This is a genomic window from Brevibacillus sp. SAFN-007a (genome assembly GCF_051967035.1).
Classification (GTDB): Bacteria; Bacillota; Bacilli; order Brevibacillales; family Brevibacillaceae; genus Brevibacillus.
In genome coordinates this window covers 346,029-391,848 of sequence record NZ_JBQCKK010000002.1, presented here as the reverse complement: position 1 = coordinate 391,848, position 45,820 = coordinate 346,029, and the positions used below count along the sequence as shown (strand labels likewise).

Annotated in this window: 47 protein-coding genes (1 of these 47 running past the window's edge); 2 read left to right on the top strand and 45 right to left on the bottom strand. The window is 49.4% G+C overall.

Going from position 1 to position 45,820, the window contains the following annotated elements:
* Window positions 1–105 precede the first annotated feature (105 nt).
* The 17 genes from ACTHO6_RS05215 to hpf form a co-directional block, all read right to left on the bottom strand.
* Window positions 106–1,218, bottom strand: a complete 1,113-nt coding sequence (locus tag ACTHO6_RS05215; RefSeq protein ID WP_440240071.1) for a GerAB/ArcD/ProY family transporter — start codon at window positions 1,216–1,218, stop codon at window positions 106–108.
* Between the two features lie 168 nt (window positions 1,219–1,386).
* Window positions 1,387–2,832, bottom strand: coding sequence for an argininosuccinate lyase (argH, locus tag ACTHO6_RS05210; protein ID WP_440240069.1), 1,446 nt, complete (start codon window positions 2,830–2,832; stop codon window positions 1,387–1,389).
* Window positions 2,829–4,088, bottom strand: coding sequence for an argininosuccinate synthase (locus ACTHO6_RS05205; RefSeq protein ID WP_440240067.1), 1,260 nt, complete (start codon window positions 4,086–4,088; stop codon window positions 2,829–2,831). The genes argH and ACTHO6_RS05205 overlap by 4 nt, the downstream gene beginning before the upstream one ends.
* 333 nt (window positions 4,089–4,421) lie before the next feature.
* A complete protein-coding gene (locus ACTHO6_RS05200; RefSeq protein WP_440240065.1) occupies window positions 4,422–5,756 on the bottom strand; it encodes an HD-GYP domain-containing protein in 1,335 nt (444 codons plus the stop codon).
* Window positions 5,740–6,291, bottom strand: coding sequence for a DUF5317 domain-containing protein (locus ACTHO6_RS05195; protein ID WP_440240063.1), 552 nt, complete (start codon window positions 6,289–6,291; stop codon window positions 5,740–5,742). Before ACTHO6_RS05195 ends, ACTHO6_RS05200 begins: the two co-directional genes overlap by 17 nt.
* Window positions 6,292–6,725: 434 nt before the next feature.
* Complete coding sequence (gene argF / locus ACTHO6_RS05190; RefSeq protein WP_440240061.1) at window positions 6,726–7,697, bottom strand: ornithine carbamoyltransferase; 972 nt, start codon at window positions 7,695–7,697, stop codon at window positions 6,726–6,728.
* The gene (gene carB, locus ACTHO6_RS05185; RefSeq protein ID WP_440240059.1) at window positions 7,642–10,884 is read right to left on the bottom strand and encodes a carbamoyl-phosphate synthase (glutamine-hydrolyzing) large subunit; all 3,243 of its coding nucleotides are present in this window, start codon (window positions 10,882–10,884) and stop codon (window positions 7,642–7,644) included. The genes argF and carB overlap by 56 nt, the downstream gene beginning before the upstream one ends.
* Window positions 10,877–11,983 (bottom strand): carbamoyl phosphate synthase small subunit, encoded by a 1,107-nt coding sequence (locus tag ACTHO6_RS05180; RefSeq protein WP_440240057.1) that lies wholly within the window; start codon window positions 11,981–11,983, stop codon window positions 10,877–10,879. Before ACTHO6_RS05180 ends, carB begins: the two co-directional genes overlap by 8 nt.
* 204 nt (window positions 11,984–12,187) lie before the next feature.
* Window positions 12,188–13,369, bottom strand: coding sequence for an aspartate aminotransferase family protein (locus ACTHO6_RS05175; protein WP_440240100.1), 1,182 nt, complete (start codon window positions 13,367–13,369; stop codon window positions 12,188–12,190).
* A 21-nt stretch (window positions 13,370–13,390) separates the two neighbouring features.
* The gene (argB, locus tag ACTHO6_RS05170) at window positions 13,391–14,191 is read right to left on the bottom strand and encodes an acetylglutamate kinase (RefSeq protein WP_440240055.1); all 801 of its coding nucleotides are present in this window, start codon (window positions 14,189–14,191) and stop codon (window positions 13,391–13,393) included.
* A gap of 14 nt (window positions 14,192–14,205) precedes the next feature.
* The gene (argC, locus tag ACTHO6_RS05165; RefSeq protein ID WP_440240053.1) at window positions 14,206–15,246 is read right to left on the bottom strand and encodes an N-acetyl-gamma-glutamyl-phosphate reductase; all 1,041 of its coding nucleotides are present in this window, start codon (window positions 15,244–15,246) and stop codon (window positions 14,206–14,208) included.
* Window positions 15,247–15,430: 184 nt separating this feature from the next.
* Window positions 15,431–15,793 (bottom strand): cytochrome c551, encoded by a 363-nt coding sequence (cccB, locus tag ACTHO6_RS05160; RefSeq protein WP_440240051.1) that lies wholly within the window; start codon window positions 15,791–15,793, stop codon window positions 15,431–15,433.
* 81 nt (window positions 15,794–15,874) lie between these two features.
* A complete protein-coding gene (locus tag ACTHO6_RS05155) occupies window positions 15,875–16,144 on the bottom strand; it encodes a YciI family protein (protein WP_440240049.1) in 270 nt (89 codons plus the stop codon).
* Between the two features lie 271 nt (window positions 16,145–16,415).
* Window positions 16,416–17,529 (bottom strand): peptide chain release factor 2 gene (gene prfB / locus ACTHO6_RS05150; protein ID WP_440240047.1). Its coding sequence is split into 2 segments (ribosomal slippage): window positions 16,416–17,447 and window positions 17,449–17,529, totalling 1,113 coding nucleotides; the frame shifts between segments, so codons are not numbered across the junction.
* A 129-nt stretch (window positions 17,530–17,658) separates the two neighbouring features.
* Window positions 17,659–18,108: a hypothetical protein gene (locus ACTHO6_RS05145; RefSeq protein ID WP_440240045.1), complete on the bottom strand. Its 450-nt coding sequence runs from the start codon at window positions 18,106–18,108 to the stop codon at window positions 17,659–17,661.
* Window positions 18,109–18,453: 345 nt separating this feature from the next.
* Entirely contained in the window at window positions 18,454–20,973 is a 2,520-nt protein-coding gene (secA, locus tag ACTHO6_RS05140; RefSeq protein ID WP_440240043.1) for a preprotein translocase subunit SecA, read from the bottom strand.
* Between the two features lie 196 nt (window positions 20,974–21,169).
* The gene (hpf, locus tag ACTHO6_RS05135) at window positions 21,170–21,724 is read right to left on the bottom strand and encodes a ribosome hibernation-promoting factor, HPF/YfiA family (protein ID WP_440240041.1); all 555 of its coding nucleotides are present in this window, start codon (window positions 21,722–21,724) and stop codon (window positions 21,170–21,172) included.
* Window positions 21,725–21,940: 216 nt separating this feature from the next.
* On the opposite strand from hpf, the gene ACTHO6_RS05130 reads away from it, so the two are divergent.
* Entirely contained in the window at window positions 21,941–22,993 is a 1,053-nt protein-coding gene (locus ACTHO6_RS05130) for an HD-GYP domain-containing protein (RefSeq protein ID WP_440240039.1), read from the top strand.
* 59 nt (window positions 22,994–23,052) lie between these two features.
* Here the strand turns inward: ACTHO6_RS05130 and ACTHO6_RS05125 are convergent, their stop codons facing one another.
* The 5 genes from ACTHO6_RS05125 to ACTHO6_RS05105 form a co-directional block, all read right to left on the bottom strand.
* Window positions 23,053–23,250, bottom strand: coding sequence for a cold shock domain-containing protein (locus tag ACTHO6_RS05125; RefSeq protein ID WP_440240037.1), 198 nt, complete (start codon window positions 23,248–23,250; stop codon window positions 23,053–23,055).
* 90 nt (window positions 23,251–23,340) lie between these two features.
* The gene (locus tag ACTHO6_RS05120) at window positions 23,341–24,015 is read right to left on the bottom strand and encodes an amino acid ABC transporter permease (RefSeq protein ID WP_440240035.1); all 675 of its coding nucleotides are present in this window, start codon (window positions 24,013–24,015) and stop codon (window positions 23,341–23,343) included.
* Window positions 24,016–24,093: 78 nt separating this feature from the next.
* A complete protein-coding gene (locus tag ACTHO6_RS05115; RefSeq protein ID WP_440240033.1) occupies window positions 24,094–24,915 on the bottom strand; it encodes a basic amino acid ABC transporter substrate-binding protein in 822 nt (273 codons plus the stop codon).
* 301 nt (window positions 24,916–25,216) lie between these two features.
* Window positions 25,217–26,032 (bottom strand): OmpA family protein, encoded by an 816-nt coding sequence (locus ACTHO6_RS05110; RefSeq protein WP_440240031.1) that lies wholly within the window; start codon window positions 26,030–26,032, stop codon window positions 25,217–25,219.
* A complete protein-coding gene (locus tag ACTHO6_RS05105; RefSeq protein WP_440240029.1) occupies window positions 26,025–26,834 on the bottom strand; it encodes a motility protein A in 810 nt (269 codons plus the stop codon). The genes ACTHO6_RS05110 and ACTHO6_RS05105 overlap by 8 nt, the downstream gene beginning before the upstream one ends.
* 155 nt (window positions 26,835–26,989) lie before the next feature.
* On the opposite strand from ACTHO6_RS05105, the gene ACTHO6_RS05100 reads away from it, so the two are divergent.
* On the top strand, window positions 26,990–27,163 hold the full coding sequence (locus ACTHO6_RS05100) for a YjfB family protein (RefSeq protein WP_440240027.1): 174 nt from the start codon (window positions 26,990–26,992) through the stop codon (window positions 27,161–27,163).
* A gap of 121 nt (window positions 27,164–27,284) precedes the next feature.
* Here ACTHO6_RS05100 and ACTHO6_RS05095 read toward each other — a convergent pair whose 3' ends face one another.
* The 23 genes from ACTHO6_RS05095 to flgK form a co-directional block, all read right to left on the bottom strand.
* On the bottom strand, window positions 27,285–27,644 hold the full coding sequence (locus ACTHO6_RS05095) for a flagellar protein FliT (RefSeq protein WP_440240025.1): 360 nt from the start codon (window positions 27,642–27,644) through the stop codon (window positions 27,285–27,287).
* Window positions 27,645–27,653: 9 nt separating this feature from the next.
* The gene (gene fliS, locus ACTHO6_RS05090; RefSeq protein WP_440240023.1) at window positions 27,654–28,031 is read right to left on the bottom strand and encodes a flagellar export chaperone FliS; all 378 of its coding nucleotides are present in this window, start codon (window positions 28,029–28,031) and stop codon (window positions 27,654–27,656) included.
* Window positions 28,032–28,043: 12 nt separating this feature from the next.
* Complete coding sequence (gene fliD / locus ACTHO6_RS05085) at window positions 28,044–29,549, bottom strand: flagellar filament capping protein FliD (protein ID WP_440240021.1); 1,506 nt, start codon at window positions 29,547–29,549, stop codon at window positions 28,044–28,046.
* Between the two features lie 12 nt (window positions 29,550–29,561).
* Window positions 29,562–29,921, bottom strand: a complete 360-nt coding sequence (gene flaG, locus ACTHO6_RS05080; protein ID WP_440240019.1) for a flagellar protein FlaG — start codon at window positions 29,919–29,921, stop codon at window positions 29,562–29,564.
* Window positions 29,922–29,981: 60 nt separating this feature from the next.
* Window positions 29,982–30,686, bottom strand: coding sequence for an acylneuraminate cytidylyltransferase family protein (locus tag ACTHO6_RS05075; protein WP_440240017.1), 705 nt, complete (start codon window positions 30,684–30,686; stop codon window positions 29,982–29,984).
* On the bottom strand, window positions 30,683–31,735 hold the full coding sequence (locus ACTHO6_RS05070) for a nucleotidyltransferase family protein (RefSeq protein WP_440240015.1): 1,053 nt from the start codon (window positions 31,733–31,735) through the stop codon (window positions 30,683–30,685). Before ACTHO6_RS05070 ends, ACTHO6_RS05075 begins: the two co-directional genes overlap by 4 nt.
* 13 nt (window positions 31,736–31,748) lie before the next feature.
* The gene (locus ACTHO6_RS05065) at window positions 31,749–32,381 is read right to left on the bottom strand and encodes an acetyltransferase (protein ID WP_440240013.1); all 633 of its coding nucleotides are present in this window, start codon (window positions 32,379–32,381) and stop codon (window positions 31,749–31,751) included.
* A complete protein-coding gene (gene neuB / locus ACTHO6_RS05060; RefSeq protein WP_440240011.1) occupies window positions 32,378–33,457 on the bottom strand; it encodes an N-acetylneuraminate synthase in 1,080 nt (359 codons plus the stop codon). The genes ACTHO6_RS05065 and neuB overlap by 4 nt, the downstream gene beginning before the upstream one ends.
* Before the next feature lie 15 nt (window positions 33,458–33,472).
* Complete coding sequence (locus tag ACTHO6_RS05055) at window positions 33,473–34,144, bottom strand: PIG-L deacetylase family protein (RefSeq protein ID WP_440240009.1); 672 nt, start codon at window positions 34,142–34,144, stop codon at window positions 33,473–33,475.
* Window positions 34,144–35,304 (bottom strand): UDP-N-acetylglucosamine 2-epimerase, encoded by a 1,161-nt coding sequence (gene neuC, locus ACTHO6_RS05050; protein ID WP_440240007.1) that lies wholly within the window; start codon window positions 35,302–35,304, stop codon window positions 34,144–34,146. Before neuC ends, ACTHO6_RS05055 begins: the two co-directional genes overlap by 1 nt.
* The gene (locus ACTHO6_RS05045) at window positions 35,301–35,960 is read right to left on the bottom strand and encodes an HAD family hydrolase (protein WP_440240005.1); all 660 of its coding nucleotides are present in this window, start codon (window positions 35,958–35,960) and stop codon (window positions 35,301–35,303) included. The genes neuC and ACTHO6_RS05045 overlap by 4 nt, the downstream gene beginning before the upstream one ends.
* Window positions 35,932–36,834, bottom strand: a complete 903-nt coding sequence (locus tag ACTHO6_RS05040; RefSeq protein WP_440240003.1) for an ATP-grasp domain-containing protein — start codon at window positions 36,832–36,834, stop codon at window positions 35,932–35,934. Before ACTHO6_RS05040 ends, ACTHO6_RS05045 begins: the two co-directional genes overlap by 29 nt.
* A gap of 29 nt (window positions 36,835–36,863) precedes the next feature.
* Complete coding sequence (locus ACTHO6_RS05035; RefSeq protein ID WP_440240001.1) at window positions 36,864–37,568, bottom strand: TylF/MycF/NovP-related O-methyltransferase; 705 nt, start codon at window positions 37,566–37,568, stop codon at window positions 36,864–36,866.
* A gap of 17 nt (window positions 37,569–37,585) precedes the next feature.
* Complete coding sequence (locus tag ACTHO6_RS05030; RefSeq protein ID WP_440239999.1) at window positions 37,586–38,758, bottom strand: LegC family aminotransferase; 1,173 nt, start codon at window positions 38,756–38,758, stop codon at window positions 37,586–37,588.
* Window positions 38,755–39,765, bottom strand: a complete 1,011-nt coding sequence (locus ACTHO6_RS05025; RefSeq protein ID WP_440239997.1) for an NAD-dependent 4,6-dehydratase LegB — start codon at window positions 39,763–39,765, stop codon at window positions 38,755–38,757. Before ACTHO6_RS05025 ends, ACTHO6_RS05030 begins: the two co-directional genes overlap by 4 nt.
* Before the next feature lie 13 nt (window positions 39,766–39,778).
* The gene (locus ACTHO6_RS05020; protein ID WP_440240098.1) at window positions 39,779–41,647 is read right to left on the bottom strand and encodes a motility associated factor glycosyltransferase family protein; all 1,869 of its coding nucleotides are present in this window, start codon (window positions 41,645–41,647) and stop codon (window positions 39,779–39,781) included.
* Window positions 41,648–41,656: 9 nt separating this feature from the next.
* Complete coding sequence (locus ACTHO6_RS05015) at window positions 41,657–42,214, bottom strand: hypothetical protein (protein ID WP_440239995.1); 558 nt, start codon at window positions 42,212–42,214, stop codon at window positions 41,657–41,659.
* A 163-nt stretch (window positions 42,215–42,377) separates the two neighbouring features.
* Window positions 42,378–43,202, bottom strand: coding sequence for a flagellin N-terminal helical domain-containing protein (locus tag ACTHO6_RS05010; RefSeq protein WP_440239993.1), 825 nt, complete (start codon window positions 43,200–43,202; stop codon window positions 42,378–42,380).
* 175 nt (window positions 43,203–43,377) lie between these two features.
* Window positions 43,378–43,626, bottom strand: a complete 249-nt coding sequence (csrA, locus tag ACTHO6_RS05005) for a carbon storage regulator CsrA (RefSeq protein WP_440239991.1) — start codon at window positions 43,624–43,626, stop codon at window positions 43,378–43,380.
* Between the two features lie 11 nt (window positions 43,627–43,637).
* Window positions 43,638–44,054: a flagellar assembly protein FliW gene (locus ACTHO6_RS05000; protein WP_440239989.1), complete on the bottom strand. Its 417-nt coding sequence runs from the start codon at window positions 44,052–44,054 to the stop codon at window positions 43,638–43,640.
* Window positions 44,055–44,067: 13 nt separating this feature from the next.
* The gene (locus tag ACTHO6_RS04995) at window positions 44,068–44,646 is read right to left on the bottom strand and encodes a DUF6470 family protein (protein ID WP_440239987.1); all 579 of its coding nucleotides are present in this window, start codon (window positions 44,644–44,646) and stop codon (window positions 44,068–44,070) included.
* Window positions 44,647–44,668: 22 nt separating this feature from the next.
* The gene (gene flgL / locus ACTHO6_RS04990; protein WP_440239985.1) at window positions 44,669–45,571 is read right to left on the bottom strand and encodes a flagellar hook-associated protein FlgL; all 903 of its coding nucleotides are present in this window, start codon (window positions 45,569–45,571) and stop codon (window positions 44,669–44,671) included.
* A gap of 16 nt (window positions 45,572–45,587) precedes the next feature.
* Window positions 45,588–45,820, bottom strand: the 3' end of a protein-coding gene (gene flgK / locus ACTHO6_RS04985; protein ID WP_440239983.1) for a flagellar hook-associated protein FlgK. 1,255 nt of this gene lie beyond the right edge of the window; 233 of the gene's 1,488 nt are visible here — the last part of the coding sequence; the start codon falls outside the window, past its right edge; its stop codon occupies window positions 45,588–45,590.

Below are 45,820 nucleotides of genomic sequence, written 5' to 3'. Positions count from 1 at the left end.
GAAGACACCAACCTAGGTTCAGATTGGTGTCTAAGCTTTTTGTTTTTTTCACTGTCTACTTGACAGGGGGCACTTCATCACCCGAGAGTCGCGGCGTTTTTGATGTTAAGACGCGTTTCTTTTCGCAGCTGCCCATCTGCTTCTCAGCTTGTGAACCGCCAAGAGCAGGAGCAGAAGACCGATGGAGTACGTAAAGTCGTAGAACGGCCAGTGCTGCGAGATGATTTGGCCGTATACCACCATGTTGGGCGTAAAAATATTCGCCATCACCAGCAGCATGACCATGTACGGGAGGGTCAGCACCGACATATCCCGAATCCGAAACACATGCCGCAGCCCCAGCTGAAAAAACACACTGTAGATCATGATTTTGACGTTTACGGCGATGAACCAGACTACAGCCAATACAACTTCCAGACGCTGGATGAACAGCCCGACCTTCATTTGCTTGGCGAGTACATACGAGGGGTACACGTGTCTGGCGGTCATGTCCGCTCCCAAGACGAGAATGCACATCAACATGACGAGGACAAGCACAAGCCCGCCCAGGAACGCCCCTTTCCAAAAATGCCTCATCCGTTTCTGAATCGGGGATACGTACGGCAGGATCGCCAAAAAAATAACCAGTTCGGAAAACGGAAAAGCAATGGAAGGAATCGCTCCGGCCATCACCGGCTTCCAGCCATTTTCCAGCACAGGCTGGAGCCTGGATACGTCTGCCTGGGGAATCAGGCACAGCATCAGCAGCACGAACAGGCCAAAGAATCCGTAAAAATACAGCTGCGCCGAATAGGCGACGGTTTGCAGCCCCAGACGCACGCCGAACATGATGAGACTGACGAGCAGCAGTTGAATGGCGATGCTCGGCGTATGATTCAACAAGTACGTCCCGACAAAGTCTCCCGTCTCCAGAACGTGTGCCGAAGCCGAAAAAAACGTATACCAAACAAAGGAGAGTGTAATGATCGTGCCCAACACTCGCCCGAACGTGTTATCCAGGAAAGAAAAGAAGCTTTCATTCGGATACCGCTTGCCTACTGCGATCATCAAGAGAACATTGCCCATTCCGATCAGCAGCCCGATCGTCACGGAAATCCAGGCGTCCTGTTTCGCAAGCTCTGCTGCAATCGCCGGAAGGACCAGGACAGAATCTCCGATTGTGACAAGGGTAACCAACATCATAAATTGTCGGGGACTGATTTTGTAATTCTCTAGCATGGTGATTTTTGCCCGCTTTCGACCCTATGACCTTTTCACAATTATTGCCCCAGACACCCCGTACTAAACGCCAAGCGCACGCCTCGTTTTCTCCCCCCATCGTTTTCCCATGCAAAAACGGACAGGCTGGCGTGCCTATCCGTTCTCGCGTTTCTGCCGTTTCTCACGTTACGCTGGCGATCCTACGTCGATCAGCGACTCAATCATCACTTTTTGGCTGTTTCTGTCTACCCAGACCTGCGTCTCTTTCCCTTTCTCACGATACCAGGCAATCTGCGCTTCCACCTGATTGCGCGCGGTTCCTCCCAGCACATTGCGAGCGTTCACGACGGTTTCAACCGCCAGCGCGTCGTACACATCTGCCCCGATGACTCCAGAAAAGCTTTGGAATTCCTCCAGCGTCAAATCCAGCAAGAACTTTTGCTGCTCAATGCAGTACAGCACAGCTCTGCCTACGACCTCGTGAGCCTGGCGGAACGGCATGTTTTTGCGCACCAGGTAGTCGGCCAAGTCCGTAGCGTTGGAGAAATCGTTGGTAACAGCCTGGCGCATGCGCTCTGTCCGCACCTGCATCGTCTTTATCATCGGCGTCAGCAATGCGAGCGCCCCGTGAATCGTCGCCACCGTATCGAACATGCCTTCCTTGTCTTCCTGCATGTCCTTGTTGTAGGCGAGCGGCAAGCCTTTAAGCACTGTCAACAGACCGAACAGGTTGCCGTAGACCCGGCCCGTTTTTCCCCGCACCAGCTCGGCAACGTCCGGATTTTTCTTTTGCGGCATGATGCTGGAGCCTGTGCAGAAGGCGTCGTCCAGCTCCACAAAGGAAAACTCCTGGCTGCTCCAGATGACCAGCTCCTCGCACAGACGGGACAGATGGGTCATCAGCAAGGACGCATCGGCCAAAAACTCCACGATGAAATCGCGGTCGCTCACCGCGTCCATGCTGTTTTGATAGATGCCATCGAATTGCAGCATCTCTGCGACAAACGTCCGGTCAATCGGGAAGGTCGTGCCTGCTAGCGCACCAGCGCCAAGCGGCAGCACATTTACCCGTTTCCACGTCTCGGTCATCCGCTCGATATCGCGCTGCAGCATGGAAACATACGCCATCAGGTGGTAGCCGAACAACACCGGCTGCGCACGCTGCAGATGCGTGTAGCCTGGCATGACCGTATCGAGATGCTGACTGGCTTGCTCAAGCAGCGCTTCCTGCAAATACATGGCCAACTGGATAATTTCCATCAGCTTTTCTCGCAGGTACAAGTGCATATCGAGTGCGACCTGGTCGTTGCGGCTCCGCCCGGTGTGAAGCTTGCCCCCCACCGGACCGATCTCCTCGATCAGCATTTTCTCGATATTCATATGGACATCTTCGTGCGCCACCAAAAATTCCGCCTGCCCACGCTCGATTTTGTCTTTCACTTTTTTCAAGCCTGCGATGATTTGGCGTACTTCCTCCATCGGCAGGATGCCGCACTTGCCCAGCATCGCAACATGTGCCAGGCTGCCGACGATGTCCTGACGCCACATCTTCTGGTCAAACGAGATCGAAGCTGTATACTCTTCTACGAGCTGATTCGTCGGCTTCGTGAAGCGTCCTCCCCATAGTTTCATTGCGTGATCGCATCCTTTTCATCCAAAATCTTGATCGCGGTATTTTGGTTCTCATGCAGTACGCCCTCGTTCACCTGCGCGTACACCTTGGTCGGCAGGCCCCACAGCTTGATGAAGCCAAGCGCCGCTTTATGGTCGAATTGGTCGCCGGCGTTGTACGTCGCCAGTTCGTGGCTGTAGAGCGAAGAGGCGGATTTGCGGCCTACTACGATCGCATGGCCTTTGTGCAGCTTCACGCGCACGACGCCAGTCACATGCTTTTGCGTTTCTTCGATGAACGCCTGAATCGCGTTGCGAATCGGCGAATACCACAGACCCTCGTAGATTACCTGCGCCATTTTTTGCTCGATGATCGGCTTGAACTGCGCTACCTCACGAGGCTGCGTCAAAAATTCCAGCTCGCGGTGCGCCAGAATCAGGGTAGTGGCAGCAGGTGTCTCGTACACCTCGCGGGATTTGATCCCCACCAGACGGTTTTCCACGTGGTCGATGCGGCCTACGCCGTGATTGCCAGCGATTTTGTTCAGCTTCAAAATCAGCTCGGACAAAGGCAGCTCTTCGCCGTTCAGAGCAGTCGGCTTGCCTTGGACGAATGTAATTTCGATCTCTTCCGCTTCCTCGGGAGCGTCTGCAATCGACTTCGTCAGATCGTAAGCGCCTTCTGGTGGCGCTGCCCACGGATCTTCCAGAATGCCGCACTCGCAGCTTCTGCCCCACAGGTTTTGGTCAATGCTGTACGGATTGTCCAGATCAATCGGAATCGGGATGTTGTTCTTTTTCGCGTATTCAATCTCTTCGTCACGCGTCCAACCCCATTCGCGAACAGGCGCCACGATTTTCAGGTCCGGATTGAGCGCGGTGAAGGATACGTCGAAGCGCACCTGGTCGTTTCCTTTGCCTGTGCAGCCGTGCGCTACCGCTACCGCGCCTTCTTTTTCCGCGATTTCAACCAGCACACGGGAAATCAGGTAACGCGACAAAGCGGATACGAGCGGGTATTTGCCCTCGTACATCGCGTTTGCTTTCAGCGCCGGCAGAACGAATTCTTCTGCAAAAGCTTCCTTCGCATCGACGACGATCGATTTGATCGCTCCTACCTGCAACGCTTTTTTCTGGACGAAATCCAGGTCCTTCCCTTCGCCGACATCCAGCGCAACCGCGATGACGTCGAAATTGTACGTGTCTTGCAACCATTTAATCGCTACCGATGTATCTAAACCGCCAGAATAGGCCAAAACAATTTTATCTTTTGCCATCATTCTCTCTCCCCGTTTCGAAGTTTTTCTCATGTGAGTAATTATACAAACGGATTAATAAAAATACAACCTCTTTTCTTGTTTCTTCGTGATATTTTCACAGACAAAATCCGGAAGCCTTTTTCGCCTGAGAGAACCGCGATCCGACAAGACTGCCGTTTCGTTGGGAGGCGAGCAGCTTCCCGAAGCGGTTTGGAACGGGCAATCCAGCATCTCGTCCCGTGCATAAAATTGTTTTTATGCAAAGAAAGTGATATTCATGCATCTGAATCTGATCGGCGTCGCCTGGCCGTTTGCCGCCGGAAAAAACAAAAACAGTGACAAGAGGCGTGTTTACGTTTGTGCCTCCTGCAACTGTTTTTGGGGATGGGCGTCCAGCCCGATCATTCTTTGCAATTCATCTGGCGGCAGCCGCTGGATAATCATAATGAAGAGTTCCGCCAGCTTGGGATCAAACTGCGTTCCCGCTCCACGCCGAATCTCTTGCAGCGCTTCCTCTACCGGAAGACCTTTTCGGTAGGGCCTGTCTCCAACCATCGCATCAAACGAGTCCGAGACGGCCAATATTTTCGCCATCAACGGAATTTCGTCGCCCTTCAAGCCGTCCGGATAGCCTTTGCCATCCATTCTTTCATGATGGGAACGAATGGCCGGAAGCAGCTCGCTAAACATGCCCGCCTGCAAAATAATCTCGTATCCAATGACCGTATGCTGCTTGATTTGATCGTATTCTTCCGCGGTTAACTTGCCCTTCTTGTTTAGAATCTCATCGGGAATGCCAATTTTTCCGATATCATGCAAAATCCCGCCAAAGTACACCTCTTCTACTTTATCCTCCGGCAATCCGATTTCTTTCGCAAGTTCCTTCCCCCAGTACGCCACGCGCTGCGAATGTCCGCTCGTGTAGTGATCTCTTGCGTCAATCGATGCCGCCATCGTCGTCAGGAAATTGTGGTTAAAGGCTTGGATTTCCTCCACTTTTTGCTGTAGTTTGTTCAGACTGTCGTAGTATTGACGAAAGACGACGCTTAAAACAAAGACCGTTGCGACAATGGGCAGAAGCGCAAGAAATCCGTACGCTTCAACAAGCCGGGCTCCCATGCTTCCCATCAACATCAAAACCAGATAAGAACCTGTTCCGGCCTGAATCATTCGCTTCAAGGTGACGTGCCATTTCACGGAAAAAAAGTGGGAAATCCCGATGGCCACCAAGGAAGTATTGAGGAACCAATACACCAGGATCAGCAAAATATCGGTAAGCATCCAAGGAAGGGAATAATCACCGGCAAGTATATGTAATCTACCAACAACCCAGAGAGTGAGTAGGATCTGTCCGCTGTTATACAGAAGCTTGGGGAAAGAATGGCGAAACAAAAAAACCATGATTAATTGCTCCACGATGGCTGCCCAAACCGCAACCCATACCCCGTACAGGAGTATCCCTGCAAAAATAACCGCATTGTTGATCGTCAAACGTGCATTTAAGGTACTCACTGGAGCGAAAGTACCAAAAATCGTCAATGCCGTGAAGATGACCAAAACGCTCCAGTGATGACGAGGTTCCCAATCTGGTATGGTGCTAATGAAAATGCAAAGCGCTGCTACAGGTAAAACGTATTGGACAAACACAGTGGTTGGGAGGGTGGAGGCTCTACTGTTTCCGAACATAGTTTTTACCTTCTCGCAGTTTGATTAAGGAGATCGGCTTGTCTGTGATTCGTTGAACAAGCAAGAAAGCCCCTAGCATGATAAACAAGTCTCCGATGCTGATTACCCGAGGGATGATAAACGGCATGTGGATGATATCCGCCAAAAACGGAAACAGAGTCTCATCCGTCAAGACACTGTGCTTGAAGTTCGTTCCATTGACGAGCGGCTCAATGGAGTACGGAAGCTTTTTGGCTTGCTCCAGGTCGATAGGCATTTTCCCGCCATTGCACCAGATGACAATCGCATTTAAAAACCAGCCAATCATAAAAATCCGGATATCTTCGTACTCTCTGTTCGAAAAGAAAAAGCAAAGCATCGCCAAATAGGCAATCGACACCAAGAGGCCCGCTATCCCATGAAAAAAGACAGCCGCTGCTTGAAGGAGGATACTGATGACCAAAAAATAGAGCCGGTTAAATGCAGGAATCGTTCGTAGTCGCCCGCCTCGGATGAGCGCAATCACGAACGAAATCACTATAACGTCGAGTAACAAGGTGTATAACCTCCACAAATTAGCGAAAAACACCACTTACAAACGAAGCGGTGTTTTATTCGTTCCTTATCCAACATGCCAGTTTGCAGAAGTAGCAGCTACAATCGCTACCACCATCAAAATTGCCGCGAACCATTTTTTCATCTCGATTTCCCCTCCTTGCATACATAGTGGAGAAAGCTGGCTTCGCTACTGGATTTTCAATCAGAGGCCAAGCGACCAGATACAGCCTCTGCTCCGTCTTTCCTCCCGCACGGATGGCGAGAAGAGCGGATTCGCTACTGGCTCCATACAGACCAAGCGACCAGATACAGTCTGTACTTCCTCGCAACTTTCCTAGCTATATTTTACACATAAGTGACAAAATTCGGCAATCACAGATTCATAGTCTATTGGATTTAATTCAATCTAGTTCCATTGGACTAGAACTATATTCACACAAGCGCTGCCAAAATCGCCTTTTGCGCATGCAAACGATTTTCCGCCTGATCGAAAATCACAGAGCGCGGACCGTCGATAACCCCTGCGGTCACTTCCTCGCCGCGATGCGCCGGCAAGCAGTGCAGGAACAGGTAGTCGCGGTTTGCCCAGGCTACCAGTTGCTCATTCACCTGGTAATCGGCGAACGCTTTTTTGCGCACGTCATTTTCCTCCTCGAAGCCCATGCTGGTCCAGACATCCGTGTAGACAGCATCGGCTCCCGCGACCGCTTCTTTCGGATCATGCGTCACCCTTATTTTTCCGCCGCTTTGTTTCGCGTACGCGACAGCTTTTGCCACGATGGTCTGCTCCATCTCATAGCCAACCGGTGTCGCCACACGCACGTCCAAACCGAGCAAGGCAGCTGCGAGAACGAGGGAGTTGGCTACGTTGTTTCCGTCGCCCACATAGGCGAGCTTGACGCCCTTGAGCTTGCCTTTGTGCTCCCAGATGGTCAGCATGTCGGCCAGCGCCTGACACGGATGATACAGGTCGGTCAAACCGTTGATGATCGGGATGGACGCGTGCTCGGCAAGCTCTTCCACATAGGCGTGGGAGAACGTGCGGATCATGATTGCGTCCACGTAACGCGACAGCACCTTCGCCGTGTCACTGATCGGCTCTCCGCGTCCCAACTGTAGCTCCTTGCCGCTCATGAACATGCCCAGTCCACCGAGCTGGTGCATCCCTACTTCAAAGGAAACGCGCGTGCGGGTGGACGCCTTGTCAAAAATCATCCCCAACGTCTTGCCTTGCAAAGGCTGGAACGGCTGTCCCAGCTTTTGCAGTTGCTTGACGTGCGCGGCGAGCTGGAGAAGCTCCATCAACTCGTCGCCGCTGAATTCATCGACACGCAAAAAATCTTTCCCTTTATGCTTTTGCAGGGGCAAGTTTGGAAAGTGTTCCAATATCTTCACTGGCTGCATGAGAGCCACCTCTTTTCCTCATAATCGACTGCACATATAACGAGAATGTATCGGTTGCGCAGAACAGCGGAACTCCTTGCTGCACCAGCCGGCTGCGCAAGGCAAACCCTTTTCTGCCCTGTTGATTTCCTTTGGTAGCGGTGACCAGCGCAAAGGCTGCCTGTTCTTTTTGCAGCAGCTGGTTCCAGGCTGCTTCCTCGTCCACGACGTGCTTGACTGTCACACCGGATGCCGCCAGCCAATCGGCCGTACCCGCCGTCGCTGCGAGAGCGGCGCCATCCGCCTGAAGCTGCGCGATCAGCTTGGCGATCTCTTCCTTCTTGTCCGCATCCGCCAGCGAGACCATGACCAGCTGGCCGTTTTTCCAGTCGCCGTACAGATTGTCCTTGAAGGCGAACGCCTTTCCGGCCGCTTCCTCAAACGTCCGTCCCAGTCCCAGCACCTCTCCGGTCGACTTCATCTCGGGACCGAGTACGGGGTCGACACCGTTGAGCTTGATGGTCGAGAACACGGGAGCTTTTACGACAGCAAAAGGAATCTCGGGCAGTAGCCCGGTTCCGTACCCCATGTCTACCAGCTTCTCCCCCAACTGGGCGCGGACGGCCAGTTGAACCATCGGGATGCCCGTCACTTTGCTTGTGATCGGCACCGTACGCGAGGCACGCGGGTTGACTTCCAGCACATACACCGTGTCAGCTTCGATGACAAACTGAATGTTGATAAGGCCGACCGCTTTCATTTCGCGTGCAATCGCTTCTGTGTAGCTGGCGATTTTGTGCTTGATTCCGTCCGACAGTGCCGGAGCCGGGAACAGCGCCACGCTGTCGCCAGAGTGAATACCCGCTTTTTCCACGTGCTGGAAGATGCCAGGGATAATGACAGATTCCCCATCGCAGACCGCATCGACCTCTGCTTCCCGGCCTGGTACATATTTGTCCACCAGGAGCGGGAAAAAGGCTTCGCTTTGCGGATGGTGAAGCCATTCGTTCACCGTCGCTGCCAGCTCCGCGCTATTGTGTACGACGACCATGCCTTGCCCGCCGATGACGTAAGAAGGCCGCATCAGAACCGGGAAGCCGATTTCCTCCGCAATCGCTGTCGCATCCTCCAGAGACGATACGCCTTTGCCCGGGATATGCGGGATGTTCAGCTTGCGCAGCATCGCGTAAAACAGCTCGCGATCCTCCGCCCGCTCAATGGCAGAAAGCGCGGTGCCCATGACCTTCAACCCGGCCTGCTCCAGCTTTGCCGCCAGATTGATCGCCGTCTGTCCGCCGAACTGGACCATGACGCCCTCGACCTGTTCGCGCTCGGCGACATGCAGCACGTCCTCCACATGCAACGGTTCAAAATAAAGGTGATCGGCTGTTTCGTAGTCCGTACTCACTGTTTCCGGATTGTTGTTTACCACAATCGCCGCGATTCCGCTTGCTTGCAGCGCCTTGGCTGCATGCACGGAGCAGTAGTCAAACTCGATTCCTTGCCCGATGCGGATCGGCCCGGAGCCGAGCACGAGCACTTTTCGCCCGGAGAGCGTCTCTACTTCGTCTACCCCTTGCCAATCCGAGTAGTAGTATGGCGTCTGCGCATCGAATTCGGCTGCGCACGTATCGACAATTTTGTAGGTTGGCGTAATGCCTGCTTGCTCGCGCTGTTTTTTGATGGCTAGCGGAGTGGTTCCCACCAGCGAAGCAATCGTTTCATCCGCAAAGCCGCTGCGCTTTGCCGCAAGCAACAGCTCTTTGGAAAGCGTGCTGCTGTCGTGCGCGGACAGCTTCGCCTCCAGGTCGACGATTTTGCGCAAGCTGCGCAGGAAAAACGGATCGACGCTTGTCAGGCTGTGCAGTTCTTCTTCCGTGAAGCCTTTGCGAATCGCTTCGGCAAAAACGAACAGGCGGATATCGGTCGCGTCTTGCAACGCCTGCGCCAACTGCTCGCGCGTCCAGGAAGCAAGCTCCGGACGGGACAGATGCGTGCAGCCCTGCTCCAGCGAACGAACGGCTTTCAGCAGTCCCGCTTCCAGATTGCGGGCAATCGCCATGACTTCGCCTGTTGCCTTCATTTGCGTGCCCAGCTTGCGATCGGCATGCGGGAATTTGTCAAACGGGAAGCGGGGAATTTTCACTACGATATAGTCCAACGCCGGCTCGAAGCTGGCGTAGGTGTATCCCGTAATTGGATTGATGACCTCGTCCAGCCCGTAGCCCAAGGCCAGCTTGGCCGCAATCCGCGCAATCGGATAGCCGGTCGCCTTGGAAGCCAACGCACTGGAGCGGCTCACCCGCGGATTGACTTCGATCAGCACGTAGCGGTCCGAATGCGGATCGAGCGCAAACTGAATGTTGCAGCCGCCTACCACACCAAGCGCGCGGATCACTTTTGTCGAAGCGCTGCGCAGCATATGATACTGACGGTCTGTCAGCGTCTGCGACGGCGCGACGACGATGCTGTCCCCCGTGTGGATGCCTACCGGATCGAAATTTTCCATATTGCAGACGATGATGCAGGTGTCGTTCGCATCCCGCATGACCTCGTATTCGATCTCTTTCCAGCCTTTTACGCTGCGCTCGATCAGGACTTGCCCAATCGGGCTTGCCGCAATTCCGCCTGCCGCGACCTTGCGCAAGGCAGCCTCGTCTTCGGCGATGCCGCCCCCTGCGCCGCCCAGCGTGTAAGCGGGACGGACGATGACGGGATAGCCGATCGTGTTGGCGAACCGGATAGCCTCCTCGACCGATTCCACGGTGTCGCTCTCGGGAACAGGCTCGCCGATCTGTTGCATCAGCTGCTTGAACAGCTCACGGTCTTCCCCGTTCTGAATGGCCGCAAGCGGCGTACCCAGCAGTTGAACGTTGTACGCTTCCAGTACGCCTGCCTCGGCCAGCGCAACCGCAAGATTCAGCCCCGTCTGCCCGCCCAGTGTGGGCAAAAGCCCGTCGGGACGCTCTTTGGCGATAATCGCCGTCACGGATTCGACCGTGAGCGGTTCCAGATACACTTTGTCTGCGACCTGCTCATCTGTCATGATCGTCGCCGGGTTGTTGTTCACCAGCACGACCTGCACGCCCGCTTCCTTCAGCGACAGGCAGGCTTGCGCTCCGGCATAGTCGAACTCTGCTGCCTGGCCGATGACGATCGGGCCGGAGCCGATCACCAGGACTTTGTGAATGTGTGGCAATTTAGGCATATCTCTTCGCTCCTACTACACGCATCGATTGCAAGAATTGGCGGAATATATGGGAAGTATCGCTCGGGCCGGGATGCGCCTCCGGATGGTACTGCACGCTGAAAACAGGCAAGCTCACATGGCGCAGGCCCTCTACCGAGCCATCGTTTACATTGCGGTACGAGACAGCGAGCTGGCGTTTGTTCAAGGATTCTTCCTTGACGACGTACCCGTGGTTTTGCGAGGTCATGTACACCTTGCCTGTCACCAGGTCCTTCACCGGGTGATTGCTTCCGCGGTGACCGTACGCCAGCTTCTCTGTTTTGCCGCCGAACATCAGCGCCAGCACCTGATGTCCGAGACAGATGCCCAATGTCGGGTACTGCTCCACCGCTTTTCGCCATTCGCTGCAATACGCGAGCAAATGCTCCGGGTCGCCAGGTCCATTGGAAAACAGCAAGCCGTCCGGGTCGAGTGCGTTGATTTGCAAAAGAGAAGTATCAAACGGCACGACGGTCACACGGCAGCCCAACTGCAAAAGCGCATCCAGAATCGATTTTTTCATCCCCAGATCAATTAGTACGACATGCTCCCCAGTCCCGGGATAGCGCTCGATCTGTTGGGTCGATACATTTGCAACCAGCGATTTTTTCGCGTGTTTGTAACGCAGGGACGCAACCTCCGCCGCCTGCATCGGCCGATCGGATATCACCCCGAAAACCGAACCGTTTTGGCGGACCCGCTTCGTAATGGTGCGGGTATCGATTCCGGCCAAAATCGGGAAACCAAAGTCTTCCGCCGCCTGGGCCAATGTCTTCGTCGATTCGTAATGACTCGGCGCTGCGCACAGCTCGCTGACGATCATCCCCGCCAGAGCTGGCTTGGCCGCCTCATAATCCTTTTCATTGATTCCGTAGTTCCCGATCAACGGATACGTAAACGTCACGATCTGACCTGCAAAAGAAGGGTCCGTCATTACCTCCTGATAGCCGGTCATTCCTGTATGAAAAACCACTTCGCCGAAGCCGTTCATCGGCGCTCCGTAAAGCTGGCCCGTAAATACTTCGCCGCTCTCCAGCGTCAGGTATCCCGTTCCCAGTGCTTGATTCTCTCCAGTCATCTATGAAGCCACTCCTCTCCAATAGGCAAGGCCAACGCCATTTTCGCGCATGGTTCAGGTGAATAAGTCATTCACATTCATGCCGTTCATACCGAGAATTTATGCAACCTTTTGTATTAATATACATTCAGTATTATAAAAATGCAACGAGTTTTTTTGCGTTCCGAACTCGTTGCCTGTTGAAAAATCGTGCCAAAACAGCTGTCAGAACTGGGACAATGCCTCGCCAAGCACGGACATGGCTTGCTTTACTTCCTCATCCGTCGTGACGAAGGAAGGCAGCAGCCGCACTACCTGCGGACCAGCCGTCAGAAAAATCACGCCTCTCTCCCGTGCATAAGCCACCACGTCCCCTGCCGGAATCGTCAGTTCCACGCCCAGCAGCAAGCCTTTGCCCCGAATCGTTGCGACCTTGTCGGGATGCTCGGCATGCAGCTTTTCCAGCTCCTGCATCAGCACCTTGTGAATATGGGCGACCCGCTCCAGCATCCGCTCTTCTTCCATTATCGTCAAGGTAGCGATTCCCGCAGTCGTAGCCAAGGGATTCCCGCCAAAGGTCGTTCCGTGCGTCCCTGGAGAAAAGGCATCCGCCACTTCCTTCGTGGCGACTACCGCCCCGATCGGAAAGCCGCTGCCCAACCCTTTTGCCAGCGAGATCGCGTCCGGCTTCACCCCGTATTGCTGAAAAGCGAACCATGTGCCTGTACGGCCAATCCCTGTCTGAATTTCGTCCACCAAAAGCAACAAGCCATGCTCGTCGCACAAGCCGCGCAGCGCCTGGACCCACGCTTCTTCTGCCGGATGCACGCCGCCCTCGCCCTGGACCAGCTCCAGCATGATCGCGCACGTCTTGTCCGTTATCGCCGACCTGACTGCCGCCAGATCATTGTACGGTACGGTGACAAAGCCCGGCGGCAGCGGCGCGAAGCCGTCCTTGACCTTTTCCTGCCCGGTCGCCGTCAACGTCGCCAGCGTCCGCCCGTGAAAAGACTGCTCGAACGTAATGACTTCGTAGCGATTCTCTCCCTTCACCTTTTGCGCGTAGCGGCGGGCCAGCTTAATCAGGGCCTCGTTGGCTTCCGCCCCGCTGTTGCAAAAGAACGCCTGATCCAGTCCGGACAAGCGGCTCAGCTTTTCCGCCAGAATCTCCTGCTGCGGAATGTGTACCAGGTTGGAGCAGTGCCACAGCGTATCGAGCTGTTCGTGCAGCTTGGCTGTCACTTTTGGCGGAACATGCCCCAAAGACGTCACCGCAATCCCGGAAGTAAAATCAAGATACGGTTTCCCCCGATCATCCCACACCTGATTTCCCTGGCCTTTTACCAGACTGATCGGCCATCTCGCATAGTTATTCATCACATGCACAGGCGCTGTCGCTGTACTCATGTCCATTCGTACATTCCCTCCTTAGTTCGCGTGACTCACGTTCATTTTGACGGTCGTTCCGATGGCTTCCCCTGTGCAAATGCCAAGGAGATCTTCCGCCGTTCCCCGGCAAATCACCACCTGGTCCACTCCTTGGGCGAGAGCGTCCAGCGCTGCCTGAACCTTCGGAATCATTCCGCCCGTAATGATTCCGGACTGGATCATGTCCCGAATCTCCTCTGCACTCGTTTGCGCAACGACTGCCTTCGTGCCATCCGTTTGCGGACGCAGGATGCCGGGAACGTCTGTGACCATGAGGAGCTTTTCTGCCGCGAGTGCCGCTGCAATCGCTCCTGCGGCCACATCGGCGTTGATGTTGTACGTATTCGCCCCATCCTCGCTGACGGAAAGCGGCGCAATTACCGGGATGTAGCCTTGCGCCAGGATCGCTTGCGGTATCGCCGTGTCTGTTTTCGCCATGTCGCCTACCCAGCCAAGCGGCTTCGCCGTTTTCCTGGCGATGAGCATCTGACCGTCCACTCCGCTCACGCCCCATGCCTTGGCTCCTGCCTGGGTCAGCCGTCTCACCAGCCCCTTGTTGATACTGCCGCACAACACCATTTCCACAACACGAAGCGTATCCTCGCAAGTCACGCGCAGCCCGTCGACAAATTGCGGCTTGATCTGAACGCGGTCCAGCATGCTGTTGATGGCTGGTCCGCCTCCGTGTACGATGACGATCTGCCTGCCTTCCCGCTGGAGCCTGGCAATCGCCTGAAAAAAAGCATCCGGCAGCTGCTCCATGGTGCTTCCGCCGCACTTGATGATGACAGTCTTCTGCATCCGCTTCTCCTCCTCTACGGGTAAACCGGCACAAGCGGCAATCCCGTTTTCTCCGGCAGTCCCAACATGACATTCATGTTTTGCACCGCTTGGCCTGCTGCCCCCTTCATCATGTTGTCGATCACCGACAGCAGTACAACGCGGCCTGTGCGCGGGTCCACATGAATGGCAATGTCGCAGTAGTTCGAGCCGTACACCTCTTTTGTATGCGGATAGCTTCCGGCTGGGCGCACGCGGACAAACGGCTTGTCGGCATAAGCGGCTTCATACAGCTCCTGAATCTGTGCCTGGCTCACCTCTTGTGACAAGCGTCCGTAGGCGGTGACCAAAATCCCGCGCGTCATCGGCACCAGGTGGGGAGTAAACTGAACGACTGTCTCTACGCCGCTCTGCTTTTGCAGCTCCTGCTCGATCTCCGGCGTATGCTGATGGCTTCCCACCTTGTAGGCATGGATGCTTTCATTAATCTCGCTGTAATGCACGCCAAGCGACACGCCGCGCCCAGCTCCGGACACGCCTGACTTGGCGTCGACGATCCAACTGTTCGGCTGTACCCAGCCACTTTTCATCAAAGGGATCAACGCGAGCAACGTCGCTGTCGGATAGCAGCCCGGATTGGCAATGAGGCGGGCGCCTGCCACCTGCTCCCGATTCCATTCCGTCAGGCCGTAGACCGCCTGTTCTACATAGCTGGCGGGCGCTGGCTCTTTTTTGTACCATGCCTTGTACACCTCGCCTTTTTCCAAACGAAAATCACCGGACAGATCAATGACCTTCACGCCGTTGTCCACCAGCTCGGGAGACAATGCGGCACTCACGCCCGCAGGCGTCGCGAGAAAAATCAGATCGTTTGCCGCGCTCATGCCGCCGACATCAATCGGCGACAGCTTGGGCAGCCCCACTCCCGTCACGTGAGGAAATGTCTTCTCCAGCCCCTCTCCGTCGGCTGAGCTTGAATACACATTCGCTATTTCCACATGAGGATGGCCAGTCAGCAGACGGATCAGCTCCGCGCCGCCGTAACCGGTCGCCCCAACGATTCCCACCCGAACCATGCGTTTCTCCCCTTTTTCCCAATCCTTTTTGTATTTTTATACATGAATCATAATAAAAATTCAGAGAGAATACAACCAGCAAATCTGTTTCCGCTTGCTTTTGCCAGATGGGGTCCCTCGCACGAGCGGGTTTCAATAAAAAAGGCCCGGGTATGGTACCCGAGCTTCCTTTGTCTTCCATCCCTTATTTTTTGTCCGCGAGCCAGGCGGCGATATTTTCCGCGTCTGCCCCTTTTACCAGGCCAGGCGGCATCGAGCCTTTTCCGTTATGCAGCGTATCTAAAATCTGGTCTTTGCTTAGTTGGCTGCCAATTTTTTGCAGGTTGGGTCCGACAGCGCCTTCCAGTGATTGGCCGTGACACCCGGCACAGGTGTTTTTATACAACGCCTCTGCCGTCGCCGCATCATAACTGCCTGCCGGAGTCGTCGAAGGGGTTTCCGTAGCAGGCGTTTCAGCAGGGGGCTGCGTCTGCTGATTGCCGCCGCCACAGGCACCAAGCGAGAATGCGAGTACAGCCGCAACCGTAATCAGTGGGATGCGTTTCAAAGCTGTTCCCTCCTTCTTGTAGGAATTCTTCGCTCAGTATGCCTCTGTGACGGGGGATTCATTCCTGCGGCTTTTGCGGCTTTAGGTCAAAGGCAGTTCAAGCGGATTCCATTCCCGCAGTTCCAGTGTCCGTGCGCCTTCCGCCACAACCGGATCGCCTTCCGCCAGCTTGCGTGCTTCCTCCAGGGACTCGGCCTTGTAGATGACCATGCCTCCCTGCTTGTCCGTGAATGGACCAGCCATGAATACCTTGTCCTGCTTGTACAGTTCGTTCACATACGCCAAGTGAGCCGGTCTGATTTTTGCATTCAATTCCTGATCGACAATGGGCAACAACGCGACATACAGCATGCGTAAGTCTTCATTTCTCTTGCGTATTTGTTTGCAGTATACCATATTTGCCGACCCGGACTTCGGCACAGACGGGATTTTTCCGGTCGCAGGACATGCTGTTCGTCCCCATACAAAAACGGCATGGAAACCCATGCCGTCAGGTAAAATTCTCTCGATTGCGGCTGTCGCGAACACTCCGCACATCCTTCCTCGGGCAACCGACAGAGGGACCCGAGGAGTTGCATTCACCGGAACAGACCCGGATGCTGCGCGTCGGCAGCGAACAGCGCTAGCGTTTGATCTGCGCGCGCAGATACGCGTCGATAAAGACGTCAATCTCGCCGTCCATCACTGCTTGAACGTTTCCTACCTCCACGTTGGTCCGGTGATCCTTCACCAGACTGTACGGATGGAAGACGTAGGAGCGAATCTGGCTTCCCCAGGCGATATCCTTTTGTTCGCCCTGGATAGCAGCCAACGTTTTTTCCTGTTCCTCCCGTTTTTTCTCAAACAGCCGAGCCGTCAGCATTTTCATGGCCCGCTCCCGGTTTTTGATTTGCGAGCGCTCGGTTTGACACGTAACCACAATGCCCGTCGGCAAGTGGGTAATCCGGACAGCGGAGTCGGTCGTGTTGATATGCTGACCACCCGCACCACTGGAACGGTAGGTGTCGATCTTGAGGTCTTCCGTGCGGATGTCTACGGCATGGTCGTCCTCGATTTCCGGGAGAACGTTGCAGGATACAAAAGAGGTATGACGACGCCCGGAAGCATCGAAAGGAGAAATGCGTACGAGGCGGTGCACGCCTTTTTCCGATTTCAGGTATCCGTAGGCGTTGTACCCTTTTATGAGAAGCGTCACGCTTTTCACGCCCGCTTCATCCCCTGGCAAATAGTCGAGAGTCTCGACCTTAAAGCCTTTGGCATCCCCCCATCGCGTATACATGCGCAAGAGCATGGAAGCCCAATCCTGCGATTCGGTTCCTCCCGCTCCCGGATGCAGCTCCAGAATCGCATTGTTTTTGTCGTATTGATCGCTGAGAAGCAGCTCCAGCTCGAAGCGTTCAAACGACTTTCTCAGCTCCTGGGTGCTGTCATACAGGTCCTGGATAAGCGAAGAGTCACCTTCTTCGATGACCAGCTCCAGCATCAGCTGAAGGTCTTCGTATTGGGAATCCAGCTTGCCCATTGTGTCGACAAGACTTTTGAGGGCGTTCAGCTCGCTGATTGTCTTTTGCGCTGCCTCGTTGTCATCCCAGAAGTCCGGAGCCAGCATGCGCTCTTCCAGTTCGCCGATCCGCTCCTGTTTGGCAGGGAGGTCAAAGAGACCCCCTGATATCCGCTAAACGCTTAGCCATACTGGACATCTCTTGTTTGACGTCCGCAATATCGATCAATGCCATGTTTGCGAGTCACCTTCTCTTTACGTAAGCTACGTTTATTGTAACGTAATTCGCCAGATCCGCAAACCTGGCAACCTGCGATGCGTAAAAAGCGTGATTCGCCGCTTGTCTGGCATCTGCGCTTCTCTTCTAGGTAGCCGCTGGCGGTGATGGCGAAGATCGCAAGTCTCGGACTTCCTGTGGCGGTTTGTTCTCCGTCTGCGGTGCCGGTACCACGGATAGATGCGACGGGCGAATCCGCGCTTCTCGCTTGCGGATGTTTGCGTGCATGCGAGCTTGCTTTTGTTTTCTAGGCCCCGCAGCCGGATGGCTTTGTTGCGGTTGATCCAGCATGCCTTTTGGCGAGACCAGCACGCCGGGCGTCCAGTTTGGCTCCGGTATTTCGGCTTGCAACCGTTCTTCATAGAAAACAGGATCTTCGACCGTAAATACTGTCGGCTCCTCCCCTCGCTCCTCTTTGGCAATCCACTTTACTTTTTTATGCTCGCCTGCCGCTTTCAGCACCGCTTTTAATGTACTCCCGATTCTCTCCATCATGTTTTTGGTTTGTATGCCCATCACGTTGACTGTCGCTTTCATTGTTCATTCCCCCGTCCCCGTGTATTTGGTAAAAAGTGTTGTACCTATGATTCTATGGATTTTTCTGAACATTTCCACCTGAATCGTTCGATGACTTTTACCAGTGTTAGACAAATAGACGGATCAGAACAGCCGCGGAAGAACAGATCGGGACGAATGCTGTCTAGGCGTCAGGAAACAGTAAGAAAATCTCTTGGGCGGGTTGTACCGGTCTACATAAACGGCGCAATCGGGCTGCAAAAGGCGCATCTCCTGTCGATTGGAAAAGAAAAGCATCCCTCCCGCAGCGACAGGACCGCTGTGAAGAGGAATGCTCTCTCTTGATTGCTATGGTCAGGCGAAGCCTTACTGTTTTTTGTTTTGGCGGCGGCGCTCCTGCTCCTGGGCACGGCGCTGCGCACGGTTTTTCCGGTCCGCATCGCCAGACGCCTCAGGATCCGGACGATCGGACGGGCCTGACGTTTGCAGCTGGTTCGGATCAATCCCCTGGCCGCGAATCACATCCTGACGCTCCAGGTTTTGGCTTACTTCGGCCTTCATGATGTACATCGCGACCTCTTCCTGGACGGAAGCCAGCATGGCCTGATACATCTCGTAGCCTTCAAACTGGTACTCGCGCAGCGGATCGTTTTGCGCGTAAGCCCGCAGGTGAATCCCTTGTCGCAGCTGATCCATCGCGTCGATATGATCCATCCACTTGCTGTCGACAGCGCGCAGAATGACCACTTTTTCGAACTCGCGCATCATCTCGCCGATCTGTGCTTCGCGCTCTTTGTACTGCTTGACAACTTCGGCTTTCAGCAGTTCGACGATTTCTTCTGCTTCCTTGCCTTTCAGCATCGAGGCGGTAATGGTTTCATCGTGCAAGAAGCCATTGTTTGCCGCATCGGCCAATGCTTGCAGATCCCAATCCTCCGGTACCTCTTCTTTTGGACAATGCTGCTCGACGGTACGCTCCAGCACGCTGAAAATCATATTGAGCGCAACATCGCTGAGGTTATCCCGCTCCAGGATGTCTTTGCGCTGCTTGTAAACGACGAGGCGCTGCTGGTTCATCACGTCGTCGTACTGGAGTACGCCTTTCCGTGCGTCGAAGTTAGCGCCCTCGACACGTTTCTGGGCGGATTCGACCGCGCGTGTAACCAAGCGGCTCTCAATGGGCATATCTTCTTCCATGCCCAGCCGATCCATCATGTTCATGATATTGTCTGCCCCAAAGCGGCGCATCAGCTCATCCTGCATCGACAGGAAGAACTGGGAGGAACCCGGGTCCCCTTGACGTCCGGCACGTCCCCGCAACTGGTTGTCGATCCGGCGGCTCTCGTGACGCTCTGTACCGATGATGTGCAGACCGCCCAATTCCGCTACGCCTTCGCCCAACTGGATGTCCGTACCGCGACCGGCCATGTTGGTCGCGATTGTCACCGCGCCATATTGACCTGCGCGCGCAACGATTTCCGCCTCGCGCTCGTGATGCTTCGCATTCAATACGTTGTGGGGCACGCCTTTTTGCTTTAACATGTGCGACAGGCGCTCCGAGTTCTCAATGGAAATGGTACCGACGAGAATCGGCTGCCCTTTTTTGTGACGCTCAACGATGTCGTTCACAACCGCGCGGTACTTCGCCGCTTCCGTTTTGAAAACCAGATCCGGCAAGTCCTGACGGATGACCGGCTTGTTCGTCGGAATGACGACAACATCGAGACCGTAAATCTTTTTGAACTCTTCTTCCTCTGTTTTCGCCGTACCGGTCATACCGGCAAGCTTTTCATACATACGGAAGTAGTTTTGCAGCGTAATCGTAGCGAGCGTCATGCTCTCGCTTTGCACGCGCAGCCCTTCCTTGGCCTCGATCGCCTGGTGCAAGCCATCGCTGTAGCGGCGTCCCACCATCAGACGGCCCGTGAACTCGTCGACGATGACAACCTCGCCGTCCTGCACCACGTAGTCCACGTCGCGCTTGAACAGGACCTGGGCTTTCAGCGCCGCTGTAATGTGGTGGTTCAGGGTGATGTGTGCCGTATCGTACAGGTTGTCGATATTGAAGGCTTTCTCGACCTTGCCCACCCCTTCATCTGTGAGGTTGACGATCTTCAGCTTTTCATCAATGGTAAAGTCTTTTTCCGGCTCCAGCCGCTTCACAAAGTGTGCGCAGATGTAGTAAAGCTCTGTCGATTTGTTTGCCGATCCGGAAATAATCAGCGGCGTACGCGCCTCGTCGATCAGGATGCTGTCCACCTCGTCGATGATGGCGAAAAAGAGCGGGCGCTGCACCATCTGTTCCTTGTACAGAACCATGTTGTCGCGCAAATAGTCAAAGCCAAATTCGTTGTTCGTCCCATAGGTAATGTCACAAGCATAGGCTTGCCGCTTTTCTTCCGGGCTCATCCCGTTTTTATTCAAACCGACTGTCATGCCGAGGAAGTTGTACAGCTGCCCCATGATCCGCGAGTCGCGCTCTGCCAGGTATTCGTTCACCGTTACGACGTGAACGCCTTTGCCAAGCAAGGCATTGAGGTAGGTCGCCAAGGTAGCCACCAAGGTTTTCCCCTCACCGGTTTTCATCTCGGCAATGCGGCCTTCCTGCAACACCATACCGCCAATCAACTGGACATCGAAGTGACGCATGCCCAAAACGCGCTTCGATGCTTCGCGAACGACGGCAAACGCTTCATTCAGGATGTCGTCCAGCTGTTCCCCTCGGGCCAGCCGGGCTTTAAACTCTGCGGTCTTCTCCCGCAGTTGCTCGTCGGAAAGCGCTGCTATGCTTGGTTCGAGCGCGTTGATCGCTTCCACGCGCTTAAACATTTTTTTCACTTCACGTTCATTGCTGTCGCCAAATATCTTTTTAACGAGTCCTAACATGAGGACACCCCTTCCATATGCTTCCGAACAAAAATATCGCCCTACCTGGCACGCGCCAGAAAAAAGGATACCGATTCTACGAAAAAAATACTTTCTAAAAAACTATTTTAACAAATAAAAGCGTATATACACAAGTAAAGGGAGTTGCTTTTGGCAACTCCCTAGTCTTATACGAGTAAAGAAATGGAAAGTTTCGTTATTTCGGTTCAATCAATCCATAGCGTCCGTCATTGCGGCGATACACCACGCTGACATCGTTGGTATCACTATTTTGGAAAACAAAAAAATTGTGTCCCAGCATATCCATCTGCATGACGGCTTCCTGCGCATCCATCGGTTTCAGGTCAAAACGCTTCGTTCTGACAATATCGATATCCACATCTTCCTCATCGACATCTGGTATGATTACAGCCACTGGTTGACTATCGCGTTGTCCGACTTTCACAGCGGAATCAACCCGCAGCTTTCGCATCAATTTCGTTTTGTGCTTGCGAACTTGACGATCCAGCTTCTCTGCCACCAGGTCGATAGCGGCATACATATCCTCGTGCGTTTCTTCTGCTCGGATAATAACCCCGGCAAGCGGGATCGTTACCTCGATTGTCCCTTCTCCACGATTGAAATACATGGTAACTTGTACATCCGTAGGGGTAGGTTCAAAATACTTTTCGAGACGGCCGACTTTCTTTTCCACATACTCTTTCAGTGCTGCGGTGACTTGAATGTTTTCTCCACGAATATTAAATTTCATGGTTCAAACCTCCTTCCGTCTATACATAGGTATTCGGTACCCCTGTAAATAATCCTTCACCCCAAGCTAAAAAATCTTATAAATTTTTTTACAATTTGGCAACGTTCGACAGGATTTTACCAATACTCGCTAGTTTCCCTCTGCTATAATAAAAAGGGTAGTCTCCCCATCATCCCAAATCTATATCGCGGTCGTCATCGCACTGGAGGAATCCTCATGGCAGAGGTGAAACCTTCTCGTTCCCTTATGGGCGCTACACTCGCTCAAGACGTCTACAATGAGTACGGCCTGCTTCTTTTGCCGGCCGGGGCCGTCCTTCATCTGAGCGACATTCGACTTTTGGAAGCCCATCACATTCAAACGGTACGCGTCACTTCCGCTTCGGAAGCCCCTGAGCAGCATGTGCCCATTTTGCATTGGAACGAGGCAGAAGCAGCCCGCGCGTACATGGCGGCAGTCAAGCAAACCGAGCACCTATTCAAACAGATCGCGACAGGTTCTGTGCCTCCCCTGCACCAGTTCAACAGCACGTTTTATCCGCTGCTGGACCAAATCCTTCAACGAATGGGCTTCCTCCGGTTTCTCTACATAAAGGAAGGCACGGAGCAATATACCTACCGCCATTCTCTTCATGTCGGAATCGTAGCTGCCCTGATCGGAAAAATCGTAGGTCGCCCCCAGGAAGAAATTTACCGCTTGGGACAAGCAGGTCTCTTGCATGACGTAGGGAAGATGATGATTCCCGACGAGATTTTGTCCAAACCCGATCGCCTGACCGACGAAGAGTACGAAATCATGAAGCGCCACACCCTCTACGGCAGCGAGCTGCTCCTGTCGATGGAGGACGCGGACGAGTGGATCGCCAGGTGCGCTCTCCTGCATCACGAACGGCTGGATGGCAGCGGTTATCCCCATGGCTACCAAAAGGAAGAGATCCCCCTGGAGTGCCAGATCATCAGCGTTGCCGATGTGTTCGACGCCGTTTGCACAGACCGCGCCTATCGTCGCGGCACTTCTCCCTTTCACGGTGCCCATGTATTGTGGGAGCTGGCATGCCAAGGCCAACTGAACCCTTTGATCGTCTCCCGTTTTATCCAGTACATGATTGTGATGTACGTCGGCTCTCATGCTTTGCTAAACAATGGAGACTGCGTAGAAATCATTATGATTCATACCGATGAACCGATGCGTCCCCTCGTTCGCCGGGGAGACGAATTTCTGGATTTGCGCGAGCATCGCGCACTGGCCATCGCCAAAATGATTAGCTAGACATAACAATCCCCCTGCGCCCGATACGAGCGAGGGGGATTTGCTGTCAGCGCTATGCGTTACAGTTTGACGACGTTGGCTGCTTGCGGCCCGCGATCGCCTTCCACAATATCAAACTCTACAGCTTGTCCTTCTTCCAGCGTGCGAAAACCTTCCGACTGAATCGCGGAAAAGTGAACGAATACGTCATCGCCATTTTCTCGCTCGATAAACCCAAATCCTTTTTCTGCGTTAAACCACTTCACTTTGCCTTGCATGAAACAGCACAACCCTTTCTTTTGTAAAAATTTGGATACTAATTCTGTTTGTACACTCCTAGTCTCCCCAAAATCAGCAGACGCATTCTTCTATCTCGTTGAATATTTTTTCTCCAATCCTCGAACGACCACCCGAGACAGGAACAAAGTAAGCACCAGGTACACAGCCGCTTCCGTCAAGTACGGCGGGTACCGTTCAAACGTGCTCTTCGCCACGTTCATGGCGGCGTAGTTCAATTCCGGTGTCGCAATAACGGCACAGAGAGAAGAGTCTTTCAAGAGTGCAATAAATTCGTTCCCGATGGCCGGAAGCATCCGGGTAAACGCCTGCGGCAAAATAATCAGCCGCATCGCCAATCCCTTCGTCATTCCCAGCGAGCGTGCCGCTTCCATCTGGCCGGGATCGATCGATTGAATCCCTGCCCGAAAAATCTCGGCGATGTAAGCCGCTGCGTTGAGCGACAGCGCCACAAACCCGGAGTAGATCGCTTCCGGACTGTTCTCTCCCGGAAAAAACAGTCCCCAGATGGACGGAATGATAGCGAAGTGAATCAGCAAGATTTGTACCAGCATCGGCGTGCCCCGAAAAAGCTCCACGTAAATCGAGCATATCCACCGCCAAAAGCGGTTCGCCGACATTTTGCCCAAACTGATAAACAGTCCCAAAACGGTTCCGCATACGGTCGCAACCGCCGTCAGTAAAATCGTATTGATAACGCCCCGGATAAACAGCTCGCGATATTCATAGATGACGCTCCAGTCCAATGGCAAGTCCTCCCTTCGTGTATGTCAGCACTGGAGTCACAAACACCGGGCACGTCCCGCGACGCACCCGGCTGCTGACTAGTTGCTGCCAAAGTACTGGTTGTAGATTTCCTGGAGCTTGCCATTTTCCTTGATTTTCTTCAGGCCGTCGTTGATTTTGTTCAGCGCGTCCGTGTTGCCCTTTTTCACCATGATGCCGTAGTATTCTTTTTCAAACGAGTCGTCCTTGATTAGCTTGAACTTCTTGTCTTTGATTTTGTTTACGTAATATTGCAGCACGCCATTGTCTCCCACAACGGCATCGACACGACCATTGAAGAAATCGTCTACGGACGAAGGCATGTCGTCATAGCCCATCAAGCCTTGATACGTATCGCCAAACGCCTTTTTGACCACTTCTTCCCCCGTGGTTGCCGCCTGTACCCCGATCTTCTTGCCTTGCAGATCGGCCAGCTTGGTGACCGGAGAGTCTTCGGCTACGAGAATGAGCTGGTTCGCTTCAAAGTACGGTTCCGAAAAGTCGTACTTTTCCTTGCGCTTGTCCGTAATCGTGATCGACGAAATCCCGATGTCCACCGTTCCTTTGTCCAATCCGTCGAACAGCGGGTCCCAGCCGGTGTTTTTCCACTCGATCTTGAAACCTCCCGCTTCTGCGATCGCATTCATCACGTCAATGTCATGGCCGCTGATTTTGTCCGCCTCCAGCATCTGGAACGGCGGATACGCTGCATCGGTTCCCACCACGTACACCTTTTCACCCGAGCCGGAGCCTGCCCCTGAGCCGCTCGTGCCCGTTCCGCTTCCCGCGTTTTGCTGGCCACCCGTTCCACATGCGGAGACCAAAAGACCTACGCCTGCGACCAGCACAAGAGACTTGAACCACTTTTTCCCGATACCCATCAAAAATCCCCCTTGTTTCTCTCTGTATGTCATACTTTTCCCCAGCGCTGTCCACATGGAAATCGTGTGTGTTTTGCGTTCTCCACAAAGTTATCCACATTATTCACATGACGTTGTGCACAAGCTGGGTATAACTATTTTCCTGCACGTTCTGCGGCTCTGGTACTATGGCTACGGTGTCGAGTTTTGGCATCCAGCTGGAAATAGCAGCAAAAAGGCAGAATTCATATATACGAGATATACTTCTATCCTGTATATAAAAATCCTGCCTTGAAAGATTTATTTATCTGAAAAATACGAATTATTCTTTTTCCGCCAAAATAATTACTTCTACCCGACGGTTCCGCACACGGTTCTCTTCGTTCGAATTGTCCACGAGCGGCCTGTATTCTCCCCATCCTGCCACGGTAAAACGAGAGGCCGGCAAGGAATATGTATCAACCATTTCCCGCATCACCGCAATAGCGCGGGCGGAGGACAGCTCCCAGTTCGACTTGTACGGGCTGCGTGAGATCGGCACGTCGTCTGTATAGCCCTCAATCCTCACCTTATACGCATAACGCTGCAAGACACGTGCTACTGTGCCTACGACCTCTTTCCCTTGCGGCTGGAGATCGGCTGAGCCGCTGGCGAACAAAATCTTCTCCGGAAGCCGGATACGCAGTCCTTCTTCGGTTTCCTCGTAGTCCAGGTTCACTTCTGCCAACGCGGAGGATAGCTGGTTGTACACCGTCTCCATATCGCGCTCCCCCGTGTCCGGCACCCCGACAGGAGGCTTCGGCAAGCTCGCTTGCTCTTGCTCCTGCTCCCGCTCCTGTGAGCCTTGCTCATCCCCGGTGCCGGAAAGCAGCTGTTTTCGCCCCTCCAGCTGATGAATCTCGCGTTCCAGCTCCAGCTTTTGCAGATTCAACAGATCGAGGCTCTCATGCACCTGCTTCAGGTTGGCCTCCTGCGCGGCCTGTTCTTTTTTGGCGGCTTCCCGCTGGGTCTGGATCTTCGTCATTTGCGTCGCCGCGAAGATAATCACGATGACAAACAGAAGCGTAATCAAGTCGCTATAGCTAATGAGCCAGCTTTTCTCCAGCTCTTTCTCATCGTACAACCGATCGTCATGCATAGCGATCCTGCCTTTCAATCGTGCCCTTCACGCTGCCAGGCTCCTTGACGAGCACCAGCTTCTGGTCACCCGGCAAAAACGAGTTGAGCTTCTCAAACAGCAGGCGCGGCGTCTCCCTCCGCTGCAAACCGACGCAGCCCTCGATGTACAGTCGTTTTTCAAACATTTCCCTGTCGTACAAATCCATCATCCGGTAGTAGCACGGCAGCGCGAACAAATTGGCAAGGAGCGCGCCATAGAGCGTGGCGACAACGGCTGCGCTCAGGCTGTGCCCTGTGAGCGCCATGTCTTCGAGCGACTTGAGTACCCCCGTCATCCCAAGCAGCGTACCAACCAGCCCCATCCCTGGCGCCAGCAAGCTGATAAGCCGGAAGAAGCCTGCGGCCTGCTGGTAGCGGTACTGCTCGCCTTTCAGCTCGTTCTCCAGGATCATTCGCAGCTCGGCTTCAGGAACCCCCTCGATCGCCAGCAGGCTGCCGCGCTGCACGAACGAGTCGCGCTCCTGCTGCAACTCGCGCTCAAGCGCGATATATCCCTGTTCTTTCTGGACGAGCGCGTAGTAGTAGAAGCGCTTGATCGTCTCCTCGACGTTGCTGTCCCGCCCGTGAATCAGCAGACGCATGATTTTTTTCAGGTCGAGGTGCTTGCGCTTGATCGCGTAGGAAACCACTACGGAGAGCGCGACCAGCTCGATGGCGGTCACGTTCAAGAGGTCGGCGAGGTTGCCGTTCAGGTAAACCGCGTGTATGAAAATGAGGAGGACGGCTCCGATCAAGGCGAGTGAGCGGCGTTTTGTGGACAATGGTGTCACCTTCCTAGTAAATTAGACAGAACGATTCTAGTATAGCAGATGGTGGAAGCAGCTAGGCAGAGAGTATCAACAAATAGTTGTAACGGGAATTACAGGAAATGACGATAACATACAAGAATACAAATCTAGCAAAGAGGTGATAAACAATGAATGCTATTCAACTGCAACAAGCTGTAAATGTGAGCGTCATGAAGCAAGTGCTGGACACCGGCAAAGCTCAAGCATCTATTTTGCTTGATAGTCTCAGAAATACGGATCAGAACATACAAGAGCAGGCTAGTCATCCGGTTTTGGGTAAAACCATTGATATCCGTGCATAAGGTCGAATACTAAATCACTCAGGTTTGCTAAGCTTTTTACGCAGCCTTTATTTGTCCTGGATTTGTCGGAAAACATTCCTGAAGCACTTCCAAAAGAAAACAGCCGGTTCCCCGGCCGTTTTTATTTTTTACGGTCAAAAAACGCCCCGTATCCGCTTGGTCCCATGTCATAATACGAATTCATGGCAAGCTTGCTGCGTTGCACATTGTTCAACTGTTTTTGCACACCTTGCTTTCTGCTATCCATTGCTGCCAATAGCCGCTGATTAACTTCGTCTATAAGGCTCAAGCGCTGCCTTTGTCCAGTTGTTAACGCTTCGTTCACTATGTTGGTATCTTTCATCTGCGCAATCAATGCTTCTCTCTCGTTCAAAATCTCCAGCCATTCATCTACATCCGAATCCTGCAGCACCACTGCTTGCTCAAGACGATTTGTCGCTTCGAACAATTGCTCTAAAAGAGTATCCAACATTTTTTCCATCTGCAACCCTTATCCCTGCTGCCTAGCCAACCGCATGGCTTCTTTCCATGTGTCACGGAATTGAACAAACAGTCCTTCGACTTCTGCAAGAATCTCTACGTCTTTTTTCATATTGGATTCAATCGTACGATGCAACATGTACTCATAAAGTTTGAGGAACTCTTTGGAAATCGGATAATCTTTATTCAAGGTGGACATTAGCTCATACAGGATGTTTTGGACTTTCAGCAACGCCTCGTGTGCCTTCCCAACATTCTTTTCTTCCATCGCGCTTTTGCCCTGTTTGATAAATTTAAGCGCACCATTGTACAGCATCAATGTCAAATCGGCCGGAGTCGAGGTTGTTACTTGATTGTTCTGATAAGCCTGAGCAGCATTTTGCAACATCTGCATCACTCCTTAATAGCTCTGGCCAAGCATTTGTGCAAACCAAGAGCCCTGAGATTTGGCCTTGGACATAGCTGTTTCCATAGCAGCAAACTGTTTATAGTAACGGTCTTCGATTTGTTTCAAGCGATCTTCCCATCTATCGATGTCGTCATCTATTTGTCCGATCTTTCTACTGAGGTAGCTGTTATCACTTAATACCGTTCCACTACCTGCTTGCTTCGTAATATCGGAGATTGCTTTGCTTAAATTGTTGTAAAGACGCTCGGCAATACCGCTTTCGTTGTACTTGGTTGCAGCATCTGTGCTTGAACTGAAACTAGTAAACAATTTGACAACATCTGAGCCATGATTGCTAATTGCATCACGTAGCTTATTTTCATCGATATACAGCTTCCCGTTTTCTTGGTAAGCATTCTTTCCGTTTGGAGGACCGCCAATCCCAATTTCGGAAAGCGTATCAAATGCAGCATTTACTCCACTTCCACTCAAAGGAGTACTGATTGAATGACGCATTTCATTGAGTACACTGGTCAAATAAGGGTCACGGAGCAAAATTCCACTTTTGGCCATGTTGTCCAATTTCTCTGCTGTCTTATCATCGAGAGCTTCCTTCTCATCATCCAAAAGCGGTTCATAACCTTTATACTTCGGCTCCGATATTTTTTTGTTGATAACCTCGATAACCGCATTATATTTATCTACAAAAGCTTTGATAGAGTTAAACACAGCATCTGTGTCTGTTTGATTGGTAACCACAATCGGATTGTTTAAATTGGCAGCTTTTACATTAAACTCCATACCATCGTACTTTATCGTATTGGTAGTCGAAGTTTGTTCAATACCATTGATAACTACGATAGCATTTGTCCCCGCTACACGAGTAGAAGACGAAACAGCCGTAGCAGCAGCAGTCATTCCTAGAGCACTGCCGTCGCCACTAACCACTTGAATATCAAACTTGTTATCCCCACCAAGTGTTTCCCCAGGCTTTGACTTGATGACTAACTGATTGTCGATATAAAAAGCTTCTACCCCTTTGCCAGAGTTGTTGATTTTTTGAATGACTGTATCGATCGTATCATCTGTTGTTACGCTGATAGGATTCGCAGTATCCCCATCTATAGCAAATGAAAAAGCAGTTTCCAACTTTTGGGTTGAACTCGTTACTGTAGGACTGAATTGCATAGCAGCAGGCATTTCTGCCTTAGCAAGCTGCTTAACTTCAATTGAATAGGAAGACAGCTTTGGCTTACCCACAACTTTTGCAGATGCGATTGCATCATTTTCCGAACTCGCCACTTTTTTGTTAAAATTAGCCGAGTAACGAATGCTATTGACGGTTGTCTGTAGGTCGGCCAGCAATGTATTCATCTCACGGTATACATCCCGCTTCCATTCTGTTAAGATTTTATTTTTTTCCAAACGATTTACAGGGGCTCTTTGTACTTTCATCAGATCTTTAATCATTAATTCTGTATCCATCCCAGACGCCATACCAGATATGCGAATGGCCATTCTCCCTACCTCCTATCTTTTTTCGTCAATCAACAACCCAATCATTTCATGCATTTTTGCGACCATGTCCATTATTTTTTTGGATGGGATCTCGCGAACGACAGTATTATCCGAGTCGTTAATGATTTGAACGTAGTATTCGTTTAACTTCTCGTGCAAGGTGAATTTAAGGTGCGTTGTGCTTGATTGCATAAACTTGTTCAAGCTATCTACTTGGCGTTCCAACTCAGCTTGCGTGATCCTTTTTTCAGGTTGGTTCGGAATTTTTGTTTCACTTGGCTGCACTGCTGATTGCGCTACATTCCCTCCAACGAACACGTCCACATATGGATTTTTTCCGCTTCCCGTCATATTGCTACCTTGAATACTCACACCTTCTCCTCCCCCGCTGATTCCCTTTATCATAAGTATCGGAGAAATATTCGAGGTAGTTTACTTTTCTTCTTGAAACCTTGTTTCTTTTAAAATAGTTTCGACAATCGTGAAATCAATCATTGTATCAATATCTATTGAGCGTTCTTTAGGCATTACAAAGCCTATTGTTTCAGCATTCAAATATGTCCGATTCTGCTTGATCCAATCAGACTTTGCCACATAAATAGCTCCGTTCAGTACATATACATCTGGTGCATCTTGTCTTCTAAGAACCGGGCGGTCTGTCTTTATAATAGGTCGTAGCTCGCTGGATTCTGCTAAATAGTACATCCAGAACGGTGATTTATCGGTAACAGTTACAGAAACACATGCTTTTGCCGATTGTTTTATGCAATGCTCTAAGCACGCATCGATATCCTCTGACAGTCTCAGTGGTGAAGTTGGTTGTAAGAGCATCGTGTAGTCATACTCCGGCAGGGTTTCCATTGCGTGAAGAACAGGGTCAATCCCTGGTGTTTGGTCTTGTGCCAGTTCTAGCGGTCTCAGAAAAGGCACTTCACATCCCCAATTCCGTGCAATTTCTGCGATTTCCTCATCATCTGTGGATACAATTAATCGGTCAATATAAATCGATTTTTGGGCTTCCTCAATTGTCCAAGCTATAAGAGGCTTTCCTGCCAAATCGCGAATATTCTTCCGGGGTACTCCTTTGGAACCTCCGCGAGCTGGGATGATCGCTAGAACAGACTTATTCTCTATCACCCGAATACCTCCGCAAATTCCACGTTCGCTTTCTCAAAATCAGCCATACGTCCAATATCTAACCAATACTCCCGGATCGGAAACGCAATGGCCTGCTGTTGCTGATCTTTCATTACATACTCAAACAAGCTAGGCATGTCAAAGAACTGTCTCTGCGGAATATAATCCAAGACTGCAGGGTCTAACACATAGATACCTGCATTGACGAAATATCGTTGGGTCGGCTTTTCCTCAATCGAAACAAGTCTATGCTTGTCCAGCCGAACAACACCATAAGGCACCTGATGATCGTACTCTCTGACACACATCGTTGCCTGTGCTTGATAGGTTTTATGAAAATCGAGCAATTGCTCAAAATTCACCTTGGTCAACAGATCACCATTCATCACAAAAAAAGGATCCGACGGCTTTTCAGGTAGTAAACTAAGTGCGCCTGCGGTCCCCAATGATTCCTGCTCCTCAAGATAGCGGATCGTGACCCCCCACTTTGAGCCGTCTCCAAAATGCTGCTGAATCATTTCCGCTTTATATTTCACTGAGAGGTAAAAGCGATGAAAGCCTTGGTCGATAAAGCTCTGCAGAATGGTTTCCAATATAGGCTTGTCCCCTACTTTTAACAAAGGCTTAGGGCAATCGTGTGTAAGCGGATATAACCTGGTTCCTAATCCCCCAGCCATTAAGACAACCCAGTTCTCTTTCATTTTAGGGTGGAGCAAGTCGTCTAAAATTTCAACTCTAACAATTCGACCATGCTCATTAACAACAGGGATTTGGTGAACTTGTTTAATTTTCATCACAGATAGTATATGGTCACGGGTGTCATAAGAAGAAGCAACAATAGGGGATGGATTCATTACCATTGAGATTGGGTCAGTCAAAGCCAGACCTTTTAACAAACCTCTGCGTATATCGCCATCGGTTACGGTACCAAGCAATCGTTCTTCTTCATCTGCCACGAGAGCAATTTGTCGTGCGTTTTTGTCAATGATCTCCAAAGTAGTAATAATAGGAGTTTTCGGCAATACCAGCATCTCTCTCCAGTTCACCATTCCTCACACCTTTCTAGCCGCAAGTTCCAATTCGTTTAGCAGGTACCCCTACTACCTTAGCCTGTTCTGGAACATCTCTTATCACTACTGCTCCAGCTCCGACGATACCCGACTTCCCTACTACAATACCTTGAATAATTACAGCTCCAGTTCCTATATGAGAATCCGCACGTACTGTTACACCTCCGGATATTGTAGCTCCAGGCGCAATATGGACGTGCTCTTCAATAACGCAATCGTGATCTACGGAAGCCCGTGTATTGACGATAGTATTGGATCCGAGCTTGGTACCCGCTTGGATAACGGCACCCGCCATAATTTGCACCCCTTCCTCTACGATTGCATGTGGAGAGAGAACTGCGTTTGGATGAATTGCACTGACAAATGAATAACCTTTTTCCTTAAAGGAGAGATAGAGTTGCTTTCTTCTCGAATTATCGCCTATAGAGCCAAGACCGTTTGCTAATAAAATCTTTTCCGCCGAGTAGGTCTTCACAACAGAATCATCGCCCAAGTAGCGAATACCCCAAAACTTTCCTTTATCCGTTACATCCGTATAGCCAGCGACTTGATAGCCTTGAAGCATCAACACCTCGGCGACAATTCTGGCATGATCACCACCGCCAAGAATGATCACTCTTTTCATGGTTCAATCACTTCATCAGGCTGATAATCTTTCGTTGCTCGTTTTCCAATCATTTCCCAAAAAAACATTGGCGCAATCCCTTTCCCTGGTCGTTTGGCAGTCAGATTTTCCTTGGTGAATGGCTCTCCCTTTTTAATACTGCGTGCAGCTACCAAGCTTTTGCGCGCAACAAGCTTGTTTTTCAATTCTGACGGCGTTGGCAATTTGAGATTGGTGCCAAGAGCCAACTCAATTTGTCGAATGGATTCTATCATTTGTTTTAGTTCTTGCGGCTCAAGAGAAGCTTTATGATCCGGTCCAGGTAAATTTTTATCGAGAGTAAAATGCTTTTCAATAATTATTGCGCCACGCGCAACCGCTGCAATGGGAACAGCAATCCCTTCTGTATGATCGGATAGTCCAACAGGAAGGCCAAATGCTGTTACCAGTGTATCCATCGCCTTCAAGTTGACATCCGCAAACGGTGCTGGATATTCGGTTGTGCAATGAAGCAACGATACTTTCTGTTGCAATGCTCGTTGCCCTTCTACACTGGCGAATGCTCTTTGAAAAGCCTGGATGGATGGGGGTTGATCCGAATGAACATATCCAAACGCAAGGACACCCAATGCCTTCTCAATCTCCCCTAGGGTAGACATTCCCGTGGAGAGAATAAGCGGCAAACCAGTCATCGCAGCTTTCAATAAAAGTGGAGCATTTGTAATTTCGCCAGAAGGCAGCTTGAGTTGATCCACGCCGATTCGCTTAGCCAATAATTCGATACTTTCAAGATCAAACGGTGTAGATAGAAATTTTATGCCGAATGTTTTGCAATGTGCCACAAGTTCCTCATGCATATCTGCTGTCATCTCAAGCTTTTCCACCATTTCAAGCTGGGACTCCTGGGTGCCAGTCGTCTTCTTTTGATAATCGGCTTTTTCAGCATACTTGCTGATAATATTTTTTGCCTTAAACGTCTGAAACTTTACTGCATCAGCTCCGGCTACTGCAGCCTGATACACAAGCTCTTTTGCCAATTCTAAGGAGCCATTGTGATTAACGCCTGCCTCAGCAATAATAAATGTTTTTCTCCTCACAAAGACACCCTCTTTTTACAATATCTCCTTCAAGAGCATGAATGCTTCCGCAGATTCAACACCAGCAGTCGATCCACGCACATGTGCGAGAGAACGGATGGTTCGTTCACTTCTAGGAAACGGGAACGTCCCCATTTCACTTTGAAACATACGCATTACTTCTAGTTTTTTTTCCATGTGTTCAGTGATATCCACAAAAACGTTTGGTCGAAACCCATTCGTATCTGGGTTCAAACCGAATTCCGTTTCAGATAAGGTTTCATATACCAATACCCTTTTTATAAAGGAATAACGAAACCATTTTGTACATGAAACAGCAGCATCAAAGACATATTTATGATCCGTATGGACATCTCCTGGATACGGAATGTAGAGGACTTCCGGTTGAATAGCACGAATAGCTGAACCCATTCTATCCACAATCAGGCTCATTCCTATTTCATCCAGTTTTGTAGTTGGCAATTTTAGCTGATGTATCGTTGTGAAATTGTACTTCCTTCCAACCGCTTCTATCTCTCGCTCTCTTAACGCAATTCTCTCAGCGGAAAACCCCCTCTCTTCCTTCATCTCTGTGACAATTAACCAATGAACTCGATCACCTTGTTCAACATGTTTAAAAATTGTCCCCCCGCACCCAAGTGTCTCATCATCGGGATGCGGAGCAATAAAAAGTACATTTCTGCTCATTAGTATGTAATGTCCTTTACTAAAAGTTTTTCATCAATGGGAATGTCAGCAAGCACACTTGCTATTTTTTGTGAAGAAAATCCATCGCCATAAGGATTCACACATTTCTTTACCACTTCTCGATAATCCTTATCCGATATTGCCTTTGTAACAGCCGAACATATCTCCCGAACAGAGTGAGGAACAAATTGCACATTTTCTGCATGCAATCGCCCCTTCTGCCTATTTCCTATATTAATTACAGGCAAATGCAATAAAGGTGCTTCAAGAATTCCAGCACTAGAATTGCCTATCATGCAGCTCGCCTCCCTCATGATATTCACAAATTCCAGTCTCGGGATGTTTTTTGCCATATAAAGATGGGGTAGATCTTGATACTCCTGAATGGCTTTAATTAATTGCTGGCTGCCTGCATCTGAGTTCGGGTAACTAAGAATTGTTTTGATTCCCAGTTCCTTAACCGCTTCCATCGTTTGTTTCATTTGAAAGTAGGCTTCGTTAATTTCTGTTGAGATAACATGCTGAATTAACAAAATGAGTGGCTCGTTTTCATTAATCGTAAAGCCCAATCGCTCAGATAATTCTCTTCTCGTAAGAACAGGCGTCTGTCGGATACGGTCTAACCCTGGATTACCTGTATTATAGATTCGGAAAGGTTGCTCTCCCATTTTAATCAACCGGGCAGCGCTCTCCTCGTTTGTTACAAAATGCAAATGAGCAAGCTTGGAAACGGCATGCCTAACCTGATCATCTACGTTACCTACTACGCGGTCTCCGCCGGCAACATGCGCAACTGGAATATTCATGTACGCTCCCACTAACGCAGTCGTCATTGATTCTTCGCGGTCACCTAGTACTAGTAGAAAATCCGGCTTTATTCTATTAACTGCTTGTACCAACCCCTGTAGCTGTATAGCCAAACCTTTTACTCGTGAAGAAGCTTGGTCACCATTTATTAAGCTCTCGATTTCCTCTGCAATGAAAAAGCCGTCTTGTTTGATTTCGTTAACAGTAAGTCCATAAGCATCGCTTAAATGAGCTCCTGTCACAATTAATTCCAATTCTAATGCAGGATGGGATTCAATCGCACGGTAAACAGAAGACATAATGTCATATTCAGAACGAATACCAGTCACACCTAACACTTTCCGTTTTTTCATCCCGATAATCCTTCCTTTTGCAAACACTTGGTTAATACAAACTGATACCCAAGTCCCTTCGCGAACTTTTCATCTACCTCTCTGTCACCAAAAAACACGACATGCTGGGGATTACAAACCTCGCGCAGAACCTTTATTTTCGTTACTATTAAAGGAGAAGGTTTCCCATATGCACTTCCGTAAAGACCAGTAAAACCAACATTTTGTTCATCAAACCACTTCGATAACCCTAGTGCATGAAATTTGGATTGTTGTAATTGAACCCTGCCATCCGTTATAAGAAACAATTCATAGATTTGGTGAAAGTACTGAAGCAAGAAAGTAACTCTATGCGTTAACGCCAGTTCTGGCAAATAGTTTCTGAATATATGCAAGCATTCCTGAATGATTCCTTCTTTTTCATCCTTACATACTTCACCCTGTGAGAGTATCTCTTCAAAAATCCGATTGTACGAACTTCCTTTTTCCAACCATCTTTCTAACAACTTTTGATAGATATCATCAGCAGGTAGACCGATAAATTTAGCCATTCGGCTAGCAATCGGCATATATACTTGTCTTATAAAGTCCAGTTCATCATATAAGGTCCCATCCATATCAAACCCAACGTATTTCACAGTATCCCAGTCAATCATTGGAAACAAAGACTTCAGCATAGTACCTCTTCATTTTCAATCCGTATCGGATCGGCTTTGGAGTAATTGGTTTTTTATTAATAAAATGATCTACCATCAATGAAATCCAATTTTCTGTGGCAGCAAATCCTAGAGCCATACCACCTGCAATTCTCGGATTGATCTCAATAAATTGAACCTCACCATTTTCTTGCAAGAAACACTGCATATTGACTGGTCCTGCAAAAGGGATCGCCCGACAGATTTTCTTCACCCATTCCTCAATCAAAGGTTGCTTCTCTACAATTCCTCCGGTAGACTTTCCTTGAATAACACCTTCTCTTCGACGGGGGACAATATACACGGGCTTTGATTCCCTATCACAAAAAACGTCAACGGTATACTCAATTCCCGTCACAACCTCCTGTGAGATCATTCCCTCCATGTCCACAATTGAATTTTCCACGCGTACTCCCACTGCTCCCCGGCCATTTCTAGGTTTTATTAAAGCAAATGTTTGTTCTAGACTCGTAGCAGGAGTCGGTATTCCTTCACGAATAAAAAATTGATAAGTTTTCCATTTATCCTGAAATGTACGCACCGTTTCTACAGGTGACAAAATCGTATAGATACCTACTTGTGCCATTTGCTGTTGACGTTCTGCCCAGCCACTTAACGTTTCATCTAATGAGGGAATTACTACGTTAACTTTATGTTCTACCAATTTTTCAAGCGTTTTTTCCCAAAGATTGGGGTCGTGTTTAGATGGCATCGGAATGAAATCTGTTGCGAGGTATCGCCCAACACAGTCTGGGTCGATATCAGATGCAATGGCAACATGACCAGCTTGTTGAATAGCATGAATGATGTAGGCGGCTGACATGCTCCCGGACGCTTCGGTCAAAATCCTTAGCAAAGTAAGTCTCCCCCTATCTTTTCAATTTACTACAAAACTATATAGGAGATGTTAGGCTCAAATGGAAACCTCTTTACTTCGTATTTTTTTAAGTCCAGCGTCTCTAGTAACGCTTGTGTTTCACCCGGCCACCATGGATTGTGGATTTCATCAAAGGCTAAAACGGACCCCTTTGGCATACGTGGGAGAAAATGGTCTAAGGCTACTTTAGTCGGCTCATATAAATCAAAATCTAAAAATAACAAACTTACTAATAAATGACTGTTGTCTTTCACGTATTGGGGTATCGTATGATTCGCATCGCCTTTTACTAATTCTACTTTCGGAAATTGATTTAAAAATCGGTTTTGATCATACTCCTGAATAACATCCATCAATTCCTGAAAAGAATCATACCCTGTATCAAAACCACCTACACGCATTTGACTATTCTCGTGACTATTGCTTCCTCGATCATTCTCATGGATAGAAGGGAAGCCTTCGAAAGTATCAAATCCAATAACTCTTCGATCAAAAGCATACGGTTCGAGACCAGCAGACAATTTCGCCCATGCCATCAATCCCCCGCCATGATGTACGCCACATTCTACTATACTTCCTTTTATATTAACCTGTAATTTAAACAACTCGTATCTAGCTAAAAATCTGGTCATCGTTTGCCGTCGAATATACTTCTCAAAATTATCCAACTTCTCCATAGTAGTTCCATATTCTTTTTCAAAAACAGCCGACACTACACTTCCCCCTCAAATTAGGAAATTAATCCAGCACTGCTCGGGATATTGATCAATTTCTTTTCAATTTCTTTAGCTGTATCATTTTTCATACTCGGATACTCTTTGAATATCTGTAGTGTATGAAGTAACTTCCAAGCAGGCCTTGTCATGATCCCCTCCGCGTTTGTTTTCTCCAGTATCGTATCACGCAGATCAACATAATCCCGCTCTAGTAACACTGCATTCAACCAAAAGTTACTTGAAGTGTTCGGTTGCTCCCAAAAAAAAGAGAGTCCATCCAATTTACTGAACGCTTCTCGATATAAATGAGCTAGCTTCCGCTTCTTTTTGAGAAGGGTTGGCAACTGCTCAAGTTGCGCACATCCCAAGGCAGCGTTTATGTTGGGCATACGATAGTTGTAGCCTATTTGATCGTGCTCATATTCCCATTTATGTGGCTTTTTAGCCGTAGTAGTCAAATGCTTCGCCAATTGCCCCAATGCCTCGTCATTGGTCAAAATTGCGCCACCGCCACCTGTTGTAATGATTTTATTCCCATTGAAACTAAGCGCCGAAACACGTCCCCAGTTTCCAGTATGTCGCCCCTTATAATAGGATCCTAACGATTCCGCTGCATCTTCTATCAATTCCAGTTGAAATCGCTCACACACACTTACAATCCCATCTAAATCAGACGGGTGCCCAAATGTATGCATAGGTATGACTGCCTTGATCCTTCTACCAGTGATTCGGTTGTAACAATTCCTACCTCTTACTTCCGAAATCTCTCGCAAGTAGTCCTCGAGTTTGTGGGAATCAATTCCCAAAGTCCTGTCAGATACGTCTACAAAATGCGGAATAGCTCCACTGTAAACAACCGCATTCGCTGTGGCAATAAAGGTCAGTGTTGGTATTAATACTTCATCCTCTGGCTCTACCCCGGCTACCTTTAGGCAAATATGCAAAGCCGCCGTGCCATTTACTACAGCCACTGCCCGCTTTACACCCGTAAACTCCTGAAGCATCTCTTCGAAACGATCTACATATTTTCCGACTGAGGAGACCCAGCCCGTATCCAAACACTCTTTCACGTATGCCCATTCATTTCCCTGAAAGCACGGCTCATGAAGAGCAACGAAGTCTTTGTCCGATGAAGCGATCTGCTTCAGAATGGAGACAAAATTATCTACGGAGACCACCTGCTTCATACACTATACATCCCCGTTTTGTACTGACTTAAATGAGCAGGATGAGTGAACCATTCAATTGTTTCTGCCAATCCTTGTTTGAACCCATCGATACCGCCATAGACAGGCTCCCAATTAAGCAATTCTTTTGCCTTCGCGTTGGATGCCCACAAACGCTCTACTTCACTCTTTTCAGGGCGTAGCCTCTTATCATCCGTCTCAATTTCAATTTGCTTCCCCATTAACTCAGCAATAAGATCAACCGTTTGTCCGATCGACACTTCATAATTGCTACCGATATTGATTACTTCCCCAACAGAACGATCGGATTCCGCAACCGCAATGAATCCCGCGACCGTATCCTTCACATAATTAAAATCCCTTGTAGGATGCAGGGATCCAAGCTTGATAGATTTTTGCCCTGCAGCAATCTGCGTAATGATCGTAGGTATCACCGCACGAGCGGATTGGCGCGGTCCATACGTATTAAACGGGCGGATAATAGAAACAGGAAGATCAAATGAGCTGTAAAAAGAAAGGGCCAGCTGATCGGCGCCTATTTTGCTTGCGGAATAGGGGGATTGCCCCTGGAGTGGATGCTCCTCTGTGATTGGAACGAAACGAGCCGTCCCATAAACTTCACTGGTCGAAGTATGTACGATTTTCTCTACATGAAGATCACGTGCAGCCTGTAAAACATTTAATGTTCCCTTAATATTGGTGTCCACGTAAGTATCTGGCGAGTGGTAAGAATATGGAATGGCAATGAGTGCCGCCAAGTGCAGAACAACGTCACAGCCTTTCATTGCGTGTTTCACTCCATGGGGGTCACGAATATCCCCCAGGAAAACTTCCAATTCGTTAAGTATTTCTTTTGGGGAAGAGTCCAACCACCCCCAAGAATTAAACGAATTGTACAAAACAAATGCTTTTACATCGTGACCTTGCCGGACAAGTGCTTCTGTCAGGTGCGAACCAATAAAACCATCCGCGCCTGTTATCAGTATTTTCTTTCCACTGAGGTTCATTGTATCGTCTCCGTTATACCAAAATTTCTTGCCCCAGTACCTTCTTATACATTTCTTCTAACAATGCTGTCAGTAGGGCTGTATCTTCGCTACAAATTTCAAGATAATTTCCAAATTCCTTGCTTACGCGGTCAGCCTTGCTAACTGGATCAGGAAGCAAACGTACTTCATCCAGTATTTTCATAATCAGCTTGAAGGAGACATTATTGATTGTTTGAATCAAGTACAGATTAAATTTATTTTTCTGTAACTTGTCAAACAGTTTGTCAAACTTTTGAAACTGGATTTCCAACTGCTTGCGATTTTTTGTACGAACCAATTGCTTCATTTCTTCGATAAGGTACTGAAATCTATTCAGTAACTTTCCTAACTCAGTGCTAGATTGGAGCATTTCCCGCGAAAATCGCTTGAGGTGATCGTAATCGTACGGGATCATCTTTGCGTGTTTATCCAACCAGTCACTTTCAACGATATTGGATTGTTGCAATCGTTCTTCCATTACTTTTTCCAGTGGCAAAAAAACGGTTCCTTCAATATGAGCACCACCTTTTGTTGAGTTGATGATGTCCATGTTCTTGAAGGAATTAATCACAGACTCCATTTCCTTCCTCATGTTGGTATGCAACCGACTACTAAGGACTGTCCCTCCATAAACGTCCTTTACCTGCAAGGCATTTACTTTTTTCTGCTCTCCTACAACAGGATTGATATACTCAATCCCTGCTGCGTAATTCTCATCTGCACGAAAAGCAAAGTTTTGTCCCACCAGAATAATAGGTGAAAAACCCAGTTTAGCAAGTAACTGAAGCGTTAATGTAGCGATACTCATGAAGGTATCGATATAGTCTGATCCTTCTTGATCTGACCTTTTCAGGAATAGCCTCATAACATAATCGCTCTTCACAAGAAAGTTAGCCATTTTCCCTGGGTACTCTGGCAAGGTTTCAAAGCCGATTGTACTACCGAACACAAGCGGAATTTGACTGATTCCCTCTCGCAGTACCTTTGCAAATACTTTTTTGTTCATCACACTGCCATCATAAGAAAAAGTCGCGTCTGGCATAATACCATTGCTAAGCAATGAGTTAAGTGCAGAACCTACGGAAAAAATATAAGCCGATCCACTTTTCTTAATTTGACGGAGCCGTTCTATTTCATCATTCAAAGATGGGCCAGCGGCTACGAGGATAGCTGGCTTTCCATGAAACGCCCCGTGATTCTCTTCTAAAATACTTGGAGTATCTATAATATGAGGGATATTTTTGAAACCATTAATTGCTGTACGCTTGGCAAATATTCTATTCGTTTGCATCAATTGTCTCGCTTCGTAGACAACCTCTTTAAACGTGGCAAAAAAGCGCTTGGATTCCTCTTCAAAAATACGTTGGTAGCTCGGGAAGACCGCTAGATAGATTTCTTCCCGCAAGAGATTCGTAAAATCGCTCAGATTTTTCTTGCAATCCGCTGGTTCTCTCTCCACCATAATCTTTTTCAAATTTCTTTTCGGGGACCATTCATTCAAATCTTTTTTCTCTAAAAAATGATAAAAAGTAGACAGGTTTGGTTCATAGACAGAAAAGGTAGCATCCGGGTGCTTCTCTCGGAACAAATCGATGTGGTATCCAAGACCCACTCCATAAAACAGGACATGCCGTTCTCCTACATCCTCCATCGACTGTACAAACCGCTCTGCTTCCTGAATAGGATTGTATTTGCTATGAAGATAGTTCCACCCCGTCTCCTTTAAAACAGCCATCGTCCATAACTGATTCTTGGCTTCCTCAATCCGGGTATCCTGTCTTTCGCTTTCGTCACTATGCCCTATTACATCCAGAAGTTCAGGGTAGTGCTTCTTGAGTACTTGAACATTTTCAATTCGCATCACAAGTTATCACCCCATTTCGATCGTTGCCGCCAACTGTGTCTGTATTTTTTCATAATAAGGGACAATCTCGTATTGAATAAGGTCACCAATTAAAACGAGATCCAATTGAGTGACTGCTGTATGGAGGTTTTCTAAGAGTGATGAGGAGCCCAGAAGAGAAGCGTACTCCGGTAGATACTCACTCGTACTGTGAATCCATTGCAACCCTTCTATCAGGTAGCTTAGTTGCACCCATGCGTCTTCACGCGGATTATCATAAAAATTATCAACCAATTCCGCTGCCTTTGGCAACGCATTGTGTGTATATTCATAAATAGAATAAAGAGTGTCTGCTGTCCACTGTTCTTTTGTAACCAGAATAGGTTCAACCGTTTCTAGAGTTGCTTTATTCTCTTCCAGAATCATTTCAAAATGCTCGTATACTTCTTGACCATTTATCTTCAGCCCATAAAAAATCTTATCCGACTCATCTATAATATCCCTTACTACAGAAAGAATAGAAGACACCGCATCCGCAACCGTCACATCGATAATGAATTCTTTTCCATCTGAAATAATTTTCATCCGACTACCCCACTCCTTTTCTTTCTATATATCGGTAACTATGCGGCGATCCATTATATGATATTCCTGGAATCCAGTCGAAGCGTGTCAAACCATGCGATCGAATGACGAAAAAAAGCACGGCCTCCCTGTGGAAGGCCGTGCTTTGATTGATACTTTACAATTAACGGAGCAATTGCAGAACGCCTTGTGGCAATTGGTTAGCTTGCGCCAGCATAGCTTGGGAAGCTTGGGTCAAGATGTTGTTCTTCGTGAACTGCATTTGCTCTTTCGCCATATCTACGTCGCGGATACGGGATTCAGCAGCAGTCAAGTTTTCGGAAGTGATGTTCAGGTTGTTAATGGTGTTTTCCAAACGGTTTTGGTTCGCACCGAGGTAAGAACGTGCTGCGGATACTTTGTTGATTTGATTTTCGATGTCGCCCAATGCAGCTTTTGCACCGCTCTGAGTGCTCAGGTCGTAGCCAGATACAGCTGCAGCAACAGAAGACAAGTCAAATTTAGTAGCATCCAAAGTGAGAGTTTGAGAAGTCTCTTGACCGATTTGCAGCGTGATACCGGAGGTTGAGCTGCCATCCAACAGGGAGATACCATTGAATTTGGTGTTGTCTTTAATGTTGTTAACCTCTTTGCTCAGTTCAGTTACTTCTTCCTGGATACGTTTGCGGTCTTCTGCATCCGTGTACGTACCGTTTGCAGATTGTGTAGCCAGTTCTTTGAGACGAACAAGCATGTTGTTTACAGTTTGCAAAGCACCCTCAGCGGTTTGTACCAGAGAGATACCATCTTGTGCGTTGCGGGAAGCTTGTTCCATACCGCGGATTTGTGCACGCATACGCTCAGAGATGGAGAGACCAGCCGCATCGTCAGCCGCACGGTTGATGCGGTAGCCGGAAGACAGTTTTTCTACGTTTTTAGCCAGGTTGCCAGTGTTCACACCCAGTTGACGATGAGTGTTTTGAGCCGACATATTGTGTTGGATAATCATGTAAAATTCCTCCTTGAATTGTCGACAGTCACGTCCCTGTGACTGCTACTTAAAATGGAGACAAACAACAATCGCGCGCTTGTGGCTTTGTCCCTACAATATTGTTATCGGCTCTCATGATTTGGGTGTTTAGTGCTTTTTCTACTTTTTTCTGCAAAAAAACAAAAAAGATAGTCTATTGACTACCTTTCCATTCACTATTCGATTGGAGCAATTTTTTCAGCATCTTCCAATCCGTCTGACTCTGTGTAGCCATACGATTTTCCTCCTGAATGGCATCAAATATTTCTTTACGATACACATCCATATGGCGAGGAGCTTCGATGCCTATACGCACCTGATCCCCATCTACGGAAATGACCTTTATTTCAATGCTGTCCCCTATCATGATCGACTCATTTTTCTTTCGCGCAAGGACCAACATGCACCCGCCACCTACTTTCGATCGACAGCATGTTGCTCGAACAACGGCTGGCGAATGGAGTATGTATCATCCTGTAAAATAACCTGTCTAGCCATCCGATTGAACGGATTGACTACAATTGGCGCTTTCAAGTTTACTGTTGCCTGGTCATATCCACGAATCGTGACAATGGAGAAAACCATAATTTGCGATGGATCCTCCACTCGCAGAGCCTCTTTTGCTAAAGCGGGCAACTCAAACTTATACCCTTGAAAAAAGGAAAACGGATCAATGACCAAAAAGCCTACGTCCTTTTCCTCCGTCGACTGAATCAAAAAAAAGGGACTCTCTTCCTCCTGCATCAACTGAAAAAACTGCAAATGGGAAAACCCAGGGATGCCATCCTCGAAAAATAGCTTGCCCAATTCCACTTGTTGCTTTACGCTCATGTCTTCCCCTCACTCACATCATTTGATCCAGTTGACCGCCTACCACATCGATTTGCAAGCGATTATATTGTAGCATATACGGCTCTACTTTGCCCGGGATATAGGATAGCTCGGGGGGCTTGATTACAGGATCTATTTTCATCCCGTTACGCTGCACGTTAATCATGACCGGCTTGAATTCAACGCTTATCTCTACGCCTTCATCTACTGAAGGGGAAGGAGGTGTATAGCCACTCTCCAACACCCGCATGCCTTTCTCTCGGCCGATGGATGCGACGACATTCTCTTTCGTATAGATTCGCATGAGCCTGTCACCCTCTTGGCTCTTCTCGGCAATTGCCTGCATCGCCTTTTGCCTTCCATAAGCAGCGCTGCTCTCACTGAACTGCGTCGATGTCATAATCCCGAGGTTAGCACGAGCCTGACTTGAATCAATCTGCAATGTCGTTCGGGCTTGTTCTATTGAAAGAGTAGCAGGTACTTGCCGCAAGTTCATCTCTGCTTTTGGTTGCTTGATTTCTTGAACTGGTTTCTGTATTTGCAACCCTAACTGAGCAAAACTGCTCTCCATTCGAATTTGAGGAATTTGCATGAGCTACCCCCTTCCTCTTTTCCTAGCGAAGGAAATCCAACAAAGTAGGCTGAATAATTCGGGCCCCTGCACCTAATGCTGCCATGTGAACACTTTCCTGTGTTTTTAAATCCGTCATCACTTTGGCCATATCCGCATCTTCATTCCTTGACATTAAGCCCGTGATACTTACCTCTTGCGCGTTTAAACGCTCTGCAATCAGTTCCACACGGTTTACACTTGCTCCAAGTGAAGCACGCTCCGCCAGTAGTTTGTCATACTGCTGATCCATATCCGGGATAAATTGCGAAGCACTCCTACCATTACTTAGCTCTGTAATGATATTATCCAGCACTTTGAAAATATTGTTTGCATTCGTAGGGAAATTGAAGAGGTTTTGTGCGTTAATGTTTGAGGTTACAAAAACATTTTGACTCACTTCCAATTGAATGGGTGAGCTGTTTGTGCTCACGAAATCCCCTTTTCCCCCATTAGCAGCAGGGTCATACGGCGGCAAATTTGTATCCGTACCTGCAAAAATATACTTACCGTTTATTTGCTGATTGGCCAATGTCCCTAAATGAGCTTTTAATTCCTGCACCTCGGCGGCCATTGTTTGCAAGTCAGCAGGTGAAGTGGCACCATCGCCCGAATAGACAAGCAGCTCCTTAATGCGCTTCATCACATTACCCATCTCATCCATCGTACTATCCGTCATATCCATCCACGACTGCGCTTCTTCCACATTTCTTTTATACTGCTCGTTCTCCATCAACGAAGACCGATAAAACATCCCGCGTGCAGCCACTACCGGATCATCGGATGGCTTGGCAATCTTGCTTCCGGAAGAAAGCTGGTGCTGCAGTTTGTCCATATTGCGCATGGAATTATGCAAATTCCGCAGCATATTGCTATTCAACATATTCTGCGTTACACGTACCGCCATGATTGAATCCCTCCCACTAGAGGCCCACTCGGCCCATGCCGTTGATGACTTTGTCCAAGATTTCGTCCATGCTGGTCATGACGCGGGCAGATGCGCTGTACGCATGTTGGTACTTCACCATCTCGGCCATTTCATCGTCAATAGATACGCCAGATACGGATTGCCGCTGGTTGTCTACCGTGCCGACAAGCATTTCTGAGTTTAATTGATTGCGGGTAGCCTCTTGCGCGTCCACGCCCAATTGGCTGA

Coding starts and splice junctions, on each gene's coding strand:
- ACTHO6_RS05215 (WP_440240071.1), bottom strand. CDS start 1,218: ATGCTAGAGAATTACAAAATCAGTCCCCGACAATTTATGATGTTGGTT.
- argH (WP_440240069.1), bottom strand. CDS start 2,832: ATGAAACTATGGGGAGGACGCTTCACGAAGCCGACGAATCAGCTCGTA.
- ACTHO6_RS05205 (WP_440240067.1), bottom strand. CDS start 4,088: ATGGCAAAAGATAAAATTGTTTTGGCCTATTCTGGCGGTTTAGATACA.
- ACTHO6_RS05200 (WP_440240065.1), bottom strand. CDS start 5,756: ATGTTCGGAAACAGTAGAGCCTCCACCCTCCCAACCACTGTGTTTGTC.
- argF (WP_440240061.1), bottom strand. CDS start 7,697: ATGCAGCCAGTGAAGATATTGGAACACTTTCCAAACTTGCCCCTGCAA.
- carB (WP_440240059.1), bottom strand. CDS start 10,884: ATGCCTAAATTGCCACACATTCACAAAGTCCTGGTGATCGGCTCCGGC.
- ACTHO6_RS05180 (WP_440240057.1), bottom strand. CDS start 11,983: ATGACTGGAGAGAATCAAGCACTGGGAACGGGATACCTGACGCTGGAG.
- ACTHO6_RS05175 (WP_440240100.1), bottom strand. CDS start 13,369: ATGAGTACAGCGACAGCGCCTGTGCATGTGATGAATAACTATGCGAGA.
- argB (WP_440240055.1), bottom strand. CDS start 14,191: ATGCAGAAGACTGTCATCATCAAGTGCGGCGGAAGCACCATGGAGCAG.
- argC (WP_440240053.1), bottom strand. CDS start 15,246: ATGGTTCGGGTGGGAATCGTTGGGGCGACCGGTTACGGCGGCGCGGAG.
- ACTHO6_RS05155 (WP_440240049.1), bottom strand. CDS start 16,144: ATGCTGTATGTCGCGTTGTTGCCCATTGTCGATCAGGAATTGAATGCA.
- ACTHO6_RS05145 (WP_440240045.1), bottom strand. CDS start 18,108: ATGAAAGCGACAGTCAACGTGATGGGCATACAAACCAAAAACATGATG.
- secA (WP_440240043.1), bottom strand. CDS start 20,973: ATGTTAGGACTCGTTAAAAAGATATTTGGCGACAGCAATGAACGTGAA.
- hpf (WP_440240041.1), bottom strand. CDS start 21,724: ATGAAATTTAATATTCGTGGAGAAAACATTCAAGTCACCGCAGCACTG.
- ACTHO6_RS05130 (WP_440240039.1), top strand. CDS start 21,941: ATGGCAGAGGTGAAACCTTCTCGTTCCCTTATGGGCGCTACACTCGCT.
- ACTHO6_RS05125 (WP_440240037.1), bottom strand. CDS start 23,250: ATGCAAGGCAAAGTGAAGTGGTTTAACGCAGAAAAAGGATTTGGGTTT.
- ACTHO6_RS05115 (WP_440240033.1), bottom strand. CDS start 24,915: ATGGGTATCGGGAAAAAGTGGTTCAAGTCTCTTGTGCTGGTCGCAGGC.
- ACTHO6_RS05110 (WP_440240031.1), bottom strand. CDS start 26,032: ATGCATGACGATCGGTTGTACGATGAGAAAGAGCTGGAGAAAAGCTGG.
- ACTHO6_RS05100 (WP_440240027.1), top strand. CDS start 26,990: ATGAATGCTATTCAACTGCAACAAGCTGTAAATGTGAGCGTCATGAAG.
- ACTHO6_RS05095 (WP_440240025.1), bottom strand. CDS start 27,644: ATGGAAAAAATGTTGGATACTCTTTTAGAGCAATTGTTCGAAGCGACA.
- fliS (WP_440240023.1), bottom strand. CDS start 28,031: ATGTTGCAAAATGCTGCTCAGGCTTATCAGAACAATCAAGTAACAACC.
- fliD (WP_440240021.1), bottom strand. CDS start 29,549: ATGGCCATTCGCATATCTGGTATGGCGTCTGGGATGGATACAGAATTA.
- ACTHO6_RS05070 (WP_440240015.1), bottom strand. CDS start 31,735: ATGGTGAACTGGAGAGAGATGCTGGTATTGCCGAAAACTCCTATTATT.
- ACTHO6_RS05065 (WP_440240013.1), bottom strand. CDS start 32,381: ATGAAAAGAGTGATCATTCTTGGCGGTGGTGATCATGCCAGAATTGTC.
- ACTHO6_RS05055 (WP_440240009.1), bottom strand. CDS start 34,144: ATGAGCAGAAATGTACTTTTTATTGCTCCGCATCCCGATGATGAGACA.
- neuC (WP_440240007.1), bottom strand. CDS start 35,304: ATGAAAAAACGGAAAGTGTTAGGTGTGACTGGTATTCGTTCTGAATAT.
- ACTHO6_RS05045 (WP_440240005.1), bottom strand. CDS start 35,960: ATGCTGAAGTCTTTGTTTCCAATGATTGACTGGGATACTGTGAAATAC.
- ACTHO6_RS05030 (WP_440239999.1), bottom strand. CDS start 38,758: ATGAAGCAGGTGGTCTCCGTAGATAATTTTGTCTCCATTCTGAAGCAG.
- ACTHO6_RS05025 (WP_440239997.1), bottom strand. CDS start 39,765: ATGAACCTCAGTGGAAAGAAAATACTGATAACAGGCGCGGATGGTTTT.
- ACTHO6_RS05020 (WP_440240098.1), bottom strand. CDS start 41,647: ATGCGAATTGAAAATGTTCAAGTACTCAAGAAGCACTACCCTGAACTT.
- ACTHO6_RS05015 (WP_440239995.1), bottom strand. CDS start 42,214: ATGAAAATTATTTCAGATGGAAAAGAATTCATTATCGATGTGACGGTT.
- ACTHO6_RS05010 (WP_440239993.1), bottom strand. CDS start 43,202: ATGATTATCCAACACAATATGTCGGCTCAAAACACTCATCGTCAACTG.
- csrA (WP_440239991.1), bottom strand. CDS start 43,626: ATGTTGGTCCTTGCGCGAAAGAAAAATGAGTCGATCATGATAGGGGAC.
- ACTHO6_RS05000 (WP_440239989.1), bottom strand. CDS start 44,054: ATGAGCGTAAAGCAACAAGTGGAATTGGGCAAGCTATTTTTCGAGGAT.
- ACTHO6_RS04995 (WP_440239987.1), bottom strand. CDS start 44,646: ATGCAAATTCCTCAAATTCGAATGGAGAGCAGTTTTGCTCAGTTAGGG.
- flgL (WP_440239985.1), bottom strand. CDS start 45,571: ATGGCGGTACGTGTAACGCAGAATATGTTGAATAGCAATATGCTGCGG.